Genomic DNA, 57503 nt, shown 5'->3' with positions numbered 1-57503 from the left:
GACGACGTCGTCGTTGAGGCACACGTGCGAGACACGGACGCGGCCGTATGCCGTGTCGCTGTCCTCGTCGAGGGGTGCGTCCACGGCGAAGCCGTGGTTGTGAGCGGTCACCTCGACCTTCCCGGTCGTGCGGTCCATGACCGGCTGGTTGATGCCGCGGTGGCCGTACTTCAGCTTGTACGTGCCGAAGCCGAGGGCGCGACCGAGCAGCTGGTTGCCGAAGCAGATGCCGAAGAACGGGATGCCGCGGTCGAGCACCTCACGCAGCAGCGCGACCTCGCGCTCGGCGGTGGCAGGGTCTCCGGGACCGTTGGAGAAGAAGACGCCGTCGGGGCCGGACTCCCCCACCGCCAGGACGTCGTCGATCGTCGCGGTGGCCGGCAGCACGTGCACCTCGATGCCGCGCTGGGCCATGAGCGCCGGGGTCATCGCCTTGATGCCGAGGTCGACGGCCGCGACGGTGAACCTCTTGTCGCCGACGGCCGGGACGGCATACGGCTCGGAGGTGGTGACCTCGGCGGCGAGCGCGGCCCCGGCCATCTGCGGGCTCGTGCGAACCGCCTCGAGCAGCTCGGCCTCGGGGCGCTCGGCGGCGTCACCGCTGAAGATGCCGACCCGCATCGCCCCGCGCTCGCGCAGGTGGCGGGTCAGGGCGCGCGTGTCGATGTCGCAGATGCCGACGACGCCCTGGTCGACGAGCTCGTCCTCGAGGTCGCGCGTGGCGCGCCAGTTCGACGCCCGGATGGCGGGGTCGCGCACGACGTAGCCGGCGACCCAGATGCGGCTGCTCTCGTCGTCCTCGGTGTTGACGCCCGTGTTGCCGACGTGCGGCGAGGTCATGACGATGACCTGCCGGTGGTAGCTCGGGTCGGTCAGCGTCTCCTGGTAGCCCGTCATGCCGGTGGAGAAGACGGCCTCGCCGACGGTCTGGCCCAGTGCACCGTAGGACGACCCGTGGAAGGTGCGGCCGTCCTCGAGCACGAGGGTCGCCGCCACGCGGCTGCGTGTGGGCCACCCGTCACGGGTGGGCACGGTCAGGGGGGTCTGGGTGGTCACAGGTCTGCTCCCGAGGTCGTCGCGTTCGTCAGTTCTCGTCGGGTGCCCGCGCCGTTGCGGACGTCGTGGGTGACGCGCCCCGCGTGGACCGTCGCGAGGACGGCTCCGTGCAGGGTGCGCCCGTGCCACGGGTTGTTGCGCGAGCGGCTGCGGCTCGCGGCGGCGTCGACCGTGACCTCGCGGTCGGGGTCGACGAGGGTGATGTGGGCGGGGCTGCCGACGGCGAGCTCCCTTCCCTGGTGGGCGAGCCCGCCGATCCGGGCCGGCGCGGTCGACATGACCCGTGCCACGTCGGCCCAGTCGAGCAGGCCGGTTCGCACCATGACGTCGCTGACGACCGAGAGGGCCGTCTCGAGGCCGAGCATCCCGAAGGCCGCGTCGACGAAGGCGTGCTCCTTGTCGTGAAGAGCGTGGGGGGCGTGGTCGGTGGCGACCGCGTCGATGGTGCCGTCGGCCAGGGCCGCGCGCAGGGCCTCGACGTCCTCGGTCGGGCGCAGCGGGGGGTTGACCTTGTAGACGGGGTCGTAGCCGAGCAGGAGGTCGGTCGTCAGCACGAGGTGGTGGGGCGTGACCTCGGCGGTGACGTCGATGCCCTGCGCCTTCGCCCAGCGGATGACCTCGACGGTCCCGGCGGTCGAGACGTGCGCGACGTGGATGCGGGATCCGGTGTGTCGGGCCAGCATGACGTCACGCGCGACGATCGACTCCTCGGCGATGCCGGGCCAACCGGGCAGGCCGAGCCGACCGGAGACCTCGCCCTCGTGGCAGCAGGCCTCGCGGCCCGCGAGGCGCGGGTCCTGCGCGTGCTGGCTGACGACGCCGCCGAAGGGCTTGATGTACTCGAGTGCCCGGCGCATGATCCGCGCGTCGTGCACGCAGTGGCCGTCGTCGCTGAAGACACGCACCTTCGCCCGCGAGCGGGCCATGAGACCGAGCTCGGCGAGCTCGGCGCCCTCGAGGCCCTTGGTCACGGCGCCGACGGGGACCACCTCGGTGAGCCCGCACGCGCGCCCGAGGTCGAGCACGCGTTCGGCGGCCTCGGCGGTGTCGGTGACGGGGCTCGTGTTGGCCATGGCGAAGACGGCGGTGAAGCCGCCGGCGGCAGCGGCCGCCGAGCCGGTGGCGATCGTCTCGGCATCCTCGCGGCCCGGCTCGCGCAGGTGCACGTGCAGGTCGACGAGGCCGGGAAGTGCGACGAGGCCGTCGGCGTCGAGCACCTCGGCGTCCGAGGGCACCGAGACCGAGCCGACCTCGGTGATGACGCCGTCCTCGACGAGCAGGTCGGCCTGGTCGGCACCGAGCAGCCGGGCGCCGCGGATCACGAGGCGGGTCATCGGACGGCTCCTTCGGTGGCACTGGCGGGCATGGGCGCGGGCGTGTCCTCGCCGGCGAGCAGGTGGTAGAGCACGGCCATCCGGACCGCGACGCCGGCCGAGACCTGGTCGAGCACGACCGACTGCGGGGAGTCGGCCGCCTCGGGTGCGATCTCGAGGCCGCGGTTCATCGGGCCGGGGTGGAGCACGAGGACGTCGTCGTTGCGGGCGACGAGGCGCTCCAGCCGGTCGCGCGTCAGGCCGTAGCCGACGGTGTACTCGCGCGCCGTCGGGAAGTAGCCACCGCTCATCCGCTCGCGCTGGACGCGGAGCATCATGACGGCGTCGACGGGCCCGTGCTCGCCCTCACCGTCGAGGACGGGGTCGAGGTCCCAGCTCGTCGCGAAGCCGTCGGCCGCGCTCCACGCCCCGATGCCGCTCGGCATGAGCGTCGGCGGCGCGACGACCGTGACGCGGGCGCCGAGCGTCTTGAGCGTGATGACGTTGCTGCGGAAGACGCGGGAGTGGGTCAGGTCGCCGACGATGACGACGTGCTTGCCGTCGAGGTCACCGAGCCGGGTGCGCAGCGTGTACGCGTCGAGCAGGGCCTGCGTCGGGTGCTCGTGGGTGCCGTCGCCCGCGTTGATGACGCTGCAGCGCACCCACTGCGCGACTTGGTGGCAGGCACCGGACGCGTGGTGCCGGATGACGAGCGCGTCGACCGCCATGGCGTCGACGGTCATCGCCGTGTCGCGGAGGCTCTCGCCCTTGCTCGTCGAGGAGCCCTTGGCCGAGAGGTTGATGGTGTCGGCCGACATCCACTTGCCCGCGATCTCGAACGAGCTGCGGGTGCGGGTCGAGTCCTCGAAGAAGAAGTTGATGACCGTGCGCCCGCGCAGGGTCGGCACCTTCTTGACCTCGCGTCGCTGGAGGTCGTGCATCGAGGCCGCGGTCTCGAGGATGTCCTCGACCTCGGCGCGGCTGAGGTCGGCGGAGGAGATGAGGTGCTTGGTCATCGCGCGTCACCCCCGCTGATCCGCACGATGTCGAGGCCGTCGACCTCGGCGACCCGGACGTGCACCCGCTCGGCGCTCGAGGTCGGCAGGTTCTTGCCGACGTGGTCGGCGCGGATCGGCAGCTCGCGGTGGCCCCGGTCGACGAGCACGGCGAGGCGCACGGCGCGGGGTCGGCCGAGCTCGGAGAGCGCGTCGAGGGCGGCGCGGATGGTGCGCCCGGAGTAGAGGACGTCGTCGACGAGGACGACGACCTGGTCGTCGATGCCGCCGGCCGGGATGCGCGAACGATGAGCCGTGCGCACCGGGTTGCGGCGCAGGTCGTCGCGGTGGAGCGTGATGTCGAGCTCGCCGACGGGCACCGCGGTCCCCTCGACCTCCTCGATGCAGGCCGCCAGGCGGCGGGCGAGCGGGACCCCGCGCGAGGGGATGCCGAGGAGGACGAGCCCCTCGCTGCCCTTGTTGCGCTCGAGGATCTCGTGACCGATGCGCCGCAGCGCCCGGGAGATGTCTCCCTCGCTCATGACGTCGCGAGCGTCCTCAGGGATGCTCGAGCGGTCCGTCGATGACTGGTCAGGTGCGCTCAGGTCAGGGCAGGGCATCGCCGCTGGACCTCCTTCCCCGCCTCACAGGACGGTGGTTAAAGGATGTCTACGGCGCCGAGTGTAACGTCCGGCTCACGACGCCCCGACACCGCGCCACACCGTGAGAACGTCCCGAACGGTCGCAACGACGGGTCCGTCCGTGACCCGGACCCCGATCGTCCGCCACCGCAGCTAGCCTCCGAGGGTGTCGATCACCTGGGCCGGGGCCCTCTCCTGGCGGCTGCAGCAACAGCTCCTCGATCCCGTGGGCGGAGGGTCGGTCGCCGAGGTCGTGCGGCGGCTCGGGGCCGTCCCGGCCAAGGAGGAGCGGCTCGCCGAGCTCACCGTGCGCCTCCGGCGCGCTCGGTCACGCCCCGACGAGGTGGCCCGGGCGCTCGTCGACGGTCGCCTCGTCAAGGTGTACGCGTTCCGCGGGGGCACCCACTACCTCACCCCGGAGGACGGCGGCGCCTACCTCGCGCTGCGCGCGGCCGGCCGTCAGTGGGAGCGGAAGAGCTGGCAGGAGTACTACCGGCTCGGCCCGAAGGACTGGCCGGGGTTCCGCGCTGCCGTGCGCGAGGCCCTCGCCGACGGGCCGCTCACCGTCGCCGAGCTCGGCTCGGCCGTGACCCGGTGCTCCGCCTACCGCCACCTACGCCCCGTCTTCGACGAGGGAGCCGTCACCCTCAGCAAGGCACTGACGTGGCAGGGCGACATGGGGTTCGGGCCGCCACGCGACGGACGGGCGACGTTCCAGGGGCTCGAAGCCAACCCCCGGTGGGCGGGCGTGTGGGACCTCGCTGCGGCGGGCCCGCACGCCGTCCGCGCCTACCTCCACGCGTACGGCCCCGCGACGCCCGAGCACGTCCACTACTGGCTCGGCGACGGCCTCAGCGCCGGACGCCGGCGGATCGACGGCTGGCTGGCGGACCTGCGCGAGCACCTCGAGCCCGTCGAGGTCGCGGGCGGGACAGCGTATGTGCTCGCGGAGGACGCCGACAGCCTGCGCGCGGCCCAGCCGACGGACGCCGTGCGGCTGCTCCCCGGCCACGACCCGTGGGTCATGGGCGCAGGCACGAAGGACGCGCATGTCGTGCCCCCGGTGTTGCGCCCCGCGGTGACGCGGGGAGCCGACGTCGTCCTGCGCGGCGGGGTCGTGTGCGGCACGTGGTCGGTCGTCCGCGGAGAGCTGCGGGTCGCGTGGGCCGCCGGTGACGGATGGCCCCCGAGGACCTCGCTCGACGAGGAGGCCGTGCGGTTGGGCGAGGTCCTCGGGCGCTCGCTCGAGCCGGTCGTGACGACCACCTGACCGACCCTGACCGACCCCGACCGACGGGGCAGCGACGGCGAAGGGCACCCACCGGCCGCGGTGGGTGCCCTTCGATCGCAGGTGCGTGCGCCGCTGCGTCAGACGATGGTGGCCTTGACCTCGGCGATGCGCGCGAGCAGTCCGTTGACGAAGGCCGGCGACTCGTCCGTCGAGAGGTCGGTGGCGAGCGCCACGGCCTCGGAGATCGCCACGCCGTCGGGGATCTCGTCGTTCCAGAGGACCTCCCACGCGCCGAGGCGCAGGATCGTGCGGTCGACGGCAGGCATCCGGTCGAGGGTCCAGCCCTGGCTGTAGTCGGTCAGCGCGGCGTTGATGTCGTTCCAGCGCCCGACGACGCCGCGCACGAGGTCCGCGGTGTACGGGTTGTTCGCGGCCCGCGACTCGCGGTCGCCGAGGCGCTCGTCGAGGAGCGTCTCGGCGTTGAGGCCGCGCTGGTCCGCCTCGAAGAGGATGTCGAGCGCCCGGGTACGGGCCTTGCTGCGTGCTGCCAAGGGAATTCGCGTCCGCTCAGTCGTTGACTCGGCCGAGGTACGACCCGTCGCGGGTGTCGACCTTGACGCGGGTGCCGGACTCGAGGAAGAGCGGCACGTTGATCTGGGCGCCGGTCTCGAGGGTGGCCGGCTTGGTGCCGCCGGTCGAGCGGTCGCCCTGCAGGCCCGGCTCGGTGTGCGTGATCTCGAGGACGACCGACGCGGGCAGCTCGACGTAGAGCGGCAGGCCCTCGTTGGTGGCGACGAGCGCGTTCTGGTTCTCGAGGAGGTAGTTGGCGGCGTCGCCCACGACGGTCTCCGACACGTTGAGCTGGTCGTAGGTGTCGGTGTCCATGAAGACGAAGTCGGTGCCGTCCTTGTAGAGGTACTGCATCGTCCGCTTGTCGACGTTGCTCGTCTCGACCTTGGTACCGGCGTTGAACGTCTTGTCGACGACCTTGCCCGAGAGGACGGCCTTGAGCTTGGTGCGCACGAACGCAGGGCCCTTGCCGGGCTTCACGTGCTGGAACTCGACGACGGACCAGAGCTGTCCCTCGATGTTGAGCACCATGCCGTTCTTCAGGTCGTTGGTCGAAGCCATCGTCACAAACCACTTTCGTATGCCGGCCGGTCGGGGCGCGCGCCTCTGGGCACGCCGGATCGCCGGGCGTTCACTGTCTTGGGGAGTTGCCGCACGAGTCTAGCCGGGACGCCACCCGATCGCGGAATCGCGCACACCCGTCGCCGTCCTCGCCGGTGTACGCTGACCCGTTCCCCCGCCCGCAACGCACCGAGCAGGTCGCCGCCCACCGCCTCGAGGTCCCGGTGAGTCTGCACCTTCTCGGCGTGCTGCCCTGCACGGAAGGCTGCTGCGCGTGACGTCGCTCGACTCCGAACTCGCCCGGGAGCAGGCCTACCTCGACGACGCGCGGGAGCAGCTGGCCCGGATGCGCCGGCTTGCGGAGTCGCTCGACGCGTCGAAGGCGAGCGATGCGATCTCGGGCGAGGTCCTCGGCTGGGTGCTGGCCCGACGCATCGCGTCGCTGCAGGACGACCCGCGCACGACCCTCTTCTTCGGCCGGATCGACCTCGACCCCACGGACGGGCCGGCGGAGCAGTTCCACATCGGCCGACGGCACGTCTCCGACGAGGCGGGCGACCCCGTCGTCGTCGACTGGCGCGCCCCGATCTCGACCGCGTTCTACCGGGCGTCGCCGCTCGAGCCGATGGACGTCGTGCTGCGGCGTCGGTTCGGCGTCGACAGGGGTCGCCTCACCGCCCTCGAGGACGAGCACCTGCGCGAGCCCGATCAGTCCGGCTCGCCGGCAGGCTCGCTCCTCGCGGCCGAGATCGAGCGCCCCCGCACCGGTCCGATGCGCGACATCGTCTCGACGATCCAGCCGGAGCAGGACGAGATCGTCCGCAGCGACGTGGCCGTGAGTGTCTGCGTGCAGGGTGCGCCGGGCACGGGCAAGACGGCCGTCGGGCTGCACCGTGCTGCGTGGCTGCTCTACTCCTTCCGCGACCGCCTGGACCGCTCCGGTGTGCTCGTCGTCGGCCCCAACCGCGCCTTCCTCGACCACATCGGCGCCGTCCTGCCGTCGCTCGGCGAGGTGCGAGTCGGCCACGCGACGATCGAGAGCCTGCTCGACCACGGCCGGGTGCGCGCCGAGGAGACGGCCGACGTCGCCGCCCTCAAGGGCGACCCGCGCCTCGCGTCGGTGCTGCGCCGGGCCGTCTGGTCGAGCATCGTGCGCCCCACGGAGGCGGTCGTCGTACCGCGCGGTGTGCGCAAGTGGCGCGTGCCGGCCTCCGAGGTGGCCGACATCCTCGACGAGCTGGCCGCCCGCGGCGTGCGCTACTCCGCCGCACGCGACCTCCTCCCCCAGCGGCTCGCGCACCACGTCCTGCTCGAGATGGAGCGCGCCGGCGAGGCGCCCGACGACCGCGTGCAGGACGCCGTCGCCAGGTCGGCCGCCGTCAAGACGTACGTCTCGTCCGTCTGGCCCGCGCTCGACCCGCAGGGGGTGCTGCACCGGTTGTGGTCCGACGCCGACGCGCTGCGGGCCGCTGCCGGCGACGACCTGACCGACGCGGAGCAGTCGATGCTGATGTGGGACAAGCCGGCCCGCACCAAGGGCGCCGCCCGCTGGTCGCGGGCCGACATGGCGCTGCTCGACGAGCTCGACGACCTGCTGCGTCGCCTTCCGAGCCTCGGCCACGTCGTGCTCGACGAGGCGCAGGACCTCTCCCCCATGCAGCTGCGCGCCGTCGGTCGGCGGTGCTCGACGGGCTCGGTCACCGTCCTCGGCGACATCGCCCAGGGCACGACGCCGTGGGCGACCGCGTCCTGGGACGAGGCCATGCGTCACCTCGGCAAGGAGGACCACGACCTCGTCGTGCTCGACCGCGGCTTCCGGGTCCCGGCCGTCGTCATCGAGTACGCCGCGCGCCTGCTGCCCGTCATGGCGCCGGGCCTCGGCGCACCGGTGTCGGTGCGCGACAACCCCGGACGGCTCGAGATCCGACCCGCAGCGGCGGGCGAGCTCGACGTCGAGGTCGTGCGGGCGGTCGAACGCGCTGCGAGCGCTGCCGGCTCGGTCGGCGTCATCGCGCCGGACACCGACGTCGACCGGGTCTCGGCCGCCCTCGCGGCTGCCAGTGTCTCCCACGGCCGGCTCGACCGCGACCACGGCGACGATGAGGACCACCAGGTCGAGGTCGTGCCGGCCAGCGTCGCCAAGGGTCTGGAGTTCGACCGCACCGTCGTCGTCGAGCCGGCCGCGATCGCCGCGGCCGAGCCCGACGAGCGCACCGGACTGCGGCGCCTCTACGTCGTGCTGACCCGAGCGGTCTCGGAGCTGACGATCGTGCACGCCGAGCCGCTCCCCGAGGCGCTCGGCGCTGCCTGACGCGGGCTCAGCCGAGCCCCTGGTGGGCCGCCCACCTCTCAGCCGCCCGGTCCGCGGCGGCCGCGACGAGTGCAGCGAGCTCGGGGCGGTCCGGCACGGTGAACGACACGTAGGCCCCGCGCCCGCCCTCGACGGGTCGGCCGTACGCCTTGGCCGCGAGGTGGCCGTCAGGGAGCATCCGGACGTTGAGGGTGTCGAGCCGGAACTCCCGACCCCGGCGGGAGTCGTTCCAGCGCAGCGGCTCCGGGATCGTCACGTTGATCGCCATCGCACTGACGACGAGCACCTCGTTGTCACTCATGGCATCAGGCTCCCACTCGTGCCGGTCTGATCGCGGTCAGACGCCGATCGTCAGCGCCGCGGTGTAGCCGGACGACGCGCTGCCCGACATCGTCGCGAGCTGGTGGATGCCACCGTCGTCACCGAAGACGTTGTCGCGCTGGAGACTGACCTGTGAGAGGTTGCCGACGCTCTGCTCGTAGCCGGTCGTGGAATAGACCGCCTCGCAGGTGGCCTGGGGCAGGGCGATCTGTGACGTCTTGACGATGGGGCCGCTCGACGTCGCGTCGCTCACCTTCGAGTAGACCTCGAAGTGGATGTGCGGCCAGCGCCCCGCGTAGCAGGCCGGGAAGATCGACGTGAAGGTCGCCGTGCCCGACTCGTCGGTGGCCTGCACGCCGCGCAGGTAGTTCTCGTCGGCCGCGGCCTGGCTGTACATCGAGTAGTTGCCGTCGCGGTCGCAGTGCCAGACGTAGACGGCGGCGCCGACGAGCGCCGAGCTCGTCGCGAGATCCTTCACCGTCAGCTTGACCGTGAGGGGCACTCCCTGGGCCGTCGTCGCCGACGAGCCGAAGCTGCTGCGGATGTCGCGGCGCACGATGCCCGAGTCGTCGAGGACGTTCTGGCCGTTGGAGCCGTCGCCCGGGTAGGGACCCGCGGTCTCGTCCGGCGCCTCGACGAGGTCGGGGTCGGCCGTGTCGCCGGAGGTGGCCGTAGACGTCCCGGCTGCGGCACTCGTCGTGGACGCCGAGGACGTGCTCGCACTCGTCGAGCTGCTCGTCGCCGATCCGGTCGAGGCCGCGGACGGCGTCCCGGTGCTGCACGCCGCGAGCGCGCCGGCGACCCCGAGACCACCGAAGAGGGTCAGGGCACGACGCCGGTCGACGAGCGTCTGGAGGTCGTAGACGAGACCCCGGTCGTGGTCCTCGATCTCGTGGCCGTGCTCGTCGAGCCACTCGTGCGGAGGAGCCGAGGGAGTACGCGGTGCCATGGGCCGACCCTTTCGTCGCGGGACCCGGTGGTCCCTCCTGAGAAGACTCTGGGAGTCGCGTCCGTGCTGAGCCGTTGCGCCGTCTGTGCGGCCGCTGTGAGAGGGGCTGTCATCGAGGGGCGCCCTCGGTCCCAGGCATCACGAACGCTCGTCCTGGGTCCACCGGCCGGGGTCGAGCGCACACTCCTCGACCCTGGAGGCGTCGGGCGTGTCAACCGTGGCGAGGTAGACGTACCACCTGCCGTCGTGCTGGGCGGCGAGGCGACAGGCCGCCGACCATCCCTTGAGCTCGAACACCGGTGACCGGGCCGGGATGAAGCCGGCCGAGTGCTCCGTGGCCTCCGGCAGCTCGGACTGGGTGTGCTCGTTGAGACTCGAGTAGGTGCACGAGACCCGGAAGACCTCCGGTCCGAGCTGGGCGGGTGCGAGCGCCTGCGGCCGATCAGGGCGCGAGCTGTAGGTGACGCCGTCGTGCACGACGAAGTCGGTGAAGTCGACGATCGCGCGCTGCACCGGCGTGACCACCACCGGCGGGCAGCCGGGCACCGCGACGGTGGTCGCTGCCGGGGCCGCTGGCGGATGCCGGACCGGCTGCACGCATCCCGACAGCGCGCCCGCGGCGACGAGCACCGCGCCGCCGGCTGCAAGCCGCCCTGCGAGGGTCACGACAGCAACGTACGACGTCCGGAGTCGAGCCGGACCGCCAGCGTCGGGCTCCGTCACCACATCGTGACGGGGCGCCCGTCCGTGGCGTCAGACGAGGGCGCGCAGCGCCAGCAGGTAGGACTGCAGGCCGAAGCCGGCGACGGTGCCGGTCGCGACGCCCGCGACGACGGACGTGTGCCGGAACTCCTCGCGCGCGGCCGGGTTGCTCAGGTGCACCTCGACGAGGCTGCGACCGCTCGTCGTCACGATGGCACACGCGTCGCGGACGGCATACGAGTAGTGGGTGAAGGCGCCCGGGTTGAGCACGACGTCGGCGCCGACGTCGACGGCCTCGTGCAGCCAGTCGATGAGCTCGCCCTCGTGGTTGGTCTGGCGGCAGTCGGCGACGAGCCCGAGCTCGCGCGCCTCGCGCTGCACCGCGGCGTGGACGTCGTCGAGCGTGTCGGAGCCGTAGACCTCCGGCTCGCGGCTGCCGAGACGGTTCAGGTTGGGGCCCGACAGGACGAAGACCGTGGGTGCCGTCATGGCCGTGAGTCTAGTGAGCCCTCGCGTCGGGGCGCCGCGACACGAGGCCGTAGGCCGCCTGGAGCAGCGCGTCGTCAGGCCCGGCCAGACGGTTCGGCCGGCCCAACCCGTCGAGCACGACGAAACGCAGAGTCGAGCCCCGGGACTTCTTGTCGCGTCGCATCGCGGTGAGCAGCTCGTCCCAGCGCCCCGCGGCATACGTCGTCGGGAGGCCGAGCGACCTGAGGACCGAGCGGTGTCGAGCGACGAGCGCGTCGCCCTCGGGACCGGTCAGGTGACCGGTGAGGCGGGCGAGCTCGGCGACGTAGACCATGCCGACTCCGACTGCCTCGCCGTGCCGCCACGAGTAGTGCTCCACCTGCTCGATGGCGTGGCCGAAGGTGTGGCCGTAGTTGAGGATCTCGCGCAGCGAGCTCTCGCGCAGGTCCGCGGCGACGACCTCGGCCTTGACCCGGACGGCGCGCTCGATGAGCTCACGCAGGTGCGGGTTGGCGGCGCTGCGCGCCTGCTCCGCGTCGTCGGCGACGGCCATCTCCACGAGGTCGAGGATGACCGGATCGGCGATGAAGCCGCACTTGACGACCTCGGCCAGTCCCGCGGCGAGGTCGGCCTCGGGCAGGCTCGAGAGGACGTCGACGTCGCAGAGCACCCCGGCCGGGGGGTGGAAGGCACCGACGAGGTTCTTGCCCTCGGCGGTGTTGATGCCGGTCTTGCCGCCCACGGCTGCATCGACCATTCCGAGCAGGGTCGTCGGCACCTGGACGACGCGCACGCCGCGCAGCCACGACGCCGCGACGAAGCCGGCGAGGTCGGTCACCGTGCCGCCCCCCACTCCCACGACGGCGTCGGTGCGGGTGAAGCCCGCCCGGCCCAGCTGGGCCCAGAGGGCTGCCGCGACCTCGGCCGTCTTGGCGGCCTCCGCGTCGGGCACCTCGGCGACGTGGACGGCATACCCCTGGCTCTCGAGGGCCGCGGTGAGACGCGAGGTCAGCTCCGGCAGCGTCGGGGGGTGGACGACGAGGACGCGCTCGACGTCGTCGCCGAGCAGGTCACCGACCCGGTCGAGGACGCCGGACCCGATGACGACGTCGTAGTCGTCGCCGACGGGGATCGTCGTCGGCTCGGCCGCACCGCTCACGCGCGGGCCGCCTCGAGCTCGGCGACGACGACGTCGACGACCTCCTCGGGCGTGCGTCCCGCGGTGTCGACGCGCACGGTCGCGACGCGCTCGTAGGTGGGGCGACGGTCGTTCATCATCCGCACCCACGATGCGCGGGGGTTGACCGACAGCAGCGGGCGCGAGCGGTCGAAGCCGATCCGCTTGCTCGCGTCGGCGATGGCGACGTCGAGGAAGACGACGGCGTGGCCGGCGAGGGCCACCTCGGTGAGCGGGTCCATGACGGCTCCCCCACCGAGCGAGAGGACGCCAGGCTCCTCCGCGAGGGCACGCGCCACCTCGGCACGCTCGAGGTCGCGGAAGACCGACTCGCCGTCGTCGACGAAGATGTCGGAGATCGAGCGTCCCTGCGCGGCCTCGATGGCCGCGTCGACGTCGTGGAACGGCACGCCGAGCCGCGCCGCGAGGGCCTGGCCGACCGTGGTCTTGCCGGCGCCGGGAGGCCCGACGACGACGGCGACCGGTCGGGTCACGTGGTCGTTCACCATGTGCGCAGCCCCTCCCGGATGCCGTCGAGGTATGCCGTGTGGTTGCGTGACGTCTCGGCCACCGAGTCGCCCCCGAACTTCTCGAGGCAGGACTGCGCGAGCACGAGCGCGACCATCGCCTCGGCGACGACGCCCGCTGCGGGCACGGCGCACACGTCGGAACGCTGGTGGATGGCGGTCGCGGCCTCGCCCGTCGCGACGTCGACCGTCGACAGGGCGCGGGGCACCGTGCTGATCGGCTTCATCGCGGCGCGGACGCGGAGCACCTGACCGGTCGACATGCCACCCTCGGTGCCACCGGCGCGGCCGGTGCGACGGGTGATGACGCCGTCGACCATCTCCATCTCGTCGTGCGCCTCGGAGCCACGACGGCGGGCCGTCTCGAAACCGTCGCCGACCTCGACGCCCTTGATCGCCTGGATGCTCATGAGGGCCTGGGCGAGCTGCCCGTCGAGCTTTCGGTCCCAGTGGACGTGCGAGCCGAGGCCCGGCGGCACGCCGTAGGCGAGCACCTCGACGACGCCGCCGAGGGTGTCGCCGTCCTTCCTCGCCGCGTCGACCTCCGCGACCATGGCCGCGGACCCCGACGGGTCGAAGGCGCGCACCGGGTCGGCGTCGAGACGCTCGACGTCGTCGGGCGTCGGCAGGGCCGCGCCTGCGGGCACACCCGCCGTCCCGATCGAGACGGTGTGTGAGACGAGGCGGATGCCGTAGGACTGCTCGAGGAACCGAGCGGCGATCTCACCGAGGGCGACCCGGGCCGCCGTCTCACGGGCCGACGCGCGCTCGAGCACGGGGCGGGCGTCCTCGTGGCCGTACTTCTGCATGCCGACGAGATCGGCATGACCCGGCCGCGGGCGGGTCAGCGGCTTGTTGCGCGCGACCTCCTTCTCGGCGTTGACGTCGTCGGAGGCGGCGAACGCCTCGTCGCTGACGGCCTCGGGGCTCATCACGGTCGTCCACTTGGGCCACTCGCTGTTGCCGATGCGCACCGCGATCGGCGAACCGAGCGTCAGGCCGTGGCGCAGCCCGCCGAGGAACTCGACCTCGTCCTGCTCGAACTTCATCCGCGCGCCGCGGCCGTAGCCGAGTCGGCGGCGGGACAGGGCGTCCTGCAGGTCCTTCGCGCCGACCTCGACGCCGGCGGGGAGCCCCTCGATCATGGCGACGAGTGCGGGACCGTGCGACTCACCGGCCGTCAACCAACGCAACATGACCCGATCCTCCCACGGGGTCCGTCGTCGCCCCCGACCCGCCCGCTCCGCGGGACCGCGGGCCGGGGCCGGCTCCGTCGGGTTCGGGTCGGTCAGACGAGCGGGCGCACCTGGACGAGGAGCGAGATGAGCAGGCCGAGCAGCATCCACGGGCCGAAGGCGATGTCGTCCTTGCGGGTGCCGCGCCGGAGGACGAGCCGCACGAGCCCGTAGACCCCCGCGAGGATGAACGCGGCGTACGACGCGACCAGGGTCGTCGACACGCTCACGTAGCCCGTCGCGAGACCGACGAGCCCGGCGAGCGTCACGTCGCCGTAGCCGAAGCCGCTGCCGAGCAGCGCGGCCACGAGGGCGAGGACGAAGTAGATCGTCCAGAGGACGGCACCGGCGATCGCCGCCCGCCGCAGCGCCTCCCAGTCGCCCGAGGCGAGGGACGCCAGCGCGAGCTGGGCGACGAGCAGGGGGTATGCCGGCCGCGTCAGTCCGCGCGGGAGGCGGTGCACGTCGGCGTCGATCCAGGCGAGGGCGACCGCGACGAAGGCGAACGCGAGGTAGGCCGGCGTCAGCGCCCAGTCCGACAGCGGACCGAAACGCCAGCCGAGCAGCCCCCAGAGCAGGGCGAGCGCGACGGGGACGACCACCGAGGGCACCCGCGGCAGCGGCCCCGTCTCGTCGTCGAGCCGGTAGCCACCCGTCGCGACGCGGCGACGGAGCACCACTCCGACGAGCGCACCGGCGACGGCGAGCGCCAGGACGAACCACCACGGCGCACCGGGGGCCTCGGCCCACGTCATCGGTGGGATCACGGCTCGTCACGCCGATCGCGCAGCGCCACCCGGAGGGCGTCCGCCATGGCGCCGAGCGGTGCGTCGTGACCCGTCATGAGGCGCACCTGCTCGGTGGCCTGGTGCAGGAGCATGTCGGTGCCCTCGGCGACGCTCCAGCCACGCTCACGGGCTGTGCGCTGGAGGCGCGTCTCGCCCGAGCCGTAGACGGCGTCGAGGACGACGGGGCGGTGGTCTCGGTGGGTCGCGACGGGGAAGCCGTCGAGGTCGGGCACCGACGCAGGTGGGACGGTGCTGACGACGGCGTCGACCTCGGCCCCTGCGGCCCACTCCCCCAGTCCGACGGTCTCGACGGTCAGTCCGGCGGCCTCGGCCTGTGCCAGCGTCTCGGGGCGGACCCGGTGCCGGACCATGAGGACGACGCGCCCGCCGGGTGCCAGCGTCGCGATCGCCGAGCGGGCGGTGGCGCCCGACCCGATGACCAGCAGGCTCGTGGGGTCGGTGCACCCGGCGAGGCGCAGCGCCGTCGTGAGGCCGTGGACGTCGGTGTTGTGCGCCGTCCAACCGGACGAGTCGTCTGCGTCGCGCACGAGGGTGTTGGCGGCACCCGTGACCGCCGCGACCCGCGTCACCGTCGTCGCAGCGCGCAGCGCGACCTCCTTGAGCGGCATCGTCAGCGACAGGCCGACCCAGGTCTCGTCGAGCCCCGCGAAGGCGTCGGCGAAGCTGGCCTCGTCGACCTCGCGCCGCTCGTAGGACCAGTGGTGCAGGGCCAGGGCCGCATACGCCGCCCGGTGCAGCACGGGCGAGAGCGAGTGCCCGATCGGGCTGCCCCACACCGCACAGTGTCGGGCGACGCCGCGCCCCTCGCTCAGCACTTGCCCTTGTTGTCGGTGCACCACTTCTGGAACTGGGCCACGTTGCGCTGGTGCTCCTCGTACGTCGCGGCGAACTTCGTCTCGCCGGTGTCGAGGTTGACCGTCACGAAGTAGAGCCACGGTCCGGCCACCGGGCTGGCGGCTGCCTCGAGGGCGCTCTCGCCGGGGTTGGAGATCGGGCCGGGAGGCAGGCCCGTGAACCGGCGCGTGTTGTAGGGGTTGTTGCTGTCGAGCATCTCCTGCGTCGGCACGCCGCGCTTCTTGAAGATGTAGTTGACCGTCGAGTCGAAACCGAGCGACATCTTGGCCGCGAGACGGTTCTCGACGACTCGGGCGACCTTGGGGCGGTCGGAGTCGAGCTGGGCCTCACCCTCGACGAGGCTCGCGACCGTGACGACACGCTCCATCCGGTCGGGTGTGATGCCGAGTGCGTCCAGACGCTTCGTCGACTCGGCGACCATCTGCTTGAGCTGGTCGAGCGCCGTGGCCGTCGGGCCGAACTCGTAGCTCGCCGGGAAGAGGTAACCCTCGAGGTTGCCCTTGGCCGACGGCGGCAGTCCGAGCTCGTCGACCTTCTTGGCCGCGGCGGTGTACTGCGCCACCGGGATGCCCGACGACGCGGAGAGCTTGGCGTAGATCTCGGTCGCCCAGAGCCCCTCGGGGATGGTGACGCGGGTGACGAGGCGGTTCTTCGGGTCGACGAGGATCGAGAGGGCGTCGGACGCCTTCATCTGCTTCTTCATCTCGTAGACGCCCGGCTGGATGCCTGCGCTCTTCGGGTCGTTGTTGGCGGCCTCGATGAAGGCCTTGCTCGACTTGACGACGTCCTGCTCGGCGAGGGTCTTGGCGATCGCGCTGCCGCCCGCACCCTGGTCGACGGTCACGCGGATCTCGCCCGTGCCTGGCCCCGGGTAGTCGTTGGACTCGAGGAAGCCCTCGACGACGGGCTTGAGCGCCTTGTAGGCGACGGCCACGCCGCCACCGATGACGGCGAGGGCGAGCACGATGACGACGAGTCGCCGGAAGACGGACGGCCTTCCCTTCGGCGCACCGGAGGAGCCGCCCTTGCCGCCGCGACGGCTGCTGCGCTTGCGAGCGGCGAGCTCCTGCTCGCGCATCTCGCGTCGGCTCATCGGGGGCGCGGCGTGCGTCTCCTCGACGTGCTCGACGGTCTCCTCGTGGTCGCCGAAGATGGATGTCTCGAGATGGTCCTTCATCGGCGACGTTCCTTCTTCCGTTTGCCCCCCGGGGTGACGGTCTCTCCGGGCGGCCTGCCCGACAGCGCTTCGGTGTCGAGGGCCGACTGCAGGATGAGCACCGCAGCGGCCTGGTCGACGACGGCCCGTTGCCCCCGACCCGGGACGCCGCTGTCGCGTAGTCTGCGGTGCGCGTCCACGGTGGTCAAGCGTTCATCGACCATCCGCACCCCCACCGTACCCAGACGGGCCGCGAGCCGACCGGCATAGTCGCGCGCGATGCGGGCGGCCTCGCCCTCGTCGCCCGACAGCAGCCGCGGCAGGCCGACGACGACCTCGATCGCCTCCAGCTCCCGAGTCAGGGCGACGATGGCCTCGACGTCGCTGTCGGACGCGACGTCGCGGGGCAGCGTGCGCACCGGGTGGGCGAGCACTCCCGAGGCGTCCGACGCGGCGACGCCGACGCGGGCATTGCCCACGTCGACGCCGACGCGTGCCCCGGGACGGGTGCGGGGGTCGGTCAAGTCACGCGCTCCGGTTTCGGAGCTGGTCCTCGACGGTGCCGAGAGCCACCGAGACACGGGTCGCGTCGGTGCCTCCGCCCTGGGCCAGGTCGTCCTTGCCGCCGCCACCGCCGCCGAGCGCCTGAGCGGCCGACTTGACGAAGGCCCCGGCCTTGAGCCCGGCCTCCCGGGCGCGCTCGTTCGTCGCGACGATGACGACGGGACGACCGTTCGCCACGGAGGCCATCGACACGAGCACCGGCCGGTCGTTGCCGAGGCGGCCCCGCACGTCGGTGACGAGCTTGCGCAGGTCGTCGCCGGTGACCCCGTCACCCGCGTCGTGGCTGACGAACGTCACGCCGGCGATGTCGCGAGCCGACTGGACGAGACCGGACGCAGCCCCGAGCACCTGGCTCTGGCGCACGGCGGCGATCTCCTTCTCGGCGTCGCGCAGCCGTCCGAGGATCGTCGCGATGCGGTCGGGGAGCTCGTCCCGGCGGACCCCGAGCGTGTCGGTCAGCTGGCTGACGATCGTGGCCTCGCGGGCCAGGTGGGAGTACGCGTCGGCACCCACGAGCGCCTCGACGCGTCGCACGCCGGAACCGATCGAGCTCTCGCCGAGCAGCTTGACGACACCGATCTGGCCGACGCGAGGCGTGTGCGTGCCGACACACAGCTCACGCGACCACTCGCCGATCGAGACGACCCGGACCCGTTCGCCGTACTTCTCGCCGAAGAGCGCCATGGCGCCGAGCTTCTTCGCCGCGTCGATGTTCATGACGTCCGCCGTGACGGGCAGGTCGTCGAGCAGCACGGCGTTGATCCGCGCCTCGATCTCACCCATCGCCGCGGCCGGGGGGGCCTGGAGCGACTTGAAGTCGAAACGCAGGCGGCCCGGGGAGTTCTCGGACCCGGCCTGCGTCGCCGTGTCACCGAGCTCGTCGCGCAGGGCCTGGTGCACCATGTGGGTCGCCGTGTGGGCGCGCGAGATCGACCGGCGGCGCACGACGTCCACCTCGGCCTCGGCGTCCTCGCCCAGGCCGGCCTCGCCCTCGAGCACCGTCGCGCGGTGCACGACGAGGCCGGTGATGGGTCGCTGGACGTCGGTGACCTCGATGAGGGCACCGTTCGCGAGGCGGATGTGCCCGTGGTCGGCCTGCTGACCACCGGACTCCGCGTAGAGCGGCGTACGGTCGAGCACGACCTCGATCTCGTCGCCGGGACCGACCCGGTCGACGACGGCGCCGTCGCGGATCAGCCCCCGGATGCGGGTGTCGGTCAGCGTCTGGTCGTAGCCGGTGAACTCGACGTCACGCCCGAGGGTGTCGGACAGCTGCCGGTAGACGCTCGTGTCACCGTGCGCCGACTTCTTCGCCCGCGCATCGGCCTTGGCCCGGTCGCGCTGCTCGCCCATGAGCCGGCGGAAGCCGGGCTCGTCGACCTGCAGCCCCTGCTCCGCGGCCATCTCGAGCGTCAGGTCGATCGGGAAGCCGTAGGTGTCGTGCAGCGCGAACGCCTCAGCCCCGCCGAGGGTCGTCGCACCGGACGACTTGGCCCGCGCCACCGCCGTGTCGAGGATCGTCGTGCCCGAGCTCAGGGTGCGCCGGAAGGCGTCCTCCTCGGCGTACGCGACCTGGCTGATCCGGTGGAAGTCGGTCTCGAGCTCCGGGTAGGAGGCCTTCATCCGATCCATGCTGACCGGCAGCAGCTGCTCGAGGGTCGGCGCGTCGACGCCGAGCAGGCGCATCGAGCGGACCGCACGGCGCAACAGTCGGCGCAGGACGTAGCCGCGGCCCTCGTTGCCGGGTGTGACGCCGTCACCGATGAGCATGAGCGAGCTGCGCACGTGGTCGGCGACGACGCGGAAGCGCACGTCGTCCTCGTGGTCGGCGCCGTAGCGACGGCCCGTGAGGTCCTCCGCGGCGGCGATGACCGGGAAGACCTCGTCGGTCTCGTAGATGTTGTCGACGCCCTGGAGCAGGAACGCGACGCGCTCTAGCCCCATGCCGGTGTCGATGTTGCGCTTGGGCAGCTCGCCCGCGATGTCGAAGTCCTCCTTCGACCGGACGTTCTCGAGCTCGTACTGCATGAACACGAGGTTCCAGAACTCGAGGTAGCGGTCGCCCGCCTCCCAGTCGCCGTCGGCGCCGAACTCGCGGCCGCGGTCGAGCAGGATCTCGGAGCACGGGCCGCCAGGACCGGCGACGCCCATGTTCCAGTAGTTGTCCTTGCGCCCGAGGCGCACGATGCGGTCGTCGGAGAGGCCCGCGATCTTCTTCCAGAGCGCGATCGCCTCGTCGTCCTCGTGGTAGACGGACGCGTAGAGGTCCTTCTCCTCGAACCCGAGGCCACCCTCGGCCTGGCTGCGGGTGATGAGCTCCCACGCCAGCTCGATGGCGCCTTCCTTGAAGTAGTCGCCGAAGCTGAAGTTGCCGTTCATCTGGAAGAACGTGCCGTGCCGGGTGGTCTTGCCGACCTCCTCGATGTCGAGGGTCCGCACGCACTTCTGCACGCTCGTGGCGCGCGAGAACTGCGGGGTCTCCTGACCGAGGAAGTATGGCTTGAAGGGGACCATGCCGGCGTTGACGAACAGCAGGTTCGGGTCCTCGTGCACGAGCGGGGCGCTCGGCACGACGGTGTGGCCGCGGCTGCCGAAGTACGAGAGCCAACGACGCCTGATCTCAGCGGTTTCCATGATGAGTCCTTGGGGTCGACGGGTGTGGTCTGCGGGAGCCCGTCGCGCGTGCGGACGGGCGGGCGGGGCGGGGTCAGCGAGGCGCCTCACTCGGGCGCGGCTGACCCCCGGGGAGCTCGCCTCGCCGGCTGCAGGCCACCGCTCCGGGTCGGCCTGGGTCCCTTGTGGGCCACGGTCATCGTCCTTCGGTCGTCGGCGCACGCTCGCGCCGAGGTGGTTCAACCCTAACGGACCGCGTGAGACTCGTCCCACCACCTTTGCCCGGGTATGCCGCTGGGCCGACCCCCCGTGCGGGAGCCGGCCCAGCGGCACACGTCGTGCTGCGTCGCGCCCTCGGCGCTCACTCCGTGCTCAGGCGGAGTGCTCGACCTCCGCGACGAGGTCGGTCTTGACCTCCGGGAAGTGGCACGCCTGGAGGTGGACGCCGCCCTCGCGGAAGGTCCGGGTCGACTCCTCGGCCGTCGCCGAGACGAGCGGCGGCTCCTGCTGGGCGCAGATGTCCTGCGCCTTCCAGCACCGGGTGCGGAAACGGCAGCCGCTCGGCGGGTCGATCGGGCTCGGCACGTCGCCGACGAGGCGGATGCGCTCCTTGGGGGCGATGCCGCGCGCGACGTTGATGTCGGGCGCCGCCGAGAGCAGGGCCTGGGTGTAGGGGTGCTCCGGGGCCTCGTAGATCTTCTTCTTGTCGCCGTACTCGACGATCTTGCCGAGGTACATGACCGCGACCTGGTCGCAGAAGTGGCGCACGACGCCGAGGTCGTGGGCGACGAAGATGAACGCGAGGTCGAGCTCGTTGCGCAGCTTGGCCAGCAGGTTCATCACCTGCGCCTGGATCGACACGTCGAGGGCCGACACCGGCTCGTCGGCGATGATCAGCTTCGGCTCGACCGCGAGGGCCCGCGCGATGCCGATGCGCTGGCGCTGGCCGCCCGAGAACTCCGACGGGTAGCGGTTGATGTGCTCCGGGTTGAGGCCGACGAGCTCGAGCAGCTCCTGCACGCGAGCCTTCTCCTTGCCCTTGTGCAGGCCGTGCACGCGCAGCGGCGTGCTGAGGATCGCCCCGACCGTCTGCCTCGGGTTGAGCGAGGAGTAGGGGTCCTGGAAGATCATCTGCACGTTGCGACGGATGTCTCGCAGCTCGTGCTCCTTGAGGTGCGTGATGTCGCGCCCCTCGAACTCGACGGTGCCGCCGGTGGGCTCGTCGAGCCGCGTCACGAGACGGGAGGTCGTCGACTTGCCGCAGCCGGACTCTCCCACGAGTCCGAGGGTCTGGCCCTCGTTGACCGTGAAGCTGATCCCGTCGACGGCCTTGACCGTCGCCTTGACCATGCGCAGGCCCTGGACCTCGCGGAACGGGAAGTGGCGCTGGAGGTCGGTGACCTTGAGCAGCGTCTTGTCGCTCATCGGACTCCCTCGTCGTGCTGCAGCGTGGCCACGGGGTCGGCCAGGTGGCAGCGGATCTCACGGTTGGACAGGCCCGGCGTCGGGCGCCACTCGGGCAGCTGGGTCCAGCAGGTGTCGCCCTCGACCTGCGTCTTGAACTCGCAGCGCGGGTGGAACGAGCAGCCCGACGGCAGGTTGAGCAGGCTGGGCGGCGTGCCCTTGATCGCCTTGAGCTCCTCGAGGTCCTCGGAGTGCGAGGGCAGCGACTGGAGCAGGCCGTAGGTGTAGGGGTGCGACGGCTGGGCCAGCACCTCCTTGGCACTGCCCTTCTCGACGCCGCGACCGGCATACATCACGAGGATGTCGTCGGCCGTCTCGGCGACGACCGCGAGGTCGTGCGTGATGAGGATGACCGCCGAGCCGAACTCCTTCTGGAGGTCGTTGACGAGGTCGAGGATCTGCGCCTGCACCGTGACGTCGAGAGCCGTCGTGGGCTCGTCGGCGATGAGCAGCTTCGGGTTGTTGACGAGTCCGAGCGCGATCATCGCGCGCTGGCGCATGCCGCCCGAGAACTCGTGCGGGTAGGAGTTGGCGCGCCGCTGCGGGTTCGGGATGCCGACGAGGTCGAGCATCTCGACGGCACGCTTGAGGGCCACCTGCTTGCTCACCTTGTTGTGGGCCTGGTAGGCCTCGGCAATCTGTCGGCCCACCTTGTGGAACGGGTGGAGCGAGCTCTGCGGGTCCTGGAAGACCATTGCGGCCTTGGTGCTGCGGATCTTCTGGAAGGTCGAGTCCGGTGCACCGACGAGCTCGAGGCCGTCGAGCTTGATGCTGCCGGTGATCTGGGTGCGCTTGGGGTTGTGCAGGCCGAGCACCGCCATGCTGCTGACCGACTTGCCGGAGCCGGACTCGCCGACGATGGCGAGCGTGCGGCCCAGGCGGGCCTGGTAGGTCAGGTTGGAGACGGCCTTGACCACGCCCTCCTCGGTGGGGAAGGCCACCGAGAGGTCGTTGACGTCGAGGACGACGTCGCCGGCGTTGCGGGCTTCTGTGGTCTGGGTCGAGATGGTGTTGACGGTCGCGGTCACGAAAGCCTCACTCGCGGGTCGATGAAGGAGTACGCGATGTCGACGACGAGGTTCATGACCACGACGACGACGGCTCCGATGAGCACGGTGCCCATGATGACGGGCAGGTCGAAGGACCTGAGGGCCGCGAGGCCGCGACGGCCGATGCCGTCGACACCGAAGATCTGCTCGGTGATGAGCGTGCCGGTCAGCAGCGCGGCGATGTCGAGACCCAGGATCGTGGCGATCGGGCTCATCGCGGCGCGGAAGCCGTGCTTGAACAGGACCGTGCGCTCGTGGATGCCCTTGGACCGTGCCGTACGGATGTAGTCCATCGAGAGCGTCTCGATCATCGAGTTGCGGGTGTAGCGGACGTACGACGACGCCGTGACGAGCCCGAGGATCAACGCCGGAGCCAGCATGCCCATGAAGTACGGGCCGACTCCTGCGGATATCGAGGAGTACTGCGGAAGGACGTTCCACAGGATGACCGGGTAGAGCGCGACGAGGAGCGCGAGGACGTAGTACGGGATCGAGCCGAGCACCTGGGAGGCGCCGACGAGCCCGCGGTCGGTCGCGGAACCGCGGCGGACCGCCGCGATGATGCCGAGCGTCACGCCCACGGTCACGAACACGACGGCGGCCATCAGGGCCAGCACGACGGTGTTCGGGAAGCGGGTGAAGAGCTCCTCGTTGACGGAACGACGCGTCACGAAGGAGAAGCCGAGGCAGGGAGCACCGCAGTGGACGGTGTCACCGGCGTAGACGAAGTCGCGGCCGACGAAGAGTCCCTTGAAGTACGTGAGGAACTGCTCGATGAGGGGCTTGTCCAGCCCGATGCTCTTGGTGATGGCCTCGAGCCGTGCGGGGTTGCACTTGGTCTCGGGGCACATGGCCTGGGCCGGGTCGGCGGGGCCCGCGAAGAACAGCAGGAACGCCGAGACCAGGGTGGCCATGATGACGCTCAGGGCGAGAGCCAACCGCCTGAGGATGTACGTGAGCACGTTTTGCCTTCCAAACGAGGTGGGCGCCGGTGGTGGGGGCCCGGGAAACCCGGACCCCCACCACGGCTGTCAGTTCAGATCTTGCTCCCCCGGAGGGGCGCTGTCACTGACGACTTACTGGTCGAGCCACACGTCGGTGAGGTCCGGCATACCCTTGTTCGGGTTGTTGTGGACGTTCTTGACCTTCGTGCCGAAGACCGAGTTGCCCTTGTCGTTGTTGTCCGGGATGGCCAGGAGGTAGTTCTCCGTCAGCCACTTGTCCATCTTGCCCCACTCCGGACCCTGCTCCGTGATGGAGAGGGCCTGGATGCGCTTGATCTCGGCGTCGATCTTGGCGTCGGAGAAGTTGCCGAACGTCGTGCTACCACCCGAGAGGGCGATCGTGCCGAAGGTGGGCGGGATGATCGAGTCGGCGGACGGCCAGTCGAAGCACCATCCACGCGGCGACTGGAGCATGTTGTACTTGCCCTTGGGGTCGCTGACGATCTTGCGACGCTCGGCTCCGGGGACACCGATGTCCTGAACCTTGAAGCCGGCGGCCTCGAGCTTCTGCTTGCGGACCTGGTTGACCTTCTGGGCGATGTCGTCGTCGTTCGTGTAGTAGTAGATGAGCTCGAACGGCTTGTCGGGGCCGTAGCCGGCCTTGGCAAGCATGTCCTTGGCCATCGTCGGGTTGCCGTCGCCCTGGCCGTTCATCTTGACGCCCGGGACAACCTCGGCCGTGTAGTCGAGGTGGCCGGGGATCTGCGGCGGGATGATCGTGCTGGCGGGCGAGAACGAGTGCGTGGTCTCACCGCCGGCCTTGTGGATCGAGTCGAAGGGCCACGCCACGGCGATGGCCTTGCGGATCTCGAGCGGGATCTTGCGGGCGTCCATGTTGACCATGAGCACGCACGAGGAGGGGCCCTCCTCGAACTGGGCCTTCTTGTCGCCCTCGATCTGCGGGATGAGCGAGGAGTCGATCGGGTCCCAGTTGAGGCTCGTGGCGTCGTCACCGTTGGAGGCGAGGATGGCCGTCTGCGTCTTGATGGTGTCGACGCCCCACTTGAAGTGGAAGCCGTCGGGGTAGTTGTGACGCGCCGGGTCCGTGGCGGGGTCCCAGTTGGGGTTGCGCTTGAGGACCAGCTCGGTGCCCGGGGTGTACTTGTCGAACATGTACGGACCGGTGGCGAGCGGGTGCAGCTGGTAGTCGGCCTTCTTGTCCTTCGCCTCGGGGATCGGCGTGAACTGGTTGAAGGAGACGAAGTAGGGCAGCGTCTCGAAGCGCTTCTCGAGGTGGAAGACGACGGTCTTGTCGTCGGGGGCCTCGACACCCTTCCAGTTCTTGTCGCCCTTGTACGGGCCCTGGTAGTCGGCGCCACCCTTGAAGAACTCGCGCTGGTACGTCGGGCCGTTCGCCGCGAGGTCGGGGTCGAACGAGCGCTTCGCGGCGAAGACGATGTCGGCGGCCTTGACCGGCGTGCCGTCCTCGAACTTGACGCCGTCCTTGAGCGTGAACGTCCACGTCAGGCCGTCTTCGGACGCCTTGCCGAGGTCGGTCGCGAGGTCCGGAACGAGGACCTGCTTGCCGTCACGGCTGACGTAGGTCGTCAGGGCGCGGTGCGTGAGCGAGAAGATGACGGCCGTGTCCTGGAAGAACTGGTCGCTCGGGTCCATGTTGGCGGGCGTCGAGGCGTAGGGCACCGTGAGGATGCCGCCCTTCTTCGCACCGGGGACCTCCGGGGCCGGGCCCTTGGCGTTGGGGTCGAGGGCGGCACCGGCGGTGTCGACCTTGCCGCCCGTGCCGTTGGTGCCACCGGCACCGCCGTTGTTGGCGGCAGGTGCGCCGCAGGCCGCGACGAAGCCGAGGGAAGCCGCGGCTCCCACGGTCAGGACTTTGGTCCAGCGCATTGTTGTTTGCTCCCTTTGTGCTTGTCCCGGCGTTTTGCCGAGAACATCTGATGACCGTGACCCGGTGGGGTCAGCGGCGGCTGGTGGGGTCGAACGCGTCGCGGATCGAGTCGCCGAGCAGGCTCAGGGCGAGGACGAGGAGCGACAGGCCGATGACCGACGGCCAGAGCCACAGGGGGTACGTGGCGAAGAGGTTCTGCGCGTCGGCGATGGTGCGACCCCACGACGCGGTGGGCTCGACGAGACCGGCACCGAGGTAGCTCAGCGTCGCCTCGTAGGTGATGTAGGCCGGCACGGCGATCGAGGCCGACACGATGATCGGGCCGACGAGGTTGGGCAGGATCTCCCGGAAGAGGATCGAGCGGGTCGGCACGCCGATGGCTCGGGCGGCCTGGACGAACTCCCGCTCGCGCAGGCTCTTGACCTCTCCACGCACGAGTCGGGCCAGACCCATCCACCCGAACACCACGAGGATGACGATGAGGACCCAGAAGCGGATCGTCGAGGTCTCCTCGGGGGTCAGGTCACCGCCGGCGGCGATGCGCTTCTGCATGATCGGGATGATCGCCAGGACGAGGAGCAGGATCGGCAGCGACAGGAAGAAGTCGATGACCCAGGAGATGACCTTGTCCGAGGCGCCACCGAGGTAGCCGCCGATGAGGCCGAGCGCCACGCCGACGACGGTCGACGCGAAGGCCGCGACGAAGCCGATGATGAGCGAGGGGCGGGCGCCGTAGGCCCAGCGGGCGAAGAGGTCGCGGCCGAGGCGCGGCTCGACCCCGAGCCAGTGGGCCGAGCTGGCCCCGACGGTCGGCAGACCGTTGAAGTCGACGAGCTCGGTGTGCACGGTGCTCGGGTCGGCCTTCGCGCCGGTGATGGGGTCGACCGCCTCGAGCGAGACGAGGAACGGGGCGAAGATCGCCACGAGCAGGAAGAACAGGATGATGGCGAAGCAGATGATCGCGACCTTGTCCCGCTTGAGCCGGGCCCAGGCCACCTGGCCGGGAGAACGTCCGGTGCGGACCTCCTGGTGCTCAGGGGCGGTCGTCGAAGACGTCTCCTCGGATTCCTCGATCAGCGTTGCTGCTGAGGGCTCCGGCATTGCGTTCAACGCGTTGTCTCCATCCTTGTGGGATCACATCCGACCCGGGGATTCGTCACCCGAGCCGCCCTCGGGAGCGCACCAGTTGATCCGGATGCCACCCCCGCCGGGACGACGTGAGCCTGCCACACAGTTTCGCGCTGTCCAAGCATCGAGACGTGCATGGATGACAAATCGTTACCGAGTACCGCGTCCCGCGACACAATGTCCGTCCACGCGCGGCGGGCCCGAAACAATCCCCGACCACGCACCGGCTGACACGTCCGCCGCTCACTCTCCGCGCGTGCGCCCCAGACGTCCCGAGAGCCATTCCCAGCGCGCCCGGAGGCGCTCCTCGAACCCACGGTCCGTGGGGCGGTAGTAGCTGACGGTGTCGTGGAGGTCGTCCGGGAGGTACTGCTGCGCGGCGACCCCGTCGGGCTCGTCGTGGGCGTAGACGTAGCCCTTCCCGTGGCCGAGGCGCTCGGCCCCGGCGTACCCGCTCCCCCGCAGGTGCGCGGGGACGACGCCGCCGCGCCCCGCGCGTACGTCGGCGATCGCCTCGTTGATGCCGACGTATGCCGCGTTGGACTTGGGTGCCATGGCGTTGTGCACGACCGCCTGGGCGAGGATGATCCGCGCCTCCGGCATGCCGATCTGCGCCACCGCGTGCATCGCGGCCACGGCGGTCTGCAGGGCGGTCGGGTCCCCCATGCCGACGTCCTCGCTCGCGGAGATGACGATGCGGCGGGCGATGAAGCGGGGGTCCTCCCCCGCTTCGAGCATCCGCGCCAGGTAGTGCAGGGCAGCGTCGACGTCGCTGCCGCGCATCGACTTGATGAGGGCGCTCGCGACGTCGTAGTGCTGGTCGCCGGCGCGGTCGTAGCGGACGGCTGCCTGGGCGACGGCCTGCTCGACGTGGGCAAGAGTGATCTGGACGGGGTCGTCGCACGTGCGACCGGCCGGCTGCGCGTCGAGCGCCACACCCGCGGCGGCCTCGAGAGAGGTCAGCGCGCGACGGGCGTCGCCGCCGGCGATCCGCACGAGGTGCTCGGTGGCGTCGGCGGCCATGGTGTGCGCACCGTCGAATCCCCGCTCGTCGGTGAGCGCAGCGGCGAGGAGCTCGGCGATCTCCTCGTCGGAGAGCGACTCGAGCGTGACGAGCACCGACCGCGACAGCAGCGGAGCGATGATGCTGAACGACGGGTTCTCGGTCGTGGCGGCCACGAGGATGACGGTCCGGTTCTCCACGCCGGGCAGGAGCGCATCCTGCTGGGCCTTGGTGAAGCGGTGGATCTCGTCGAGGAAGAGCACCGTCTGGCGGGCGTAGAGATCGCGCTCGCGCACGGCCGACTCCATGACCGAACGGACGTCCTTGACGCCGGCCGTGACGGCCGAGAGCTCGACGAAGCGGCGCTCCGCCGCGGTGGCGACGAGGTGGGCGAGCGTCGTCTTGCCCGTCCCGGGCGGCCCCCAGAGGATCGCGGACAGCGGTCCGGCGGCCCCGCCGGAGCCCTCGATGAGCCGGCGGAGCGGGCTGCCGGGGCGCAGCACCTTGGCCTGGCCCCGGACCTCGTCGAGGGTGCGGGGCCGCATCCGGACGGCGAGCGGGGCGACCCCTGCCGACGCGGGCTGCTCGCCGCGCTCGGCGGCGGAGGCCGCACCGAAGAGGTCCTCCGTGCTGTTCGACATCACTGTGGAAGGCTATCCGCGTGCAGAACCCCTCAGCGGCGGGCCCGGCGCCGCGCACCCGTCTGGCTCGCCTCGGTGCACTCATCGCCCGCCACCCGCGCACGTGGATCGTCGCCTGGGCCGTCGTCGCGATCACGTGCTTCGCCGTCGCGGTCGGTGGGGTCACCGGCGAGTCGCTCTTCGAGCGCCTGCACTCGGGTGCGCCGACCGTCGAGTCCGAGTCGTCGCGCGCCCAGGAGGTCATCGCCGAGAGCCAGCCGGCGCTCGAGACGCTGACGATGCAGGTGACCGGTGCCGACCTCGCTGACGCCGCGACGGTCGCGGCCGGGACGGCGGCGACGCGCGAGGTCGCGCAGGTCCCCGGGGTCAAGAGCGTGCGGTCGCCGCTGCTCGCGCCGGGCGGCGTCACCGACCCGTCGGTGGCTCCCCTGCTCAAGGGCGGCACGCCGACCGCGGGCGGCTTCGTCACCGTCGTCGACTTCGCGCCGGGTCTCGACAAGGCGGCACAGGACGCGGCCGAGACCCAGGCGGAGGCCCGACTGCTCGGTGTCGCCACGGCCATGCACGCCCAGGGCTCCGTCGGCAGCACGAGCAAGGTCATCGAGGCCATCACGACGACCGTCGAGCGGGACCTGCTGCGGGGCGAAGGCATCGCCCTGCCGCTCACCTTCGTCGTCATGTTCTTCGTCTTCGGCGGCTTCGTCGCCGCAGGCATGCCCATCGTCGGGGCCGTCGTCTCGATCGGTGGTGCGCTGCTGTCGCTCTTCGGCTTCTCGCACGTCGTCGAGCTCGACGCGACCGTCGTCAACATCGTCACCCTGCTCGGGCTCGGGCTGTCCATCGACTACGGCCTGCTCACCGTCAGCCGCTTCCGCGAGGAGCTCGCACACCGGGAGCACGACGTGCCGACGCGCGCGGAGATCGCCCACGCGGCCGAGCGCACGGTGGCGACCGCGGGCCGCACCGTCCTCTTCTCCGGACTGACCGTCGCCATCGCCCTCGCCGGCCTGCTCATCTTCGAGGCGTCGATCATGCGCGCCATCGGCGTGGCCGGGGTCAGCGTCGTGCTCGTCGCGATGGTCGTGGCCATCACGCTCGTGCCGGCACTGTGCGTGGTGGGCGCAAAACGGCTGTCCCGCAAGGCTGTCGAGAAGCCGTCCGACGTCGGCCTCTTCTCTCGCCTGGCTGTCGGCGTGCAACGGCGCCCCGTTGCCGTCATCCTCGGTGTCGTCGTGGTGCTCGTGACGCTGGCCCTGCCCACCCTGTCGATGAAGCTGACGTCGTCCGGGACCGAGCTGCTCCCCAAGGACGCTCCCCAGCGGGTCTTCTTCGAGCAGCTCGACCGCGACTACCCGGCCCTTTCCGCCCCGGAGGTCACCGTCGTGGCCCGCACGGCCGACACCGCCGCCGTCACGGCATGGTCCCAGCAGTTCCGCTCGCGTCCGGGCGTCGAGGGTCTCGTCGTCCGTCCGCTCGGCAGCGGCGACCAGCGCGTCGACATCCGCGTCGCCGGGCGGCCCACCTCCGACGAGGCGCAGGACCTCGTGACGACGATCCGCGCGACGAGCGCCCCCTTCGAGACGCTGACGACGGGCCAGGCCGCCGGACAGATCGACTTCCTCGACTCGATGTCGGCCCGCGCCCCGTATGCCGTCGCGCTCGTCGTGCTCGGCACCTTCGTCCTGCTCTTCCTCATGACCGGGTCCGTCGTGCTGCCGGTCAAGGCGTTGCTGCTCAACGTCATCTCGCTCGGTGCCGCCCTCGGCGTCGTCGTGTGGATCTTCCAGGAGGGCCACCTCGAGGGGCTGCTCGGCTTCACCTCCGTGGGAGCCCTCGAGTCGATGGTCCCCTTCCTCGTCCTCGCGTTCGGGTTCGGCCTGTCCATGGACTACGAGGTGTTCCTGCTCTCGCGGATCGTCGAGTTCCACCGGCACGGCGCCGGCAACGACCGGGCCGTGTCGCTGGGCCTCCAGCGCACCGGCCGCATCATCACGTCGGCCGCCCTGCTCATCGTCATCGTCTTCGGCGGTTTCGTCGCCGGCGACATCCTCATCATCAAGGAGATGGGGGTGGCTCTCGTCGCGGCCGTCGTCATCGACGCGACCCTCGTGCGGATGCTGCTCGTGCCCGCGACGATGACGGTGCTCGGCCGGTGGAACTGGTGGGCGCCTGCACCGATGCGTCGCCTCCACGACCGTTTCGGGATCACGGAGTGACCACCGTCGTCGCGGCGCACGGACTCGACGGCCTGCTGGACGCGACCGGCGGCCATCCCTTCGTGCGGTGGGAGGTGACGGACGAGCTCGCCGCGACGTGGTGGGCCGCGACCGACGCCGTCGCCTTCCAGCGCACCCGCAAGACCGTGCGGCGCACCGTCAACGTCCTCGGCGGAGACGACGGCGTGACGGCGCTCCTCGACCACCTGCCGGAGATCGCGGCGACCGTCTCGCCCGACCGTCGCGCCTTCTCCATCAGCGTGCCGCAGCACCTCGAGCCGCACCTCCGGGAGCGCTACCGCGTCATGGACGGCGGCGACTGGGAGTGGTTCCACACGACCACCGCTCCCGACGAGCACCCCTCGCACGAAAGGGTGGTCGTCATCGACGACGTCGCGCGCGCCGACGAGCTCCGGGCCTTCCTCGAGGCCCAGTCCCCCACCGCCGACACCGAGCCCGGCTCCGGCGAGCGGTGGTTCGCCGTGGAGGACCTCGACGGCTCCCTCTGCGCGGTGGCCGCCTGGGGCACCACCCGGGCCGGCGCGCCGCACCTGTCGTCCGTCGCCGTCGACACCCGCCTGCGGGGACAGGGGCTGGGCCGCACGATCGTCGGCGCCGTGACCCGCCTGGCCGTCGCCGAGACCGGCGTCTGCACCCTCGGGATGTACTCCCACAACACCGTCGCTCGAGGGCTCTACCTGTCGCTCGGCTACGACCGGCTGTGCGCCTGGTCGAGCCGCCCGGTCGTCATCGACCGCTGACCGGGCGGCGCACCGCGCTGCGCCGTCAGGCGAAGTCGGCCGCGGTGACGGTCCGGTCGGCGGGCTCCACGAGCACGACCCAGTTGCCCGAGTTGTCGCGGCACACCGCCTCGGTCCCGTACGGACGGGCCGACGGGGGCTGGAGGAACTCGACGCCCTTGGCCGACAGGTCGGCATACGTCTGCTCGCAGTCGTCGACCGTGAGGCCGAGACCGTTGAGCCCGCCGGCGTCCTGCGCTCGCTTCATCGCGGTGACGAGCTCGTCCGGGAAGGGCGGGCCGGGGATGGCGAGGCTGACCTGCAGCTCCGGCTGGCTCGGGTGCACGACCGTGCACCAGCGGTAGCCGTCGCCGAGGGTGATGTCGTCCTTGTCCTCGAACCCGAGGACGTCGACGTAGAAGCGCTTGGACTCGTCGATGTCCTTCACGAAGACACTGACGATGGAGATGTTGGTGATCATGTGACCACGCTAGGACGGGTCCGCCGCCTCGGGCTTCTCCTGGGTTGCGGAGCCTGCGGGCGCGCTCTCCACCAGGCCCCACATGAACAGGACGCAGCCCGGGATGTGCGGCGCCCCGGTCGTGGCGTACCTCGCCTGGTACTCGCTGGGGCTCTGCCCCACGACCGTGCGGAACCGGCTGCTGAACGAGCCGAGGCTCGAGAAGCCGACGGCGTGGCACACCTCGGTGACGGTGAGGTTCGTGGCACGCAGCAGGTCCTGGGCGCGTTCGATGCGGCGGCGCGAGACGTAGCCGGCCGGCGTCACGCCGTACGTCGCGCGGAAGAGCCGGAGGAAGTGGTACTTCGACAGCCTCGCTTCGGCCGCGAGCGCGTCGAGATCGAGGGGCTCCGCGTAGTGCCGGTCGGCGTGGTCGCGAGCGCGGCGCAGGTGGACCAGCACGTCGTCGGGGGCGCGTCGCTCCATCGTGGTCACCCTCTCATTGTCGCCCTCCGAGCCTCAGCCGACGGCATCCGTCACGAACGTGCCGTTGACGGCGCGCAGCCGGTGCTCCCAGGAGGTCGCCGGCCGGCCGATGACCTTCTCGCTGAGGGTGGCCCGGGCACGGGTGTCCGCGGTCGCGTGCCGCTGGTCACGCGGCACCCCGTAGATCCAGCTCGCCTGCCCCTCGTAGGACGAGGTCTCCGACCGGCTCGACAGGTGCGCTCCGCCGCGAGTCAGGGACTCGTCACGCGACCACGTGATGGCGAGATCGCCCGTGACGTCGTACGCGCCGGCGACGTCGCTGCGCGGGTGGAAACCGAGGACACCGTCCTTGTCCCAGCGCTGCTCGGTGCGCTCGAGGGTCGGAGCTCCCCGTCCGTGCCCGGTCGCGACGACCTGGGTGTCGGTCCACGAAGCCGTCAAGGTGTCGTCGGCCTCGTCGTCGGTCCACGAGTGCCTTGACGTGTTGGAGAGACTGCGCGTGACCGTCGTCGTGACCGGTCCGCGTGAGGTGGACAGCGTTCCCGTGACGCGGAGCTCACGTCGCGCGTCGAGATCGACGTGGCCCGCCCGGTCCCCCGCCCCCGACACGCTGCTGTCGACGGCGGGGTCGCTTGCGTATGCCGTCCCGGTCGTTCCCGACACCACGTTGCGGGCCGCGTCGCGCCAGATGCGGAAGCGGGGCGCGAGAGTCCAGCCGCCCTGGCCTGCCGGAAGACCCACGACGGAGATGCGGACGTCGTGGGGCTGCCCGTCGTTGAGCCTCGCGAGGTAGGGCGTGAGGTCGTAGCCGAGCGGCGGGATGTCGAACGCCTTGGGCGAGGGGATGGTGTACCAGAGGAACGGGTTGCTCCAGCCGCCCGTGTAGACGACGGGGTAGGGCGCCGCGATGCCTGCGAGCTGCCCGTCGATGTGCACGTCGACCTCGCGGTAGGGCAGACCGTCCGGGCACGAGTAGCCCGTGCTCGCACGGGCGCTCGTGTCCCAGAACTCCTCACAGCCACCGCCGGACCCGGTCGCGAAGACGTCGGCGAGCAGCCGGGTCGAGTTGCGCGGCACCATGAGGGACCCGACGAGGTCGCTGCCGTCGCGGGAGGTGTCGGTGAGGGGAAGGACGGCATCGGACGTCCTGGCCGCAGGCGCTCCACGCCCGGTCGTGTAGAAGTCGAGGTCGACCGTCACGTGGATGACCCCGGTGTAGGTGCCGTCGACGACGTTGCCGATGAAGGCCTGCACCTGCTGCGGGTCCGCCAGCAGCGGAGCGAGGTCCGTGACGTCCTTCTCGACGTGCCAATGGATCCCGTCGACGCTCGGCTCGGGCGTCGAGAGGGTCAGCATCCGCACTCCCCCGACGTCGACGTAGCCGATGCGGTCGAACTGTCGCCCGGCCACCGACCCCTCGAGCCGCATGACGACCTTCGACCACGGACCTGCGCAGCCGGCCGGCGGCGTGTAGGCCCTGGCGTGGACGTCGAAGTCGTCGAACGCGTCGTCGACGACGCGAACGGTGCAGTGGTGCGTGGCGGGTACCGGGACGCTCGGCTCCGGTGTGCGCGGGTCGTCCCAGTCGGTGCCGAACTCCTGTGGCGGGGTGGCCGCGGGCACTCCCGAGGGACTCGGCGCGGGCACGGCGGCGGACAGGCCCGACGCGGAACTGGCTCCGGTCATGGCGAGGACCGCACCCAGGAGGACCGCGGTGACCGGACGTCGACGTGGTGATCGCATGCCTTCGACCGTAGGACGGCCCGAGTCAAGGATGGGCAAAGCGCACGGCAGGTGACGGCATACGCGTGGAGGGTCGTCCTCGCTCTCGCGACGACGACCCTCCACGGTCGGCTCCTGCCGGAGGTCAGCCCTGCTTCGGCTCGACCTCGGGGGCACCCTGCGCGGCCGGTGCTGAGGCCGCGGGCTTCGCGTCCACGCCGGCCTCCTTGCGCTGGGCGGGCGTGATCGGGGCCGGCGCCGCGGTCAGCGGGTCGTAGCCGCCACCGGACTTCGGGAAGGCGATGACGTCGCGGATCGAGTCGGTGTGCGCGAGCAGCGAGACGATGCGGTCCCAGCCGAAGGCGATGCCGCCGTGCGGCGGGGCACCGAAGGCGAAGGCCTCGAGGAGGAAGCCGAACTTCTCCTGGGCGTCCTCCTCCGACAGGCCCATGACCGAGAAGACGCGCTCCTGCACGTCGCGGCTGTGGATACGGATCGAGCCGCCACCGATCTCGTTGCCGTTGCAGACGATGTCGTAGGCGTAGGCGAGCGCCGGACCCGGGTCGGTGTCGAAGGTGTCGAGGAACTCGGGCTTGGGCGAGGTGAAGGCGTGGTGGACGGCCGTCCACGCACCGGCACCGACGGCGACGTCGCCCGAGGCGACGGCGTCGGCGGCCGGCTCGAAGAGCGGGGCGTCGACGACCCAGAGGAAGCTCCACGCCTCCTCGTCGATGAGCTCGCAGCGACGGCCGATCTCGAGACGGGCCGCCCCGAGCAGCGCCCGCGACGGCTTCGCCGCACCCGCGGCGAAGAAGATGCAGTCGCCGGGCATGGCGCCGACGTGCTCGGCGAGGCCGGCACGCTCGGCGTCCGTGAGGTTCTTCGCAACCGGGCCGCCGAGCTCGCCGTCCTCCTGGACGAGGACGTAGGCGAGGCCACGGGCGCCGCGCTGCTTGGCCCACTCCTGCCAGGCGTCGAGCTGCTTGCGCGGCTGGCTCGCGCCACCGGGCATGACGACCGCACCGACGTAGTCGGCCTGGAAGACGCGGAAGGTCGTGTCGGCGAAGTAGCCGGTGCACTCGACGAGCTCGTTGCCGAAGCGCAGGTCGGGCTTGTCGGAGCCGTAGCGGGCCATGGCGTCGGCGTAGGTCATCCGCTGGAACGGGGCGTCGAGCTCGACGCCGATGAGGCGCCAGAGCGCCTGCACGATCGACTCGCCCAGCTCGATGATGTCGTCCTGCTCGACGAAGCTCATCTCGATGTCGAGCTGGGTGAACTCCGGCTGGCGGTCGGCGCGGAAGTCCTCGTCCCGGTAGCAGCGGGCGATCTGGTAGTAGCGCTCCATGCCGGCCACCATGAGCAGCTGCTTGAACAGCTGGGGGCTCTGCGGCAGGGCGTACCACGACCCTGGCGCGAGACGCGCCGGCACGAGGAAGTCACGGGCACCCTCGGGCGTGGAGCGGGTCAGCGTCGGCGTCTCGATCTCGACGAAGTCGCGGGCCCCGAGCACGGCGCGGGCGGCAGCGTTGACCTTGGAGCGCAGGCGGATCGCAGCGCCGGCCGAGCTCGCGCCGGGGCGGCGCAGGTCGAGGTATCGGTGCTTGAGGCGTGCCTCCTCGCCGACGGTGACGCGCTCGTCGATCTGGAACGGCAGCGGGGCGGCCGGGTTGAGCACCTCGAGCTCGCTGACGATGACCTCGATGTCGCCGGTGGGCAGGTCGGGGTTGGAGTTGCCCTCCGGACGCTCGCGCACCTCACCGGTGACCTTGACGCAGAACTCGTTGCGGACGTCGTGGGCACCGCCCTGGGCGAGCACCTCGTCACGCGCGACGACCTGGGCCACGCCCGAGGCGTCGCGCAGGTCGAGGAAGGCGACCCCGCCGTGGTCTCGACGCCGCGCCACCCAACCGGTGAGGGTGACGGTCTGGCCTGCGTGGTCGGCGCGGAGAGTGCCGGCCTCGTGAGTGCGGAGCACGGAGGGTCCTTCCGGGACGTGGTTCCCGCGGCACGAGGGCCGCCGGGGCTGAGCGAGGTGGTGAGCGAGTGTCGTGCGCAGGTGCCCGGCCGCTGGTCGGCCGTGGGCACCGAGGACCAATCCTAGACCGCCTGCGCCTAGGCTCTTCGCCGTGCAGCACTCCCGCAACCGCGACCTCGACGGCGTCCGAGGTCTCGCGATCCTCCTCGTCGTCGCCGCCCACTCCGGGCTGCCGGCGCGCTGGGGTGGGCTGTCCGGGGTGACGCTCTTCTTCGTCCTGTCGGGCTACCTCATCACGAGCCTGCTCATCCGGGAGTGGGACCGCTGGGGGTCGGTCAGCCTGTGGCGCTTCTGGGGACGGCGCGCCCTACGCCTCCTGCCCGCCCTCATCCTCCTGCTCCTGCTCGCTCCCCTGCTGCTCTGGGCGACCGGCGACGACCGGCTCTCGACCTACCCGACGGCGGCCCTCGCATCGCTCTTCTACGTCGGCAACTGGGTGCGCATCGCCGGCACGGACCTCGGGGTGCTCAACCACCTCTGGTCGCTCTCGGTCGAGGAGCAGTTCTACGTCGTTTGGCCGGCGATCTTCATCGTCCTCATGACGTGGCTTCGCAGCCGAGCGCTCGCCGTCGTCCTCAGCCTCGCGGCGCTCGCGACCTTCTACTCCGTCTGGACGGTAGGGAGCGCGATCCGCCTCGACATCTCGACCGAGACGAACGCGTTCGCCCTGCTGCTCGGCGTGGCGCTCGCCTTTTCACTGGCCGCCGTACGGTCCCGTGGCTGGGAGCTGCCGGCCACGAGCCCGCTCGTCCCCTTCGTCGTCATGGTCGCCGTCTCGGCCTTCCCCGGGCACGGGCTCGAGGTGGACCACCCGCTCTTCCGACCTCTCGGCGCCGTCTACGCCGTCGTCGGGGTGTGGCTCGTGTATGCCGCCGTGTCGGGCCACTCGCGCGTCGTGGGCTCCCGCGTCATGGTCTTCTTCGGCACCATCAGCTACGCGCTCTACCTCTGGCACCAGACGTTCATCAACAGCCGGCTCCTCGGTGAGCACACGACACCCCGCAACCTGCTGCTCATCGCGGCCGCCGTGCTCGTCTCGTGGCTGTCGTGGGTGCTCGTCGAGCGGCCCGTGGGTCGCCTGCGCGGACGCCTCCGCCTCGACCAGCCGTCACGCCGCCAGCAGGAGTTCGCCGACGCCCGCGACCCGCAGGCCGCTCCGCGCGCCACGCCCACGACGTAGGGCGGTCCGGCCGATCGTGGCCGCGACGCCCGCGGCGCGGTCTCCTCGGTCTACGCGGTCTACGCGGTCGGTCGCGCTCCCGCGCCCACCGCGTCAGCCGGGGCGTCCGGCACGTCGTGCTCCTCGACGCTGCGTGAGTCGGTGAGGGTGAGGGCGCCCCACGTGGTCACGACCCCGACGATGACGGCGAGCACGGCATACGTCACCCGCTCACCGTGGAAGAAGGACGACACGAGCTCAGGACTCCACGTGCCGGCGGGCAGTGTGGTCGTCACGAGCACGGCGACGAGGGTGCCCACGACGGCGGTGCCGACGCTCGTGCCGACCTCCTGGGCCGTGTCGTTGAGCGCCGTGCCGATCGACGTGCGGTTGGCGGGCATCGCCTCGACGAGGGCCACCGCGCAGATCGTCATGACCGTGCGGAGGCCGAGGGTCATGACGACCATCGCGACGGCGATGGTCGGGTAGCCGCGGTCGACACCCCAGGCCATCCCGATGAGCGCGACGACGAGCAGGCCCGCTCCGACGAGGCACGCGAGCCGGTGGCCGAAGCGGCGGGCGAGCCACTCCGAAAGCGGTGTCGCGAGGACCATCGTCATGATGAGCGGGAGGTTGGCGAGCCCGGCACGCACGGGGCTCCATCCCCACGCGTACTGGAAGTGCAGGATGAGGCCGAACATGACGCCGGCCATGGCGATCGAGGTGCCGGCCTGCGCCAGCGTGGCCCCGCGCACGGTCCCTGACGAGAAGAGCGTCAGGTCGAGCATCGGGGACGCGGCACGCCGTTCGTGGCGGACGAACCCGACGAGCGCGAGCGCGGAGCCGACGACGGCCGAGAGCGTGGTCGCCGACGTCCATCCGTGCTCGACGCCACTGGTCAGGGCGTAGCAGCCGAGCCCGATGGCCGCGATGCTCAGCAGGGCACCGGGCAGGTCCAGCCGGTCGGTGGTGAGGTCCTCGGGCCGGTCTGCCGGCACCCCCAGCCGGACGCCGACCCAGGCCACGAGCGCGATGGGGGCGTTGACGAGCAGGAGCCACTCCCAGCCGACGTGGGCGAGGGCCGTGCCCCCGAGCAGCGGACCGAGGACGAAGCCCGACATCCCGACGACGATCATGACGGTCATGGCCCGCATCCGCAGGGCCTGGTCGTCGAAGAGACGGAAGACGAGCGAGTTGGTGATCGGCGCCATCGCTGCCGCCGCGACCCCGAGGGCGGCGCGCAGGGCGATGAGCTCGCCCGTCGTCGTCACGGCGGCCACGGCGAGGCTGATGATCCCGAAGCCGGCGAGCCCCCAGAGGAGCACCCTGCGGCGGCCGAGCCGGTCCGCCGCCGAGCCGGCGGTGAGCAGCAGTCCCCCGAACGTCAGCGAGTAGGCCCCGGTGACCCACTGGAGAGCGGTGGTGCCGCTCCCGAGGTCGCGGCCGATCGTCGGCAGCGCGATCGTCAGGAGGGTGTTGTCGACCATCTCGACGAAGAAGGCGAGACAGAGCGCGAGCATCGGGATCCACGCCGCGCGGAGCGACGGATAGGTACGGGTCGGCGTCGTGGTCAATGTGCCGTCTCCTCTCATCGAACACCGTTCGACTATCGAACGTGGTTCGATGTTATAGAACGGTGTTCGATGAACGCAAGTCCGCCCGGGGATCGTGTGATGGGATGGGCACATGAGCCCTCAGCGACAGCACGTTGCTCGGCCCTCCCGCGAGGCTCGGGCCGTGCGTGAGCGGCCCGCACGGGGCCGCCGGCGGGCCTCGCACTCGCTCGAGGCCGTCCTCACGGAGGCCGTCGCCCTGCTCGACACGAGTGGCGAGCAGGCCCTGACGTTCCGTGCCCTCGCGGCCCGTCTCGGCGGTGGCGCCGCGAGCATCTACTGGTACGTCTCGAGCAAGGACGAGCTGCTCGACCGAGCGGCGGACCACGTCCTGGCCGACGTGCTCGCCGCCATCGAGGACGTCGGGGCCGGCGACCCCGTCGACGACCTCCGAACCATCGCCCTGGCCCTCTTCGACGCGATCGTCGAGCGGCCCTGGCTCGGTGCCTTCTTCATGCGCGACACGGGCGTTCAGCCCAACGGCCTGCGCCTCTACGAACGGCTGGGACAGCAGGTCATGCGGCTGGAGCTCACTCCGCGCGAGAGCTTCCACGCGGTCTCGGCGGTCGTCGGCTTCGTCGTCGGCACGGCGGCCGACATGGGTCAGCAGCCACCCGAGGCGGTGCTCTCCGGCGAGGTCGACCGTGACGCGTACCTCGCCCGCTACGCCGCCCAGTGGCGCGCCCTCGACGCGGACGAGTTCCCCTTCATCCACCACGTCGTCGACGAGTTCGCCGGACACGACGACGCCGAGCAGTTCCGGGCCGGTCTCGACCTCATCCTCGCCGGGCTGCGGCTCCAGGCCGCCGGCTGACGCGTCGCGTAGGCACCCCCGGTCAGTCTCCCGAAAGGGGCCGGAGGTCCCGGGAGGCTTCTGCGGCAAGGCAGTCCACGGCTACGGCCAGCGCGGGGCTTGCCGTCATGGTGCTCCGCCAGACGAGGCTCACGGTGCGCTCGGAGATCGGGTCGACGATGGGGACAGCGACGACGCCCACGGGGAGCGGTCCCCGGCCGAGGCGTGGCACGAGGGCGATGGCCTCCCCCGCCGCGACGAGGGCGACGTGCGTGGCGAACTCGAGCGCCACGTGCGCGATCCGAGGGGACCGACCCACGTCGGCATACATCTTCTGGAGCCACTGGTGGCAGATGGAGCCGGGCGCGACGCTGGCCCAGTGCTCGTCGAGCACGTCCCGCACGCCGATGCTGCGCCGGGCGGCGAGCGGGTGGCTCTCGTGGACGAGGACGTCCGCGCGGTCCCGGCCGAGGTCGCGCACCTCGAGGTGGTCGGGGATGGCGAGCGGCAGCGGCTCCCAGTTGTGCACGAGGGCGAGGTCGTGGGTGCCGGCCGCGACCGCGTCGACGGCGTCCCAGGGGTCGATCTCGTCGGGACGCAGGACGACGTCCGGCGCGGTCGATCGCAGGCGGCCGATAGCGCCCACGACGACCCCCCGGTACGCCGTGGCGAACGTCGCGAGGCGCACCGTCCCGACCGTCTCTCCGCTGTCCCTGTGGAGCCGGGACTCGAGTCGCTCCATGTCCGCGAGCAGGGACCGCGCAGCGTCGGAGAGCGTGCGACCGGCCTCCGTGAGCAGGACACCGCGCCCCTGCCGCTCGAGCAGCTGCACCCCCGTCTGGGTCTCGAGGCGCTTGATCTGCTGGGACACCGCGCTCGGGGTGTAGTCGAGCGCGGCAGCGGCGGCGCCGACGGAGCCGTGCGCCTCGACGGCGACGAGCGAGCGCAGCGCGACGGGATCGATCATGCAGTGATGCTACACAGTCATGGCCACGACAGTTTGATGGACGTGAACGGTGTGCGGTCGCCACGATGGGCACATGCGCCGCCGTGACACCGCCCTCGCCGTCCTGGTCGCCCTGATCTGGGGCACGAACTTCGTCGCCATCCGCACCGGCATCGACTCGGTGCCGCCGTTCCTCTTTCTCGCGGTGCGCTTCGTCGTCGTCTGCGTCCCCGCGGTCTTCCTCGTCCGGCGCCCGGGACTCCCCTGGCGCGACCTCGCCCTCATCGGGCTCTTCACGAGCCTCGGCCAGTTCGCCCTCATGTACCTCGCGCTGCACCTCGGCATGCCGCCGGGTCTCGCCTCGCTCGTGCTCCAGGCGCAGGTGCTGCTCACCGTCGTCATCGCGGCGGTCTGGCTGCGCGAGCGCCCGTCCACGGCGCAGCGCCTCGGCGTCGCCCTGGGCGGGGCGGGGCTGCTGACGATCGCGGTCGGACGCGGGCTGTCGGCGCCGCTGCTCCCTCTCGTCGTGCTCGTCCTGGCCGCCGTGTCGTGGGCGGTCGGCAACGTGCTGACCCGCCGGGCGGGGGCCCTCACGGGTCCGGGCGCCGGGCTCGGGGTCACGGTCTGGTCGGGGCTCGTCGTGCCGCTGCCCGCCCTCGCCCTCTCGTTCCTCTTCGAAGGGCCGACGGCCATCGGGGCGGCGCTGCACCACCTCCAGTGGCAGGCCGTGGCCTCGACCGCCTACACGGCCTACCTCTCGTCGCTCGTCGGCTACGGGATCTGGAACACCCTGCTCAGCCGCCACCCCGTGGCGAAGGTGACGCCGTTCGCGATGCTCGTCCCGGTCTTCGGGATGGTCGCGGCCGCGGTCGCGTTCCACGAGCGACCCAACGCCCTCGAGCTGGCCGGGGGGCTCGCGCTGCTGGCCGGTGTCGGCGTAGCGGTGATCCGCCCCCGCGGCGGCGTGACGGCGCCCGCTCCGGCCGTCCCTGCCGACGCGTCACCCGTGCTCGCCGTCGACGTAGAGCCAGCGGCCGCCCCGGCGGGCGAAGCGGCTCACCTCGTGCAGCTCGCCCCGACGCGTGGCGCCCGCTGACGGTTCCGTCCAGTGGGCCACGAACTCGACGACGCCGTCGTCGTCACCGAGCCCGCCGCGCTCCGTGCGCAGCACCGTCAGGCCCGTCCACCGTGTGTCCGGGTCGAGTCCCACCCGCGCGGGGCGCGTCCGTGGGTGCCAGGTGCGCAGGAGGTACGCCTCGTCCCCCACGGCGAACGCCGCGTAGCGCGAGCGCATCAGCTCGCCTGCGGTCCCGGCCGGGCGGTCGCCCGCGTGGAGCGGGCCGCAGCACGCGGCATACGCCAGGTCTTCCGGGCCGCCCCCACAGGGGCACGGCCCCGAGACGCCTGTACCGAAGGCCCCGCTCACGAGCGCTGGGCGCGTTGGGCCTCGCGGGCGGGCCACGGCGCGTCGTGCGGCCGCAGCGTGGACCACCCACGCCCGCGCGACAGTCCGGCGGAGAGCAGGCCGACGAGCGTCGCCGAGTTGCTGATGCGTCCGTCGAGCGCTGCGTCGACGGCATCGTCGAGGGACACCCAGAGGGGCCGGATCCCGAGCTCCTCCGCAGTGCGTTGGTGGGCGTCGGCGGCGGCGACCTCGTGGAGGCCGCGCGCGAGGAAGATCCGCACCGTCTCCGGGAAGGCTCCGGGAGACGTGACGTCGTCGGCGAGGACGTGCCACTCGTCGGCCGTCAGGTCGACCTCCTCGGCGAGCTCACGCGCGGCGGCCTCCCACGGCGGCTCGCCGTCGACGTCGAGCAGGCCGGCGGGCAGCTCCCACACGTGGCCACCGCTCGCGTGGCGGTACTGCCGGATGAGCAGCACGTGCGGGGCACGCTCGAGCTCACGCAGGGCGAGCACGGCGACGGCGCCGGGGTGCGTGACGAAGTCACGTGTCACGACACCCCCGGCGCCGAGGTCGACGCGCTCGCGCACGACGTCGAAGATGATCCCCTCGAACGGGGTCGTCGTCTCGACCACCGGCTCGGCGGTCCACTCCTCGACGAGGTCGGCTGCGGTGCCCCGCGGCGCGTCCAGGCTCACCCGCGTCTCAGTCGGCGTCCGGGGCGGCGCCCGACGCGGACACCGAGGCGAACTCGTCGTGCCCGGTCCGTGCCTCGGCGTCCCGCTCGGCCTGGCCGGCGTCGACCGCGGCGCGGTGGCGCTCGACCTCGACGAGGCGCTCGCTGCGCTGGCGCTCCAGGGCGGCCCCGACGAGACCCGCGAAGAGCGGGTGTGCGCGGTTGGGGCGCGACAGGAACTCCGGGTGCGCCTGGGTCGACACGTAGTACGGGTGGACCTCGCGCGGCAGCTCGACGAACTCCACGAGGTTGCCGTCGGGCGAGGTGCCCGAGAAGACGAGACCCGCCTGCTCGAGGTCGGCCCGGTAGGAGTTGTTGACCTCGTAACGGTGGCGGTGGCGCTCCTTGACCTCGGCCTCGCCGTAGGCCCCACGGATGACGCTGCCCTCCTTGAGGGCGGCCGGGTAGAGGCCGAGGCGCATCGTGCCGCCGAGGTCGCCGGCGCCCTCGACGAAGGCCTTCTGCTCCTCCATCGTGGCGATGACGGGGTGCTCGGTATCGGGGTCGAACTCCGTCGAGCTCGCGTCCTGGTTGCCGAGGACGCTGCGGGCGTACTCGATGACCATGCACTGCAGGCCGAGGCAGATGCCGAGGGTCGGCACCTGCTTCTCGCGGGCCCAGGTCAGCGCGCCGAGCTTGCCCTCGATGCCGCGCACCCCGAACCCACCGGGGACGAGGACGGCGTCGACGCCGCCGAGCGCCTTCTGGGCGCCGGCCGGGGTCTGGCACTCGTCGCTGGCCACCCAGCGGATGTTGACCTTGGCGTCGTGGTGGAAGCCGCCGGCGCGCAGCGCCTCGGTGACCGAGAGGTACGCGTCGGGCAGGTCGATGTACTTGCCCACGAGGGCGATCTCGATGTCGTGCTCCGGGTCGTGGACCCGCTCGAGCAGCTCGTCCCACTCGGTCCAGTCGACGTCGCGGAAGTTGAGCCCGAGCCGGCGGATGACGTAGGCGTCGAGGCCCTCGCGGTGGAGCACCTTGGGGATGTCGTAGATGCTCGGGGCGTCGACCGCCGCGGCGACCGCGGCGACGTCGACGTCGCACATGAGCGAGATCTTGCGCTTGATCGGGTCGGGGATCTCGCGGTCGGCGCGGAGCACGAGCCCGTCGGGCTGGATGCCGACCTGGCGCAGTGCGGCGACCGAGTGCTGGGTCGGCTTCGTCTTCAGCTCGCCGCTCGGCGCGAGGTACGGCACGAGGGAGACGTGCAGGAAGAAGCTGTTGTCGCGGCCGATGAGGTGGCGCACCTGGCGCGCGGCCTCGAGGAAGGGCAGCGACTCGATGTCGCCGACCGTGCCGCCGATCTCGGTGATGATGACGTCCGGGGCGTCCGGACCTCCGGTGGCGAGGGCGCGCATCCGGGCGACGATCTCGTTGGTGATGTGCGGGATGACCTGGACGGTGTCGCCGAGGTACTCACCGCGCCGTTCCTTGGCGATGACGTTGTTGTAGACCTGCCCGGTCGTCACGTTCGCGCTGCCGACGAGGTTGACGTCGAGGAAGCGCTCGTAGTGACCGATGTCGAGGTCCGTCTCGGCTCCGTCGTCGGTCACGAAGACCTCGCCGTGCTGGAACGGGTTCATCGTCCCGGGATCGACGTTGATGTAGGGGTCGAGCTTCTGCATCGTGACCCGCAGGCCCCGCGATCTGAGAAGTCGTCCGAGGCTCGAGGCGGTGAGCCCCTTGCCGAGAGAGGAGGCGACGCCCCCGGTCACAAAGATGTGCTTCGTCGTATCCACCACGGGCTTTGAGTCTACGTCACTCCGCGGGTCTCCGTGACGTAGCGTTCCACCCACCGGCGCGTCTCGTCGTCAGGAGTGGGCCATCCGGCCGCCCGGGCTCGTCCCGCGTCACCCTCCCGGAGCCTGGCGTCGGCGTCGGTGAGCAGGCGGTCCACCTCGGCTGCTACGACGGCCGGGTCCCCCACGGGGACAAGAGAACCCGCGTCCCCGACGAGGTCGGGCAGACCGCCCGTACGGGTCACGACGACCGGGAGCCCAGCCGCCATCGCCTCCTGCACGACGAGCGCCCGGGCCTCCCAGCGGCTCGTGAGGACGAATACGTCCGCCGCCCGCAGCCACTCCGACACATCGGTGCGCGCCCCCACGAACCGGACCTTTGCCCTCGCGTCCTCCCCCTGCCGTATGCCGTCCGCCTCCTCCTCGAGACGGGCACGGAGCCGATCGTCGCCGTCGCCGACGACGACCCACGTGGCGGCGGCGTCGGAGCGCCGCGCGGCCGCGAGGAGGGTCGGGAGGTCCTTCTGGGGCGCGATGCGCGAGACCGTGAGCACGACGGGGCGGTCGGTCGGCAGGCCGGCTCCGGCCAGCAGGGCGGCGCGTTCGGTCGGCTCGAGGGCGGCAGGACGCTCCAGCAGGTCGGCGACCGCGGCGGAGGGCACGAGGGCGAGCTCGGTGCGCCGGGCACCGAGGGCGTCTGCGAGCTCGACGAGGTCTTCGCTCGCGCCCGTCACGAGGTCGGCTCGGTGCAGGGACCACGCGACCAGCCGCCGGGCGGCGGACGCCGCGGCGCGCGCGACGGGGGAGCCCTGGACCGGCGGGAGGTCGTTGTGGAGAGAGACCACGAGCCGCGGGCGTGGCCGCGCGCGGGCGACGGCCACGGCAGCGACGACGGCGGCCTGGTGGCCGTGCGCGTGGACGACGTCGACCGTGCCCGCCAGGCGCATGATGCGGTGCCAGTCCACGAGACCACGGGGTGCACGTACCCCGCCGTGGACCGGCCAGAGCCGGTGGGCGTCGGCCCAGTCGAAGGCCCGGGCCGTCGACTCCGCCGTCACGACCTGAACGTCGTGCCCCTGCCCACGAAGTCCCGTGAGGAGGGCGTCGACGTGCGCACCCACGCCACCGGCCGCGTGTCCGAGCACCATGAGCACCCTCATCGCGTCTCCGGAGGCGCGGCCGGGTGCGGGTCCTGCTCGCCGGCAGGGGCGGACATCGGCGCGGACGAAGGGGCGGTCATGGACGTCGGCGAGGTCGCGGCGGTCGGTGACGGCCGCCGCAGCCGGGCGACGACCGAGCGGTCGACGAGGAGCACGACGACGACGAGGGTCACGGTGGCCGCGAGCGCCACGGCGACGCCCTGCGCGGCGGCGACGAGGAGTCCGTCCGCGGTCCAGAGGCCGCCGAGCCACCAGCCGAGGATCGCGGCTGACGCGGCGCCGAGCAATCCGGCTGCCACGGGGCGCGCCGGTACGGTCAGGGCCGCGCGGCCCCAGCTCCGCGCGACGAGGACCGTGAGCGCGACGGCCCCGGCCACGAGCCCGACGCTGGTGCCGAGGGTGAGAGCGCGCACGGTCGTCGCGGGTCCGGCCGCGTCTCCGAGGGCCACGAGCGGGACGACGGTCGTCGCGAGCCACGCGACGGCGACCATGGCGCCCGCGACCCGGGCACGGCCTCGCACGTAGGAGGCCCGGGTCAGCAGCCCGATTGCGCAGAGGCCGACGATGCCCGGGGCCACGAGCACGAGGGCGTCGGGGATGGCGGACAGGGCCACGGCCCCGTTGCCGTCCGCTCGCCCGGCGTCGAGCAGGGCGAAGAAGGCGCCGACCGGTCGGGCGACGGCCACGAGCAGACCCCCGGCCAGCAGACCGGCCAGGAGGGTGGCGAGCCACGTCCGCCGCAGCACGTCCACGGCCGCGGACCCCGGCGCGGAGGCCGGCGCGGGGGCCGGCGCTGCTGCTCCCGCGTCCGGCTCGGGCCCGCCGGCTTGCGCGCTCCCCGCCAGCGTCGGGAAGGCCGCGGTGGCGAGCGGGACGGCGAGGACGGCATACGGGAGCAGGGAGACGGCCTGGACGTAGGTGTACACGTTGAGCGTCCCGGGGCCGCCGCGGTCGTTGGCGAGGCGGATGAAGACGAGCGTCGCCAGCTGCTGTCCGGCGACGGCGAGGAGCCCGGCGACCGCGAGCCGCCGGACGCGGGCGGCGACGCCGTGCGGGAAGTGTGTCGTCACCGTGAGGTGGACCCCGGCGCGACGCACCGGAACGAGGAGCGGCAGCGACAGCGCGACGACCCCGAGGGTCGTGCCCACGGCCAGGATCGTGGTCGCGCCCGCGGGGACCTGCGCGATCGGGGCGGCCGGGTCGGTGGCGACGGCGGCGTAGGCCGCGTAGGTCGCGATGACGACGAGGCTCGACATGAGCGGGGCGATCGCGGCCGCGACGAACCGGTGGTGAGACTGGAGCACACCGCCGAGCACGATGCCGACGCCGTAGAGCGGGATCTGGATCGCGAAGACCCGCAGCAGGTCGGCGCCGAGGCCCACCCCGCCGGGACAGGTGTCGCCGGCTCCGAGCAGGCCCCGCGCGATCGGCTCCGCGGCAAGGGCCACGACCAGGCCCAGCGGCACGAGCACGACGAGCACCCACGTCAGCAGCGCGGAGGCCGTGTGGTCGGCCTCGATCCGGTCGCCGCGGGCCAGTGCGCCTGCCACGAGAGGCACGGCGACCGCCGCGAGCACTCCCCCGGCCGCGATCTCGAAGAGCACGTTGGGGACCGCGTTGACCGACTGGTAGACGCTCCCGACGCAGGTCGCACCGACGGAGTGGGAGAAGACGAACCATCGTCCGAAGCCGACGACCCGGGCGACGAGCGTGATCACCGCGATGGTGCCTGCGGCGGCGAACAGCCCGCGCCGTGAGACGGGCCCACCCCCTGCGCTCCGGTCGGTCATCGGGGGGCCCGGCCCCACTCGTCGAGCCGGCGCAGGGCGGGGTGGGCCTCGATGACCCGGGTGAAGCTGACGCGCTCCGAGGCGAGCGTCAAAGCCGCGAGGCCCGTCAGGGCGACGACCCGGCCCACGAGCCCGGTGCGCTCGACGAGCGCGAGACCGACGAGCGCCCCGGCGGCGTTGGCACCCGTGTCGCCGAGCATGGCGGTGGCGCGGAGGTCGTCCCGGACGACACCGAGCGAGGACCCGACGGCGGCGGCCGCGGGCACCCCTCCCACGAGCGGGAGACCTGCGACCACCGTGACCTTGAGCGCCCGTCCGGGGCGCAGGTCGAAGAGGTTGACGGCGTTGGCGGCACCGGCGACCACGGCCCCGCCGACGAGGGTGGCCAGCAGTCCGGGACGGGAGGGACGGCTCGCGTCGGAGAGCGCCGCGCCGACCAGCCCGGTGACGCCGAGACCCACGATCTTGACCGCGCCCGTCGTGACCTCGCCCCGTGCCAGCGCACCGAGGTGGCCCTTGAGACCCTTGTCGGACGCGCCTCCGGCGAGGTCGTCGAGCGCCCCGAGGGCACCTGCGGCGACGGCGACGACGCCGGAGCTCATCGACCTGCGGCTCGCTCCCTCGGTCAGGCGCGAGGCGACTGCCGCTGCAGCGGCACCGGCAACAGCGCCTGCCACGGCGCCGCCGACCCAGGCCGGCCCCTCGAGCAGGGTGACCGGGTCGCCGGCGTGGTTGGTGCGCTCCCAGGGCTGGCGGAGGTCAGGGGGCGCCGCTCGGCCGAGACGCAGGACCGCCCACGAGGCCGCCGCCGAACCGAGCAGGGCAGCCAGTGACGCGGCGGCGGTCGAGTCCGCGCGGCGGCTCGACCTCACGGAAGCACCCGCGGGACGGTGGCGGTGGCGCCGGCCGCGACGCCGTAGTGTCCGACCCGCTCGTCGAGGGCGTCCTCGACGGCGAGGACCACCGTGGCAGGTCCGTCACCGGCCCGGGCGTGGTCGACGGTGGAGACGATCCCGGCCGTCTCGGACTTCTCACGCACGGCCTGGACGGCGTTGGAGGTCACGGGCTGGCCCGCCGCTGCAACCGTCTCGCCGCTGGCGACGACGGTCGACCGGGTCGAGCCGGCGAAGGAGGTCACCAGCGCGCGGATGGCGTCGGAGCGGGACTCGACGACGGACTCGGTGCCGGCATAGTCCGCGGACACGACGACCGCGAGGTCGGCAGGCGCGAGGTCGGCCACCGAGCTGTCGACGAGGTTGGCGTCGACGAGCACCTTGAGCGCGGCGGTGCGCTGGGCCGAGGTGCCGGTGTCGCTCGTCGACACGACGAGGTCGGTGAGCACCTGCACGAGCAGCTCGTCGCCCGTCGCGGTCGACCCGACCCCGAGGGCCGACGCGGCTTCCTTGGCCGCCTGTGCTCGGTCGGAGGCCTGGCTGGGGTCGAACCAGTCGGGGCTCAGCGTCACCGTGCCCGTGAGGCCGGCGCCGCTCTGGGTCACGACACCCTCGAGGTTCGTGGTCATCGTGCCGTCGGCGGAGGGCAGCACGACGACGACCGCGCGGTGACCGGACAGTCGGCTCTTGACGACCCGTGGCTGCACGGCGGTCGCGTACTCGTCGGACGCGTCGACGAGCTTCTCGCTCGTCGTCAGCTTGTCGTTGAGGGCCTGCTTCTCGGTGCGCAGCGCGGAGACCTGGTCGCTCAGCTGGTTGCCGAGGTTGGCCTGCAGAGGGCCGGCCCCGAGCACGATGCCCACCGCGAGGGCGAGGAACACCGAGATGATCGAGACGAGGTGGTAGCGGAAGTCGATCACGTGAAGATCCCAACGATGGCGGTCCAGAGGTCGTCCCAGCGGGCGGCGAGGACCTGCAGCCACGCCTGCCCGGCCGGTGTCGACGCGAGGGCTGCGAAGAAGGCGAGCACGCCCGCGAGCAGCATCGTCACGAGCAGCCGGCCCGGGATGCGGGCGCGGTAGAGCTGGCTCACGCCCTTGGCGTCGACGAGCTTGCTGCCGACGCGCAGGCGCGTGAGGAACGTCGACGCCTGCCCGTCGCGACCCTTGTCGAGGAACTCGACGAGGGTGACGTGGGTACCGACGGCGACGATGAGCTCGGCACCGGAGTCGTCGGCGAGGAGCATCGCGACGTCCTCGCTCGTGCCCGCAGCGGGGAAGACGACCGGCGTGATCCCTAGAGCCTCGACCCGTGCGAGGCCGGGGGCACGCCCGTCGCGGTAGGCGTGCACGACGATCTCGGCGCCGCAGCGCAGCGCCTTGTCCGAGACGGAGTCCATGTCGCCGACGATGAGGTCGGGCTGGTGGCCGGACTCGAGGATGGCGTCGGCGCCGCCGTCGACCCCGATGAGGATCGGGCGGTACTCACGGATGTAGGGCCGCAGGGTCTCGAGGTCCTCGCGGTAGTGGTAGCCGCGCACGACGATGAGGCAGTGCCGGCCGTCGAGCTGGGTGGTGATGGGGGGCACGCCTATGCCGTCGAGGAGGAGGTCGCGCTCCTTGCGGATGTACTCCATCGTGTTCGTCGCGAAAGCCTCGATCTGCACGGCGAGCCCGGCCCGCGCCTCGTGCATCTGGGCCTGGACCGCCTCGACGTCGAGCAACGTGCCCGTCGCGACACGGGTCTCACCCGACCACAGGTCGGCACCGTCGAGGCGTAGCGTCTGCCCGTCCGTGAGCGCCATGACCTCCGGGCCGGCGGCGTCGAGCACGGGGATGCCGGCCTCGACGAGGATCTGGGGTCCGAGGTTCGGGTAACGACCGCTGATCGAGGCGCTCGCGTTGACCACGGCGGCGGGGCGCACGGTGACGAGGGCGTCCGCGCTCACCTTGTCGAGGTCCGCGTGGTCGATGACGGCGATGTCGCCCGGCTGCAGCCGCTTCGTCAGCGCCTTGGTGCGCCGGTCGACGCGCGCGGTGCCGACCACGCCGGGACCGGTGTCCCGGGCGCGCGAGCGACGTCGGATGGAGAGGGCCATGATGGCCTCAATCGTGCCACGTCGGTGGGTCGGCGACCCCATCGGTCCGGGCCGTGGCGCACGGCTCGGGACGACACTCGGGACGGCCTTCGGGAACGAGGTCCAACGGCTGCGCGGACCGCAGGACGGTGCCGCGGACGGGACTCAGACGCGTGAGCCGCTGCGGGCGGCCGGCCGCGTGCCGACGCGGGCACCGCTCGTCTGCTCGAGCAGGTCGCCGGCGTGGGCCAGCCCGGCCTCGGAGTCGGGGTCGCCGCCCATCATCCGCGACAGCTCCCGCAGCCGGGCGTCACCGTCGACGACGCTGACGCTGCTCGAGGTGATGCGGCCGTCGTCGGCCTTGTGCACGACGAGGTGGCGGTCGGCGAACGCTGCGACCTGGGCGAGGTGGGTGACGACGATGACCTGGGCGTGCTCGGCGAGGGCAGCCAGCCGGGCACCCACGTCGAGGGCCGCCCGCCCGCCGACACCGGCGTCGACCTCGTCGAAGACGAACGTGGGTGGTCCGCTCGCCGCCTCGCCCGAGGCGTTGCGTGAGCCGACGACCTCGAGCGCGAGCATGACGCGGGAGAGCTCACCGCCCGAGGCGGCCCGCGCGACGCTGCGCGGCGTGGCTCCGGGGTTGGCCGCGAGCAGGATCTCGACGTCGTCGATGCCGTGTCGGGCCAGCCGCACGCGGTCGCCGTCGGGCAGGGCCACACCCTCGGGGTCGGTGCGTCGGCGCAGCTCGACGTGGACGACGGCCTTGCCCATGGCCAGGTGCGAGAGCTCCTCCGAGACGCGGGTGCCGAAGTCGTCACCGGCGGCCCGGCGAGCCTCGGACAGCGAGAGGGCGGCCGCGACGACGGACGACTCGAGCTCGGCCACCTCGACGCCGAGTCGCTCGACGCGGTCGTCGGCGGTCACGAGCTCGTCGAGGCGAGCGGCCCCGCGGCCCGACCACTCGAGCACCTCGTCGACGGTCTCGCCGTACTTGCGCGTGAGGACCCCGAGGGCGGCCCGCCGCTCCTGCACGTAGCCGAGCCGCTCGGGGTCGAGATCGACGTCCTGGAGGTATGCCGTGAGGTCGGCCGACAGGTCGGTCACGAGCGTGCCCACCTCGTGAAGGCGCTCGTCGAGCCCGGCGAGGGCCTGGTCGTGCGCCGTGGCCGGGCCGAGCGCACCCCGCGCCGACCCGATGAGGTCACGGACGTTCGGAGCCGGCTCGGCGGCATACTCGTCGCCGCTGAGATCTGCGAGTGCCTGGGCTGCGGCCAGGCGGAGCGTGTCGGCGTGCGCGAGGCGCTCGTCCTCGGCACGCAGCGCCGCGTCCTCGCCCGGCTGGGGGTCGACGACCTCGATCTCCTCGAGCGAGGCGGTGAGCGAGTCGATCTCGCGGGCGCGCTCGCGCGCCTCCGAGACGAGGCGCTCGTGCTCGCGGGCCGACGCACGCCAGCGGTCGTAGAGCTCGCCGACGCGGTCGCGGAGTGCCGTGAGTTCGGGACCCCCGAAGTCGTCGAGCACGACGCGGTGGGCATCGCCCTGCTTGAGCCGCCACTGGTCGGCCTGCCCGTGCACGGCCACGAGCATCTGGCCGAGCTCGGCGAGCACGGAGACCGGCGCCGTGCGACCGCCGACGTGGGCGCGCGACCGGCCGGCCGCGGCGATGGTGCGGGCGATGACGAGCTCGCCGTCCTCGTGGTCGGCGCCCGCCTCGTCGGCCCGGACGAGGGCCGGGTGGTCGAGGGGCAGCTGCACGACACCCTCGACGAGCGCCGAGGCCGAGCCGGTGCGCACGAGGCCGGAGTCGGCGCGCTCGCCCAGCAGCAGGCCGAGCCCCGACACGACCATGGTCTTGCCGGCGCCGGTCTCACCGGTGAGCACGTTGAGCCCGGGGCTCAGGTCGAGGACGGCGTCGTCGATGACACCGACGCCCCGGATCCTCATCTGGCTGAACACGGGTCCACCTTAGGGCCGGGCACCCTCACCGCCGTCGACGTCGTCCACGGGCGAGGCGGTGTCGCCGTTGCCGCGCCACCCGGCGACCGAGAGGTCGAACTTCGCGACGAGACGGTCGGTGAACGGTGCGCTCGTCAGCCGGGCGAGACGGAGCGGGCGCAGCCCACGGCGCACCTCGATGCGGGCTCCCGGAGGGAGGTCGACGTGACGCCGGCCGTCGCACCACATGACTCCTGCGCCCTCGGTGGCCGCCTTGATCTCGACGGCCAGGTGGGTGTCGGGGCCCAGCACCAGCGGCCGGGCGAAGAGCGCGTGGGCCGCACTGGGGACGAGGAGCAAGGCCTCGACCTGCGGCCAGACGACCGGCCCGCCGGCCGAGAAGGCGTATGCCGTCGACCCCGTCGGCGTGGAGACGATGACGCCGTCGCAGCCCCAGCTCGACAGCGGTCGACCGTCGACCTCGACGGTGACCTCGAGCATCCGCTCGCGGGCGGCCTTCTCGACGCTGACCTCGTTGAGGGCCCAGCTGCTCGCGATGAGGTCGCCGTGCAGCTTCGCGTCGACGTGGAGCGTCATGCGCTCCTCGACGGCGTAGTCGTTGCTCGCGATGTGCTCGACCGTGGCGTCGAGGTCGTCGCGCTCGGCCTCCGCGAGAAAGCCCACGTGGCCGAGGTTGACCCCGAGGAGCGGCACGTCGACGCTGCGGGCGAACTCGGCGCCGCGCAGGATGGTCCCGTCGCCGCCGAGCACCACGACGAGGTCGCACCCCTCCGCGACCTGCTCCTCGGCGGACGCGATGTGCACGCGCGAGCTGTCCTTGAGGTCGAGGGCCTCGGCCTCGTCGGCCTGGAGGGACACGTCGATGCCGAGGTGGGTGAGGCGTTGCACGACGCCCTTGGCGACCGTCAGCGCCTCGGGGCGCCTCGGGTGGGCCACGAGCAGGATGCGGCGCGTCACGGGACTCCTTCCAGGTCGACGGCCTCCAGCATGTCATCCACCGCCGTCACCGAGGCGCCCGGCACGGGTCTCGGGGCGAGCCAGAAGAGGAACTCCCGGTTGCCGTCGCCCCCCGCGATGGGGCTGGCCGTCGCAGCGTGCAGGTGCAGGTGGAGGTCGGTCGCGACCTGGGCCACGTCACGCAGCACCCGACGGCGCTCGTGCGGCGAGGTGACGACTCCTGTGCGGCTGAGCCGCTCGCGCCCCACCTCGAACTGCGGTTTGACGAGGACGACGACGTCGCCGTCGTCGGTGACGAGAGGTCGCATGGCGGGCAGGGCGATGGCGAGCGAGATGAAGCTGAGGTCGGACACGACGAGGTCGAAGCGGCCGCCGAGCGCCTCGGCGTCGACGTCACGGATGTTGGTGCCCGGCAGGTCCCGCACCCGCGGGTCGGCGCCGATCGACACGACGAGCTGGTCGTGCCCGACGTCGAGGGCCGTCACGTGGGTGGCACCGCGCTCGAGGAGCACCTGGGTGAACCCACCCGTGCTCGCCCCGACGTCGAGGCACCGTCTGCCGTCGACAGGGACCGGCCACGTGTCGAGGGCGTGGAGCAGCTTGACCGCCGCGCGCCCCACCCAGCGGTCGGGCTCACGCGTCAGCTCGATGGCCGACGAGTCGTCGACGGGCCGGGCGGGCTTGCCGGCCGGGCGACCGTCGACGAGCACCACGCCGGCGGTGACGAGCTCACGGGCCTGGGTGCGCGATCGCGCCAGGCCGCGGGCGACGAGCTCGACGTCGAGACGTCGCGTCACGCGCCACCCAGACCGCCGAGGCGGCTCTGCAGGCTCCGGTGGGCGTGCTCGCCGGACTCGATGCGCTCGGCGAACGACCCGGCCTGCGACTCGGCCAGACGCATCATCGCCTCGTCGACCGCCTGGTCACCCGTCAGGGGCGGGGTGGGCACGTCTGGCGTCGCGTCCAGCGGGGCGTAGGGCACCTCGGCCGTCGCGGTGTCGTCGTCGGTCCGGCGCTCGTCGTCCTCGCCGTCCTCATCGGTGAGGTCCTCGAGGTCGTCTCCCGACACGTCCGCATAGCTGACGTCGTCGGACTGGTCGTCTGAGTCGTCCCACTCGTCGACGGCGTCGTCGCTCGCGTCGACGTCCGAGTCCATCGGGTCGAGCTCCTCCGCGACCTCGAGCGGTTCGCCGGACCCGAGATCGTCGCGTCGAGGGTCGCTGTCGCCGAACATGTGCTGCCTCCGTGCCGAGTGGTTGGTTCGCCTGCGGTCACGCTACCGGGTCGAGGTCGGTGAGTCGTCGAGCAGGCGGTCGAGCGTCGCCGCCGCCCGACGCAGGTGCGCGGAAGGCACTCCCTCGTCGCGCGACGTCAGCAGGGCCGCCAGGCCCGCTCGCACCACCTCGATGGGGCCCGCGCTCCCCCGCTCGATGACGAGGTCCTCGCCGTCGAGGGCCACCCGGGCGGCGCCGCAGCGCCAGCCGCCGGCGTCGGCCACCGGGGCGGCATACGGCATCAGGAGCTCGGCGAGGGAGGCGATGACGTAGGTGGGCGACGACTCGCTCGCCACGACGTCGGAGGGTCGGTCGACTCCTGTGAGGACCCACGCCGAGTCGAGGCCGGTGGCCTCGGCGCCGACGATGTCGGTGCCGATCCGGTCGCCGACTGCGAGCGTCCTGGCAGCGACGGTGCCGAGGCGCTCGAGGGCGAGCCCGTAGAGCGGCGGGTGCGGCTTCCCGACGACGTCTGGACGTCGCCCGAGCACGGCGACGAGCAGCTCGATGTAGGCGCCGTTGCCCGGGGACTGCCCCCACGGCAGCGGCAGCGTCGCGTCGTCGTTCGTCGCGACCCACGGCAGGCCGGAGGAGAGGAGACGGGCCGCCGTCTCGAAGTCGCGTACGCGCAGCTCCTTGCCGAAGCCCTGTAGCACGGCCGCGACCTCGTCTGGTCCGGAGCGGGCATGGTCACGGGCGGCGGCCACGGGGACGAGGCCTGCGTCTCGCAGCGCCTCGACCACGCCCTCCCCACCCAGCGCGAGGACGGCGGCTCCCGGTGGGAGGTCGGTGGCGAGCCGGGCGGCCCCTGCCTGAGCGCTCGACACGACGTCGGATGCCGTCGCGGGAGCACCGAGGCCGGCGATCTGGGTGGCCACCTCGGTCGGGACGCGGGAGGCGTTGTTCGTCGCGTAGACGACTCGGATCCCCCGAGCCACGATGTCCTGCAGCGCTTTCGGCGCACCCGGGACGGCATCCGCTCCGCGGTAGACGACACCGTCGAGGTCGCACACCACCCCGTCGTAGCCCGCGACCAGGGGTTGCGTCGATGTTTCCGTGTCCATGCGTCCTCCTGGGCCAGACCCTACGTCGGGAGCCGTCAGCGAGACCCGTCGGTCCGGAACGCAGAACGGGCCCGACCGAGGAGGTCGGGCCCGTTCCGGGTGGGGTACTCAGCGCTCGTCGTCACCGACGGCGTGGGCGTCGTCGTCCGCGTCGTCGTCCGCGTCGTCGTCCGCGTCGTCGTGGTCCTCGTCGTCAGCTTGCTCGTCGTCGTCCTGGTCGTCGGAGTCGTCGTCGTCCGCGTCGACGTCGTAGAACTCGGGGCTGTCCTCGTCCTCGTCGCCGAGCAGATCGGTGACGTCGACACCGTCGAGCTCCTCGAGCCGCTCCGCCGCATCGGTGGTCAGCTCGTGGTCGGCATCCGCCGCCCGGGCGAACCAGTCACGTGCGACCTCGAGGTCGCCGGCGGCAAGCTTCGCGTCCGCGTAGGCATAGAAGAGCCGCGCCGCCGACGGGCGGTTCGGGTTGATCCGCTTGACCAGGTCGCTCAGACCGGCGACGGCGGCATCGAGCTGACCGAGGTCACGGCGGATCCCGGACACCACGATCGCCAGCTCGACACGGTCGTCGATCGCCAGGTTGGCAGCCTCGTCGGACTGGGCGAGCTCGAGCGCCTTGTCGTGGCGTCCGAGTGCACGCTCGCAGTCCACCATGAGCGGCAGCAGGTGACTCGAACCCGAAAGCCGGCGTACCGTGCGGAACTCCCCCAGCGCCCGCGCCCAGTCGCCGAGGCGGTACGCAACGAGACCAAGGGACTCACGGGCCGCCGGGACGCGTCCGGCGCGGCGCACGGCGGTCTCCGCGTGGGCCAGGGCTGCCTCGGGCTCGACGTCCAGCAGCTCGGCCACCATGACGAGGTGCTGGGCGACGCCCTCGGCGTTATCCTTGGAGAGCGTGCGCAGCTGGTTCTTGACGCCCCGGTCCACCTCGTGGCCCGTGACACCCTCGCGGATGGCGGGCTCGGGCTTCCTCGGGGACTTCGGGGTCAGCCGAGCGCCACCGCGACGGTCGTCGTCCTGGGGACGACCCGATCCCCCTCGGGGGCGGTCGTCGAAACGTCGGGGACCACGGTCGCTGCCGCCGCCGGAGCGACGGTCGTCCGAGCGGTAACCGCCACGGTCATTGTTACCGCCGGATCGACGGTCGTCCGAGCGGTAACCGCCACGGTCATTGTTACCGCCGGAGCGACGGTCGTCCGAGCGGTAGCCGCCACGGTCGCTGCTGCCACTGCTCGAGGGGCGGTAACCGCCGCGGTCACTGCCGCCGCCGGAGCGACGGTCATCGGAGCGGTAGCCACCACGGTCATTGCTGCCGCCGCTGGAACGACGGTCGTCCGAGCGGTAGCCGCCACGGTCGCTGCTGCCGCCGCCCGAGGGACGGTAACCGCCGCGATCGCTGCCGCCGCTGGAGCGACGGTCATCGGAACGGTAGCCACCACGGTCGCTGCTGCCGCCGCCCGAGGGGCGGTAACCGCCGCGGTCCCTGTCRCTGCTGCCGCCGGAACGGCGATCGTCGGAGCGGTAGCCACCACGGTCACTACCGCCGCTGGAGCGACGRTCATCSGARCGGTAGCCTCCGCGGTCATCTCGACGCGGCCCCGACGATCGGGGTGCGCCCGACCGGGGAGCCCCTGAGCTCCGGCCGGCGCCACTGCCTCGTGCGGGACCTCGCTGGCCGCCGTCGCGGTCGCGTCGGTCGCCTCGGCTGTCGTTGCCGTCCTGGTCACTCATGTTCATCATCCTTCCGCGCCGACCGCGGTCGGCGCCACCTCTGGTGTCGTCGAGCACAAAAGAAAGAGCGCCCCAGTCGGATCAATGAAGTTCCGTCTGGGGCGCTCTGACAAAGTGTGTCCGGCTGCGTCCTACTCTCCCACACCGTCACCAGTGCAGTACCATCGGCGCTGAAGGGCTTAGCTTCCGGGTTCGGAATGGAGCCGGGCGTTTCCCCTTCGCTATGACAGCCGAAACTCTATGGAGATATCAATCAGTGGGTGGTGTTCCCGTTTGTATCTCGGGAACCGCACAGTGGACGCGTAGCATCTTTGTAAGTCAAGTTATCGGCTTATTAGTACCGGTCAGCTCCACACATTGCT

General features: G+C 71.9%; 52 protein-coding genes and 1 rRNA gene (1 of these 53 running past the window's edge). 7 read left to right on the top strand and 46 right to left on the bottom strand.

Annotation, left to right across the window (positions count from 1 at the left end):
• The 4 genes in view from carA to pyrR are tightly spaced (each overlapping or abutting the next) and all read right to left on the bottom strand, a layout consistent with a single transcriptional unit that may run on beyond the window.
• A protein-coding gene (gene carA / locus ASE25_RS18120; RefSeq protein WP_369793508.1) for a glutamine-hydrolyzing carbamoyl-phosphate synthase small subunit crosses the window boundary here: on the bottom strand, window positions 1-1056 show its 5' portion. 231 nt of this gene lie to the left of the window's left edge; 1056 of the gene's 1287 nt are visible here — the first part of the coding sequence; the start codon lies at window positions 1054-1056; the stop codon falls past the left edge of the window.
• Window positions 1053-2390: a dihydroorotase gene (locus ASE25_RS18115; protein WP_056826932.1), complete on the bottom strand. Its 1338-nt coding sequence runs from the start codon at window positions 2388-2390 to the stop codon at window positions 1053-1055. The genes carA and ASE25_RS18115 overlap by 4 nt, the downstream gene beginning before the upstream one ends.
• Complete coding sequence (locus tag ASE25_RS18110; protein WP_056776472.1) at window positions 2387-3385, bottom strand: aspartate carbamoyltransferase catalytic subunit; 999 nt, start codon at window positions 3383-3385, stop codon at window positions 2387-2389. Before ASE25_RS18110 ends, ASE25_RS18115 begins: the two co-directional genes overlap by 4 nt.
• Entirely contained in the window at window positions 3382-3984 is a 603-nt protein-coding gene (gene pyrR / locus ASE25_RS18105; protein ID WP_056776468.1) for a bifunctional pyr operon transcriptional regulator/uracil phosphoribosyltransferase PyrR, read from the bottom strand. Before pyrR ends, ASE25_RS18110 begins: the two co-directional genes overlap by 4 nt.
• 187 nt (window positions 3985-4171) lie before the next feature.
• Here pyrR and ASE25_RS18100 point away from each other — a divergent pair, with 187 nt between their 5' ends.
• The gene (locus ASE25_RS18100) at window positions 4172-5275 is read left to right on the top strand and encodes a DNA glycosylase AlkZ-like family protein (protein WP_056826931.1); all 1104 of its coding nucleotides are present in this window, start codon (window positions 4172-4174) and stop codon (window positions 5273-5275) included.
• 98 nt (window positions 5276-5373) lie between these two features.
• On the opposite strand, the gene nusB is transcribed toward ASE25_RS18100, so the two are convergent.
• Both nusB and efp read right to left on the bottom strand, forming a co-directional pair.
• Window positions 5374-5787: a transcription antitermination factor NusB gene (gene nusB, locus ASE25_RS18095; protein WP_056776463.1), complete on the bottom strand. Its 414-nt coding sequence runs from the start codon at window positions 5785-5787 to the stop codon at window positions 5374-5376.
• A gap of 16 nt (window positions 5788-5803) precedes the next feature.
• Window positions 5804-6367 carry an elongation factor P gene (gene efp, locus ASE25_RS18090; protein WP_020143980.1) on the bottom strand — a complete coding sequence of 188 codons (564 nt, stop codon included), beginning with the start codon at window positions 6365-6367 and terminating at the stop codon, window positions 5804-5806.
• Window positions 6368-6641: 274 nt separating this feature from the next.
• Here efp and ASE25_RS18085 point away from each other — a divergent pair, with 274 nt between their 5' ends.
• Window positions 6642-8678 (top strand): AAA family ATPase, encoded by a 2037-nt coding sequence (locus ASE25_RS18085; RefSeq protein ID WP_056826930.1) that lies wholly within the window; start codon window positions 6642-6644, stop codon window positions 8676-8678.
• Between the two features lie 7 nt (window positions 8679-8685).
• On the opposite strand, the gene ASE25_RS18080 is transcribed toward ASE25_RS18085, so the two are convergent.
• The 18 genes from ASE25_RS18080 to ASE25_RS17995 form a co-directional block, all read right to left on the bottom strand.
• Window positions 8686-8979: a hypothetical protein gene (locus ASE25_RS18080; RefSeq protein ID WP_056826929.1), complete on the bottom strand. Its 294-nt coding sequence runs from the start codon at window positions 8977-8979 to the stop codon at window positions 8686-8688.
• A 36-nt stretch (window positions 8980-9015) separates the two neighbouring features.
• Window positions 9016-9948: an intradiol ring-cleavage dioxygenase gene (locus ASE25_RS18075; protein ID WP_082622980.1), complete on the bottom strand. Its 933-nt coding sequence runs from the start codon at window positions 9946-9948 to the stop codon at window positions 9016-9018.
• Window positions 9949-10086: 138 nt separating this feature from the next.
• Entirely contained in the window at window positions 10087-10614 is a 528-nt protein-coding gene (locus ASE25_RS18070; protein WP_056826928.1) for a hypothetical protein, read from the bottom strand.
• Between the two features lie 87 nt (window positions 10615-10701).
• Entirely contained in the window at window positions 10702-11139 is a 438-nt protein-coding gene (aroQ, locus tag ASE25_RS18065; protein ID WP_056776452.1) for a type II 3-dehydroquinate dehydratase, read from the bottom strand.
• Window positions 11140-11149: 10 nt separating this feature from the next.
• Entirely contained in the window at window positions 11150-12277 is a 1128-nt protein-coding gene (aroB, locus tag ASE25_RS18060; RefSeq protein WP_056826927.1) for a 3-dehydroquinate synthase, read from the bottom strand.
• Window positions 12274-12804, bottom strand: coding sequence for a shikimate kinase (locus tag ASE25_RS18055; protein WP_056826926.1), 531 nt, complete (start codon window positions 12802-12804; stop codon window positions 12274-12276). Before ASE25_RS18055 ends, aroB begins: the two co-directional genes overlap by 4 nt.
• Window positions 12798-14018, bottom strand: a complete 1221-nt coding sequence (gene aroC, locus ASE25_RS18050; RefSeq protein ID WP_056776446.1) for a chorismate synthase — start codon at window positions 14016-14018, stop codon at window positions 12798-12800. Before aroC ends, ASE25_RS18055 begins: the two co-directional genes overlap by 7 nt.
• 92 nt (window positions 14019-14110) lie before the next feature.
• Entirely contained in the window at window positions 14111-14812 is a 702-nt protein-coding gene (locus ASE25_RS18045; protein ID WP_056826925.1) for a prepilin peptidase, read from the bottom strand.
• A gap of 8 nt (window positions 14813-14820) precedes the next feature.
• A complete protein-coding gene (locus ASE25_RS18040) occupies window positions 14821-15681 on the bottom strand; it encodes a shikimate dehydrogenase (protein ID WP_056826924.1) in 861 nt (286 codons plus the stop codon).
• A complete protein-coding gene (gene mltG / locus ASE25_RS18035) occupies window positions 15675-16898 on the bottom strand; it encodes an endolytic transglycosylase MltG (RefSeq protein ID WP_056776440.1) in 1224 nt (407 codons plus the stop codon). The genes ASE25_RS18040 and mltG overlap by 7 nt, the downstream gene beginning before the upstream one ends.
• Entirely contained in the window at window positions 16895-17401 is a 507-nt protein-coding gene (gene ruvX / locus ASE25_RS18030; RefSeq protein WP_056776437.1) for a Holliday junction resolvase RuvX, read from the bottom strand. The genes mltG and ruvX overlap by 4 nt, the downstream gene beginning before the upstream one ends.
• Window position 17402: 1 nt before the next feature.
• On the bottom strand, window positions 17403-20075 hold the full coding sequence (alaS, locus tag ASE25_RS18025; protein ID WP_056776432.1) for an alanine--tRNA ligase: 2673 nt from the start codon (window positions 20073-20075) through the stop codon (window positions 17403-17405).
• 351 nt (window positions 20076-20426) lie between these two features.
• On the bottom strand, window positions 20427-21479 hold the full coding sequence (locus ASE25_RS18020) for an ABC transporter ATP-binding protein (protein ID WP_056776430.1): 1053 nt from the start codon (window positions 21477-21479) through the stop codon (window positions 20427-20429).
• Complete coding sequence (locus ASE25_RS18015; protein WP_056776428.1) at window positions 21476-22546, bottom strand: ABC transporter ATP-binding protein; 1071 nt, start codon at window positions 22544-22546, stop codon at window positions 21476-21478. The genes ASE25_RS18020 and ASE25_RS18015 overlap by 4 nt, the downstream gene beginning before the upstream one ends.
• Window positions 22543-23529, bottom strand: coding sequence for an ABC transporter permease (locus ASE25_RS18010; protein ID WP_235508745.1), 987 nt, complete (start codon window positions 23527-23529; stop codon window positions 22543-22545). The genes ASE25_RS18015 and ASE25_RS18010 overlap by 4 nt, the downstream gene beginning before the upstream one ends.
• Window positions 23530-23643: 114 nt before the next feature.
• Complete coding sequence (locus tag ASE25_RS18005; RefSeq protein WP_056776426.1) at window positions 23644-25419, bottom strand: ABC transporter substrate-binding protein; 1776 nt, start codon at window positions 25417-25419, stop codon at window positions 23644-23646.
• Between the two features lie 70 nt (window positions 25420-25489).
• Window positions 25490-26521: an ABC transporter permease gene (locus ASE25_RS18000; protein ID WP_056776422.1), complete on the bottom strand. Its 1032-nt coding sequence runs from the start codon at window positions 26519-26521 to the stop codon at window positions 25490-25492.
• A gap of 270 nt (window positions 26522-26791) precedes the next feature.
• A complete protein-coding gene (locus tag ASE25_RS17995) occupies window positions 26792-28192 on the bottom strand; it encodes a replication-associated recombination protein A (RefSeq protein WP_056826923.1) in 1401 nt (466 codons plus the stop codon).
• 20 nt (window positions 28193-28212) lie between these two features.
• Here ASE25_RS17995 and ASE25_RS17990 point away from each other — a divergent pair, with 20 nt between their 5' ends.
• On the top strand, window positions 28213-30408 hold the full coding sequence (locus ASE25_RS17990; RefSeq protein WP_056776417.1) for an MMPL family transporter: 2196 nt from the start codon (window positions 28213-28215) through the stop codon (window positions 30406-30408).
• Window positions 30405-31169, top strand: coding sequence for a GNAT family N-acetyltransferase (locus ASE25_RS17985; protein WP_056826922.1), 765 nt, complete (start codon window positions 30405-30407; stop codon window positions 31167-31169). The genes ASE25_RS17990 and ASE25_RS17985 overlap by 4 nt, the downstream gene beginning before the upstream one ends.
• 25 nt (window positions 31170-31194) lie before the next feature.
• Here ASE25_RS17985 and ASE25_RS17980 read toward each other — a convergent pair whose 3' ends face one another.
• From ASE25_RS17980 to aspS, 4 genes are all read right to left on the bottom strand, one after another.
• Window positions 31195-31629 carry a VOC family protein gene (locus tag ASE25_RS17980; protein ID WP_056776409.1) on the bottom strand — a complete coding sequence of 145 codons (435 nt, stop codon included), beginning with the start codon at window positions 31627-31629 and terminating at the stop codon, window positions 31195-31197.
• Window positions 31630-31638: 9 nt separating this feature from the next.
• Entirely contained in the window at window positions 31639-32094 is a 456-nt protein-coding gene (locus tag ASE25_RS17975; protein WP_056826921.1) for a helix-turn-helix domain-containing protein, read from the bottom strand.
• Window positions 32095-32127: 33 nt separating this feature from the next.
• Window positions 32128-33837, bottom strand: coding sequence for a peptide-N4-asparagine amidase (locus ASE25_RS17970; protein WP_056826920.1), 1710 nt, complete (start codon window positions 33835-33837; stop codon window positions 32128-32130).
• A 124-nt stretch (window positions 33838-33961) separates the two neighbouring features.
• On the bottom strand, window positions 33962-35791 hold the full coding sequence (aspS, locus tag ASE25_RS17965) for an aspartate--tRNA ligase (protein ID WP_056826919.1): 1830 nt from the start codon (window positions 35789-35791) through the stop codon (window positions 33962-33964).
• 151 nt (window positions 35792-35942) lie between these two features.
• On the opposite strand from aspS, the gene ASE25_RS17960 reads away from it, so the two are divergent.
• Window positions 35943-37031, top strand: a complete 1089-nt coding sequence (locus ASE25_RS17960) for an acyltransferase (RefSeq protein WP_056826918.1) — start codon at window positions 35943-35945, stop codon at window positions 37029-37031.
• 59 nt (window positions 37032-37090) lie between these two features.
• Here the strand turns inward: ASE25_RS17960 and ASE25_RS17955 are convergent, their stop codons facing one another.
• Entirely contained in the window at window positions 37091-38602 is a 1512-nt protein-coding gene (locus ASE25_RS17955; RefSeq protein ID WP_056826917.1) for an MFS transporter, read from the bottom strand.
• Window positions 38603-38696: 94 nt separating this feature from the next.
• Here ASE25_RS17955 and ASE25_RS17950 point away from each other — a divergent pair, with 94 nt between their 5' ends.
• A complete protein-coding gene (locus ASE25_RS17950; RefSeq protein ID WP_056826916.1) occupies window positions 38697-39437 on the top strand; it encodes a TetR/AcrR family transcriptional regulator in 741 nt (246 codons plus the stop codon).
• A gap of 22 nt (window positions 39438-39459) precedes the next feature.
• Here the strand turns inward: ASE25_RS17950 and ASE25_RS17945 are convergent, their stop codons facing one another.
• Window positions 39460-40383 carry a LysR family transcriptional regulator gene (locus tag ASE25_RS17945; protein ID WP_056826915.1) on the bottom strand — a complete coding sequence of 308 codons (924 nt, stop codon included), beginning with the start codon at window positions 40381-40383 and terminating at the stop codon, window positions 39460-39462.
• A gap of 73 nt (window positions 40384-40456) precedes the next feature.
• On the opposite strand from ASE25_RS17945, the gene ASE25_RS17940 reads away from it, so the two are divergent.
• Complete coding sequence (locus ASE25_RS17940; protein ID WP_056826914.1) at window positions 40457-41458, top strand: EamA family transporter; 1002 nt, start codon at window positions 40457-40459, stop codon at window positions 41456-41458.
• Here ASE25_RS17940 and ASE25_RS23280 read toward each other — a convergent pair.
• From ASE25_RS23280 to rrf, 16 genes are all read right to left on the bottom strand, one after another.
• On the bottom strand, window positions 41363-41656 hold the full coding sequence (locus tag ASE25_RS23280; protein ID WP_056776383.1) for a YchJ family protein: 294 nt from the start codon (window positions 41654-41656) through the stop codon (window positions 41363-41365). The two genes, ASE25_RS17940 and ASE25_RS23280, sit on opposite strands and share 96 nt — an antisense overlap.
• A 128-nt stretch (window positions 41657-41784) precedes the next feature.
• Window positions 41785-42462, bottom strand: a complete 678-nt coding sequence (locus ASE25_RS17930; protein WP_056826913.1) for an NUDIX hydrolase — start codon at window positions 42460-42462, stop codon at window positions 41785-41787.
• 7 nt (window positions 42463-42469) lie between these two features.
• Complete coding sequence (locus ASE25_RS17925) at window positions 42470-44242, bottom strand: CTP synthase (protein ID WP_082622978.1); 1773 nt, start codon at window positions 44240-44242, stop codon at window positions 42470-42472.
• An 11-nt stretch (window positions 44243-44253) separates the two neighbouring features.
• Window positions 44254-45399: a glycosyltransferase family 4 protein gene (locus ASE25_RS17920; RefSeq protein WP_235508744.1), complete on the bottom strand. Its 1146-nt coding sequence runs from the start codon at window positions 45397-45399 to the stop codon at window positions 44254-44256.
• Window positions 45396-47189 (bottom strand): murein biosynthesis integral membrane protein MurJ, encoded by a 1794-nt coding sequence (murJ, locus tag ASE25_RS17915; RefSeq protein WP_235508743.1) that lies wholly within the window; start codon window positions 47187-47189, stop codon window positions 45396-45398. The genes ASE25_RS17920 and murJ overlap by 4 nt, the downstream gene beginning before the upstream one ends.
• Window positions 47186-48061 (bottom strand): hypothetical protein, encoded by an 876-nt coding sequence (locus tag ASE25_RS17910; protein ID WP_056826910.1) that lies wholly within the window; start codon window positions 48059-48061, stop codon window positions 47186-47188. Before ASE25_RS17910 ends, murJ begins: the two co-directional genes overlap by 4 nt.
• Complete coding sequence (locus ASE25_RS17905; RefSeq protein ID WP_056826909.1) at window positions 48058-49002, bottom strand: copper transporter; 945 nt, start codon at window positions 49000-49002, stop codon at window positions 48058-48060. Before ASE25_RS17905 ends, ASE25_RS17910 begins: the two co-directional genes overlap by 4 nt.
• Window positions 48999-50180 (bottom strand): putative cytokinetic ring protein SteA, encoded by a 1182-nt coding sequence (steA, locus tag ASE25_RS17900; protein ID WP_056777686.1) that lies wholly within the window; start codon window positions 50178-50180, stop codon window positions 48999-49001. Before steA ends, ASE25_RS17905 begins: the two co-directional genes overlap by 4 nt.
• 144 nt (window positions 50181-50324) lie before the next feature.
• Window positions 50325-52118: a DNA repair protein RecN gene (gene recN / locus ASE25_RS17895; protein ID WP_082619818.1), complete on the bottom strand. Its 1794-nt coding sequence runs from the start codon at window positions 52116-52118 to the stop codon at window positions 50325-50327.
• Window positions 52119-52127: 9 nt separating this feature from the next.
• Complete coding sequence (locus ASE25_RS17890) at window positions 52128-53075, bottom strand: NAD kinase (RefSeq protein WP_056826908.1); 948 nt, start codon at window positions 53073-53075, stop codon at window positions 52128-52130.
• Window positions 53072-53872: a TlyA family RNA methyltransferase gene (locus ASE25_RS17885; protein WP_056776364.1), complete on the bottom strand. Its 801-nt coding sequence runs from the start codon at window positions 53870-53872 to the stop codon at window positions 53072-53074. The genes ASE25_RS17890 and ASE25_RS17885 overlap by 4 nt, the downstream gene beginning before the upstream one ends.
• The gene (locus ASE25_RS17880; protein ID WP_056826907.1) at window positions 53869-54309 is read right to left on the bottom strand and encodes a hypothetical protein; all 441 of its coding nucleotides are present in this window, start codon (window positions 54307-54309) and stop codon (window positions 53869-53871) included. Before ASE25_RS17880 ends, ASE25_RS17885 begins: the two co-directional genes overlap by 4 nt.
• A gap of 42 nt (window positions 54310-54351) precedes the next feature.
• Entirely contained in the window at window positions 54352-55413 is a 1062-nt protein-coding gene (locus ASE25_RS17875) for an HAD-IIA family hydrolase (RefSeq protein WP_056826906.1), read from the bottom strand.
• Between the two features lie 108 nt (window positions 55414-55521).
• A complete protein-coding gene (locus ASE25_RS23275; RefSeq protein WP_082622977.1) occupies window positions 55522-56337 on the bottom strand; it encodes a lipopolysaccharide assembly protein LapB in 816 nt (271 codons plus the stop codon).
• Between the two features lie 59 nt (window positions 56338-56396).
• Complete coding sequence (locus ASE25_RS23270) at window positions 56397-56831, bottom strand: hypothetical protein (RefSeq protein ID WP_200959182.1); 435 nt, start codon at window positions 56829-56831, stop codon at window positions 56397-56399.
• A 428-nt stretch (window positions 56832-57259) separates the two neighbouring features.
• Window positions 57260-57376 (bottom strand): 5S ribosomal RNA (rrf, locus tag ASE25_RS17865).
• Window positions 57377-57503: the final 127 nt, after the last annotated feature.

It is taken from the genome of Terrabacter sp. Root85 (genome assembly GCF_001429185.1).
Taxonomy (GTDB): Bacteria; Actinomycetota; Actinomycetes; order Actinomycetales; family Dermatophilaceae; genus Terrabacter.
This window is presented reverse-complemented; position numbering and strand designations above follow the sequence as displayed.

Excerpts from the sequence above, each read along its gene's own strand:
- ASE25_RS18115 (WP_056826932.1), bottom strand. The coding sequence starts at position 2,390 with ATGACCCGCCTCGTGATCCGCGGCGCCCGGCTGCTCGGTGCCGACCAG.
- ASE25_RS18110 (WP_056776472.1), bottom strand. The coding sequence starts at position 3,385 with ATGACCAAGCACCTCATCTCCTCCGCCGACCTCAGCCGCGCCGAGGTC.
- pyrR (WP_056776468.1), bottom strand. The coding sequence starts at position 3,984 with ATGCCCTGCCCTGACCTGAGCGCACCTGACCAGTCATCGACGGACCGC.
- efp (WP_020143980.1), bottom strand. The coding sequence starts at position 6,367 with ATGGCTTCGACCAACGACCTGAAGAACGGCATGGTGCTCAACATCGAG.
- ASE25_RS18080 (WP_056826929.1), bottom strand. The coding sequence starts at position 8,979 with ATGAGTGACAACGAGGTGCTCGTCGTCAGTGCGATGGCGATCAACGTG.
- ASE25_RS18075 (WP_082622980.1), bottom strand. The coding sequence starts at position 9,948 with ATGGCACCGCGTACTCCCTCGGCTCCTCCGCACGAGTGGCTCGACGAG.
- aroQ (WP_056776452.1), bottom strand. The coding sequence starts at position 11,139 with ATGACGGCACCCACGGTCTTCGTCCTGTCGGGCCCCAACCTGAACCGT.
- ASE25_RS18055 (WP_056826926.1), bottom strand. The coding sequence starts at position 12,804 with ATGGTGAACGACCACGTGACCCGACCGGTCGCCGTCGTCGTCGGGCCT.
- aroC (WP_056776446.1), bottom strand. The coding sequence starts at position 14,018 with ATGTTGCGTTGGTTGACGGCCGGTGAGTCGCACGGTCCCGCACTCGTC.
- ASE25_RS18045 (WP_056826925.1), bottom strand. The coding sequence starts at position 14,812 with ATGACGTGGGCCGAGGCCCCCGGTGCGCCGTGGTGGTTCGTCCTGGCG.
- mltG (WP_056776440.1), bottom strand. The coding sequence starts at position 16,898 with ATGAAGGACCATCTCGAGACATCCATCTTCGGCGACCACGAGGAGACC.
- alaS (WP_056776432.1), bottom strand. The coding sequence starts at position 20,075 with ATGGAAACCGCTGAGATCAGGCGTCGTTGGCTCTCGTACTTCGGCAGC.
- ASE25_RS18020 (WP_056776430.1), bottom strand. The coding sequence starts at position 21,479 with ATGAGCGACAAGACGCTGCTCAAGGTCACCGACCTCCAGCGCCACTTC.
- ASE25_RS18005 (WP_056776426.1), bottom strand. The coding sequence starts at position 25,419 with ATGCGCTGGACCAAAGTCCTGACCGTGGGAGCCGCGGCTTCCCTCGGC.
- ASE25_RS18000 (WP_056776422.1), bottom strand. The coding sequence starts at position 26,521 with ATGCCGGAGCCCTCAGCAGCAACGCTGATCGAGGAATCCGAGGAGACG.
- ASE25_RS17995 (WP_056826923.1), bottom strand. The coding sequence starts at position 28,192 with ATGTCGAACAGCACGGAGGACCTCTTCGGTGCGGCCTCCGCCGCCGAG.
- ASE25_RS17980 (WP_056776409.1), bottom strand. The coding sequence starts at position 31,629 with ATGATCACCAACATCTCCATCGTCAGTGTCTTCGTGAAGGACATCGAC.
- ASE25_RS17975 (WP_056826921.1), bottom strand. The coding sequence starts at position 32,094 with ATGGAGCGACGCGCCCCCGACGACGTGCTGGTCCACCTGCGCCGCGCT.
- ASE25_RS17970 (WP_056826920.1), bottom strand. The coding sequence starts at position 33,837 with ATGCGATCACCACGTCGACGTCCGGTCACCGCGGTCCTCCTGGGTGCG.
- ASE25_RS17955 (WP_056826917.1), bottom strand. The coding sequence starts at position 38,602 with ATGAGAGGAGACGGCACATTGACCACGACGCCGACCCGTACCTATCCG.
- ASE25_RS17950 (WP_056826916.1), top strand. The coding sequence starts at position 38,697 with ATGAGCCCTCAGCGACAGCACGTTGCTCGGCCCTCCCGCGAGGCTCGG.
- ASE25_RS17945 (WP_056826915.1), bottom strand. The coding sequence starts at position 40,383 with ATGATCGATCCCGTCGCGCTGCGCTCGCTCGTCGCCGTCGAGGCGCAC.
- ASE25_RS17940 (WP_056826914.1), top strand. The coding sequence starts at position 40,457 with ATGCGCCGCCGTGACACCGCCCTCGCCGTCCTGGTCGCCCTGATCTGG.
- ASE25_RS23280 (WP_056776383.1), bottom strand. The coding sequence starts at position 41,656 with ATGCGCTCGCGCTACGCGGCGTTCGCCGTGGGGGACGAGGCGTACCTC.
- ASE25_RS17920 (WP_235508744.1), bottom strand. The coding sequence starts at position 45,399 with ATGAGGGTGCTCATGGTGCTCGGACACGCGGCCGGTGGCGTGGGTGCG.
- murJ (WP_235508743.1), bottom strand. The coding sequence starts at position 47,189 with ATGACCGACCGGAGCGCAGGGGGTGGGCCCGTCTCACGGCGCGGGCTG.
- steA (WP_056777686.1), bottom strand. The coding sequence starts at position 50,180 with ATGGCCCTCTCCATCCGACGTCGCTCGCGCGCCCGGGACACCGGTCCC.
- ASE25_RS17880 (WP_056826907.1), bottom strand. The coding sequence starts at position 54,309 with ATGTTCGGCGACAGCGACCCTCGACGCGACGATCTCGGGTCCGGCGAA.
- ASE25_RS17875 (WP_056826906.1), bottom strand. The coding sequence starts at position 55,413 with ATGGACACGGAAACATCGACGCAACCCCTGGTCGCGGGCTACGACGGG.
- ASE25_RS23270 (WP_200959182.1), bottom strand. The coding sequence starts at position 56,831 with ATGACCGTCGCTCCAGCGGCGGCAGCGATCGCGGCGGTTACCGTCCCT.